The sequence below is a fragment of the Kribbella sp. NPDC050281 genome (assembly GCF_040655855.1).
Taxonomy (GTDB): domain Bacteria; phylum Actinomycetota; class Actinomycetes; order Propionibacteriales; family Kribbellaceae; genus Kribbella.
This window is the reverse complement of record NZ_JBFAKS010000004.1, coordinates 230687-287139: the sequence shown is the minus strand read 5'-3', so window position 1 is coordinate 287139 and position 56453 is coordinate 230687. Positions and strand designations below refer to the sequence as shown.

The 56453-nt window shown below is 68.5% G+C and carries 51 protein-coding genes, 1 pseudogene and 1 riboswitch (1 of these 53 cut by a window edge); of the genes and pseudogenes, 14 read left to right on the top strand and 38 right to left on the bottom strand.

Annotated features, from left to right (window positions below; translation table 11 throughout):
- Positions 1 to 188: 188 nt before the first annotated feature.
- The 4 genes and pseudogenes from ilvN to AB0I34_RS07120 form a co-directional block, all read right to left on the bottom strand.
- A pseudogene (gene ilvN, locus AB0I34_RS07135) lies at positions 189 to 692 on the bottom strand (acetolactate synthase small subunit); the annotation flags it as partial.
- 84 nt (positions 693 to 776) lie between these two features.
- Positions 777 to 2525 (bottom strand): acetolactate synthase large subunit, encoded by a 1749-nt coding sequence (locus AB0I34_RS07130; RefSeq protein WP_360440786.1) that lies wholly within the window; start codon positions 2523 to 2525, stop codon positions 777 to 779.
- A 294-nt stretch (positions 2526 to 2819) separates the two neighbouring features.
- A complete protein-coding gene (gene ilvD, locus AB0I34_RS07125; protein WP_360440783.1) occupies positions 2820 to 4487 on the bottom strand; it encodes a dihydroxy-acid dehydratase in 1668 nt (555 codons plus the stop codon).
- A gap of 59 nt (positions 4488 to 4546) precedes the next feature.
- A complete protein-coding gene (locus AB0I34_RS07120) occupies positions 4547 to 5536 on the bottom strand; it encodes a hypothetical protein (RefSeq protein WP_360440780.1) in 990 nt (329 codons plus the stop codon).
- A 38-nt stretch (positions 5537 to 5574) separates the two neighbouring features.
- A riboswitch (ZMP/ZTP riboswitch) is annotated at positions 5575 to 5659 on the top strand.
- 27 nt (positions 5660 to 5686) lie between these two features.
- Here AB0I34_RS07120 and AB0I34_RS07115 point away from each other — a divergent pair.
- Complete coding sequence (locus AB0I34_RS07115; protein WP_360440777.1) at positions 5687 to 6598, top strand: 5-aminoimidazole-4-carboxamide ribonucleotide transformylase; 912 nt, start codon at positions 5687 to 5689, stop codon at positions 6596 to 6598.
- Positions 6599 to 6603: 5 nt separating this feature from the next.
- Here the strand turns inward: AB0I34_RS07115 and AB0I34_RS07110 are convergent, their stop codons facing one another.
- The 5 genes from AB0I34_RS07110 to AB0I34_RS07090 all read right to left on the bottom strand — a co-directional run bounded on the left by AB0I34_RS07110 (position 6604) and on the right by AB0I34_RS07090 (position 11919).
- Entirely contained in the window at positions 6604 to 8871 is a 2268-nt protein-coding gene (locus AB0I34_RS07110; protein WP_360440774.1) for an MMPL family transporter, read from the bottom strand.
- A 139-nt stretch (positions 8872 to 9010) separates the two neighbouring features.
- Complete coding sequence (locus AB0I34_RS07105; RefSeq protein WP_360440771.1) at positions 9011 to 9553, bottom strand: AAA family ATPase; 543 nt, start codon at positions 9551 to 9553, stop codon at positions 9011 to 9013.
- A gap of 42 nt (positions 9554 to 9595) precedes the next feature.
- Positions 9596 to 9877 carry a ubiquitin-like small modifier protein 1 gene (locus tag AB0I34_RS07100; protein ID WP_360440768.1) on the bottom strand — a complete coding sequence of 94 codons (282 nt, stop codon included), beginning with the start codon at positions 9875 to 9877 and terminating at the stop codon, positions 9596 to 9598.
- 2 nt (positions 9878 to 9879) lie between these two features.
- Positions 9880 to 10974: an exo-alpha-sialidase gene (locus tag AB0I34_RS07095; protein ID WP_360440766.1), complete on the bottom strand. Its 1095-nt coding sequence runs from the start codon at positions 10972 to 10974 to the stop codon at positions 9880 to 9882.
- Positions 10975 to 10986: 12 nt separating this feature from the next.
- On the bottom strand, positions 10987 to 11919 hold the full coding sequence (locus AB0I34_RS07090) for a 2-hydroxyacid dehydrogenase (RefSeq protein ID WP_360440763.1): 933 nt from the start codon (positions 11917 to 11919) through the stop codon (positions 10987 to 10989).
- Between the two features lie 76 nt (positions 11920 to 11995).
- Between AB0I34_RS07090 and AB0I34_RS07085 the strand changes: the two genes are divergently transcribed.
- Entirely contained in the window at positions 11996 to 13375 is a 1380-nt protein-coding gene (locus AB0I34_RS07085) for an FAD-binding oxidoreductase (protein WP_360440760.1), read from the top strand.
- Positions 13372 to 14658: a cyclopropane-fatty-acyl-phospholipid synthase family protein gene (locus tag AB0I34_RS07080; RefSeq protein ID WP_360440757.1), complete on the top strand. Its 1287-nt coding sequence runs from the start codon at positions 13372 to 13374 to the stop codon at positions 14656 to 14658. Before AB0I34_RS07085 ends, AB0I34_RS07080 begins: the two co-directional genes overlap by 4 nt.
- On the opposite strand, the gene AB0I34_RS07075 is transcribed toward AB0I34_RS07080, so the two are convergent.
- The 3 genes from AB0I34_RS07075 to AB0I34_RS07065 are packed head-to-tail and all read right to left on the bottom strand — an operon-like array spanning position 14651 to position 24589.
- Positions 14651 to 15178, bottom strand: coding sequence for a hypothetical protein (locus tag AB0I34_RS07075; RefSeq protein ID WP_360440754.1), 528 nt, complete (start codon positions 15176 to 15178; stop codon positions 14651 to 14653). The genes AB0I34_RS07080 and AB0I34_RS07075 overlap by 8 nt on opposite strands.
- Positions 15179 to 21838: an RHS repeat-associated core domain-containing protein gene (locus tag AB0I34_RS07070; protein ID WP_360440751.1), complete on the bottom strand. Its 6660-nt coding sequence runs from the start codon at positions 21836 to 21838 to the stop codon at positions 15179 to 15181. It abuts the gene before it with no gap.
- A gap of 9 nt (positions 21839 to 21847) precedes the next feature.
- Complete coding sequence (locus AB0I34_RS07065; protein ID WP_360440816.1) at positions 21848 to 24589, bottom strand: LamG-like jellyroll fold domain-containing protein; 2742 nt, start codon at positions 24587 to 24589, stop codon at positions 21848 to 21850.
- 197 nt (positions 24590 to 24786) lie between these two features.
- On the opposite strand from AB0I34_RS07065, the gene AB0I34_RS07060 reads away from it, so the two are divergent.
- From AB0I34_RS07060 to AB0I34_RS07050, 3 genes are all read left to right on the top strand, one after another.
- Entirely contained in the window at positions 24787 to 25704 is a 918-nt protein-coding gene (locus AB0I34_RS07060) for an LLM class flavin-dependent oxidoreductase (protein ID WP_360440748.1), read from the top strand.
- 70 nt (positions 25705 to 25774) lie between these two features.
- A complete protein-coding gene (locus AB0I34_RS07055) occupies positions 25775 to 26896 on the top strand; it encodes a PQQ-dependent sugar dehydrogenase (RefSeq protein ID WP_360440745.1) in 1122 nt (373 codons plus the stop codon).
- An 83-nt stretch (positions 26897 to 26979) separates the two neighbouring features.
- Positions 26980 to 27507, top strand: coding sequence for a hypothetical protein (locus AB0I34_RS07050; RefSeq protein ID WP_360440742.1), 528 nt, complete (start codon positions 26980 to 26982; stop codon positions 27505 to 27507).
- A 51-nt stretch (positions 27508 to 27558) separates the two neighbouring features.
- On the opposite strand, the gene gatB is transcribed toward AB0I34_RS07050, so the two are convergent.
- The 3 genes from gatB to gatC are packed head-to-tail and all read right to left on the bottom strand — an operon-like array spanning position 27559 to position 30855.
- A complete protein-coding gene (gatB, locus tag AB0I34_RS07045) occupies positions 27559 to 29055 on the bottom strand; it encodes an Asp-tRNA(Asn)/Glu-tRNA(Gln) amidotransferase subunit GatB (RefSeq protein ID WP_360440739.1) in 1497 nt (498 codons plus the stop codon).
- Positions 29052 to 30557, bottom strand: a complete 1506-nt coding sequence (gene gatA / locus AB0I34_RS07040) for an Asp-tRNA(Asn)/Glu-tRNA(Gln) amidotransferase subunit GatA (protein ID WP_360440736.1) — start codon at positions 30555 to 30557, stop codon at positions 29052 to 29054. The genes gatB and gatA overlap by 4 nt, the downstream gene beginning before the upstream one ends.
- A 1-nt stretch (position 30558) precedes the next feature.
- On the bottom strand, positions 30559 to 30855 hold the full coding sequence (gatC, locus tag AB0I34_RS07035) for an Asp-tRNA(Asn)/Glu-tRNA(Gln) amidotransferase subunit GatC (protein WP_131355449.1): 297 nt from the start codon (positions 30853 to 30855) through the stop codon (positions 30559 to 30561).
- Between the two features lie 226 nt (positions 30856 to 31081).
- On the opposite strand from gatC, the gene AB0I34_RS07030 reads away from it, so the two are divergent.
- Positions 31082 to 31729 carry an ACT domain-containing protein gene (locus tag AB0I34_RS07030; RefSeq protein WP_360440732.1) on the top strand — a complete coding sequence of 216 codons (648 nt, stop codon included), beginning with the start codon at positions 31082 to 31084 and terminating at the stop codon, positions 31727 to 31729.
- Between the two features lie 19 nt (positions 31730 to 31748).
- Here the strand turns inward: AB0I34_RS07030 and AB0I34_RS07025 are convergent, their stop codons facing one another.
- Positions 31749 to 31973 (bottom strand): hypothetical protein, encoded by a 225-nt coding sequence (locus AB0I34_RS07025; protein WP_360440729.1) that lies wholly within the window; start codon positions 31971 to 31973, stop codon positions 31749 to 31751.
- A gap of 22 nt (positions 31974 to 31995) precedes the next feature.
- The gene (locus AB0I34_RS07020; RefSeq protein WP_360440726.1) at positions 31996 to 32979 is read right to left on the bottom strand and encodes a hypothetical protein; all 984 of its coding nucleotides are present in this window, start codon (positions 32977 to 32979) and stop codon (positions 31996 to 31998) included.
- A gap of 84 nt (positions 32980 to 33063) precedes the next feature.
- Between AB0I34_RS07020 and AB0I34_RS07015 the strand changes: the two genes are divergently transcribed.
- Positions 33064 to 33519, top strand: a complete 456-nt coding sequence (locus tag AB0I34_RS07015; protein ID WP_360440723.1) for a hypothetical protein — start codon at positions 33064 to 33066, stop codon at positions 33517 to 33519.
- A 74-nt stretch (positions 33520 to 33593) separates the two neighbouring features.
- On the opposite strand, the gene ligA is transcribed toward AB0I34_RS07015, so the two are convergent.
- From ligA to AB0I34_RS06990, 5 genes are all read right to left on the bottom strand, one after another.
- Complete coding sequence (gene ligA / locus AB0I34_RS07010; protein WP_360440720.1) at positions 33594 to 35699, bottom strand: NAD-dependent DNA ligase LigA; 2106 nt, start codon at positions 35697 to 35699, stop codon at positions 33594 to 33596.
- A gap of 89 nt (positions 35700 to 35788) precedes the next feature.
- Positions 35789 to 36769: a methionine synthase vitamin-B12 independent gene (locus AB0I34_RS07005; RefSeq protein WP_360440717.1), complete on the bottom strand. Its 981-nt coding sequence runs from the start codon at positions 36767 to 36769 to the stop codon at positions 35789 to 35791.
- A gap of 76 nt (positions 36770 to 36845) precedes the next feature.
- Complete coding sequence (mnmA, locus tag AB0I34_RS07000; RefSeq protein WP_360440714.1) at positions 36846 to 37940, bottom strand: tRNA 2-thiouridine(34) synthase MnmA; 1095 nt, start codon at positions 37938 to 37940, stop codon at positions 36846 to 36848.
- Complete coding sequence (locus AB0I34_RS06995) at positions 37940 to 39142, bottom strand: cysteine desulfurase family protein (RefSeq protein ID WP_360440711.1); 1203 nt, start codon at positions 39140 to 39142, stop codon at positions 37940 to 37942. Before AB0I34_RS06995 ends, mnmA begins: the two co-directional genes overlap by 1 nt.
- A gap of 52 nt (positions 39143 to 39194) precedes the next feature.
- A complete protein-coding gene (locus tag AB0I34_RS06990) occupies positions 39195 to 41810 on the bottom strand; it encodes a LuxR C-terminal-related transcriptional regulator (protein WP_360440708.1) in 2616 nt (871 codons plus the stop codon).
- Positions 41811 to 41902: 92 nt separating this feature from the next.
- Here AB0I34_RS06990 and AB0I34_RS06985 point away from each other — a divergent pair, with 92 nt between their 5' ends.
- Entirely contained in the window at positions 41903 to 42379 is a 477-nt protein-coding gene (locus AB0I34_RS06985; protein WP_360440705.1) for a pyridoxamine 5'-phosphate oxidase family protein, read from the top strand.
- 27 nt (positions 42380 to 42406) lie between these two features.
- Here AB0I34_RS06985 and AB0I34_RS06980 read toward each other — a convergent pair whose 3' ends face one another.
- The 4 genes from AB0I34_RS06980 to AB0I34_RS06965 form a co-directional block, all read right to left on the bottom strand.
- The gene (locus AB0I34_RS06980) at positions 42407 to 43057 is read right to left on the bottom strand and encodes a hypothetical protein (RefSeq protein WP_360440702.1); all 651 of its coding nucleotides are present in this window, start codon (positions 43055 to 43057) and stop codon (positions 42407 to 42409) included.
- 2 nt (positions 43058 to 43059) lie between these two features.
- Positions 43060 to 43872, bottom strand: coding sequence for an NAD(P)-dependent oxidoreductase (locus AB0I34_RS06975; RefSeq protein WP_360440699.1), 813 nt, complete (start codon positions 43870 to 43872; stop codon positions 43060 to 43062).
- A gap of 127 nt (positions 43873 to 43999) precedes the next feature.
- Positions 44000 to 44956, bottom strand: coding sequence for an electron transfer flavoprotein subunit alpha/FixB family protein (locus AB0I34_RS06970; RefSeq protein ID WP_360440696.1), 957 nt, complete (start codon positions 44954 to 44956; stop codon positions 44000 to 44002).
- Positions 44957 to 44970: 14 nt separating this feature from the next.
- Positions 44971 to 45753 (bottom strand): electron transfer flavoprotein subunit beta/FixA family protein, encoded by a 783-nt coding sequence (locus AB0I34_RS06965; RefSeq protein WP_360440693.1) that lies wholly within the window; start codon positions 45751 to 45753, stop codon positions 44971 to 44973.
- Positions 45754 to 46122: 369 nt separating this feature from the next.
- Between AB0I34_RS06965 and AB0I34_RS06960 the strand changes: the two genes are divergently transcribed.
- The 4 genes from AB0I34_RS06960 (at position 46123) to AB0I34_RS06945 (ending at position 47969) form a co-directional block, all read left to right on the top strand.
- A complete protein-coding gene (locus tag AB0I34_RS06960; protein ID WP_360440690.1) occupies positions 46123 to 46353 on the top strand; it encodes a hypothetical protein in 231 nt (76 codons plus the stop codon).
- Positions 46354 to 46358: 5 nt separating this feature from the next.
- Complete coding sequence (locus AB0I34_RS06955) at positions 46359 to 46724, top strand: hypothetical protein (RefSeq protein WP_360440687.1); 366 nt, start codon at positions 46359 to 46361, stop codon at positions 46722 to 46724.
- Complete coding sequence (locus tag AB0I34_RS06950) at positions 46721 to 46855, top strand: hypothetical protein (protein WP_360440684.1); 135 nt, start codon at positions 46721 to 46723, stop codon at positions 46853 to 46855. The genes AB0I34_RS06955 and AB0I34_RS06950 overlap by 4 nt, the downstream gene beginning before the upstream one ends.
- Positions 46856 to 47051: 196 nt before the next feature.
- Positions 47052 to 47969 (top strand): hypothetical protein, encoded by a 918-nt coding sequence (locus AB0I34_RS06945; protein ID WP_360440681.1) that lies wholly within the window; start codon positions 47052 to 47054, stop codon positions 47967 to 47969.
- A gap of 164 nt (positions 47970 to 48133) precedes the next feature.
- Here the strand turns inward: AB0I34_RS06945 and AB0I34_RS06940 are convergent, their stop codons facing one another.
- From AB0I34_RS06940 to AB0I34_RS06885, 12 genes are all read right to left on the bottom strand, one after another.
- On the bottom strand, positions 48134 to 48331 hold the full coding sequence (locus AB0I34_RS06940; protein WP_360440678.1) for a hypothetical protein: 198 nt from the start codon (positions 48329 to 48331) through the stop codon (positions 48134 to 48136).
- A 20-nt stretch (positions 48332 to 48351) separates the two neighbouring features.
- Positions 48352 to 49476 (bottom strand): phage major capsid protein, encoded by a 1125-nt coding sequence (locus tag AB0I34_RS06935; RefSeq protein ID WP_360440675.1) that lies wholly within the window; start codon positions 49474 to 49476, stop codon positions 48352 to 48354.
- A 246-nt stretch (positions 49477 to 49722) separates the two neighbouring features.
- Positions 49723 to 50028: a hypothetical protein gene (locus tag AB0I34_RS06930; protein WP_360440672.1), complete on the bottom strand. Its 306-nt coding sequence runs from the start codon at positions 50026 to 50028 to the stop codon at positions 49723 to 49725.
- Positions 50025 to 50321: a hypothetical protein gene (locus tag AB0I34_RS06925; RefSeq protein WP_360440669.1), complete on the bottom strand. Its 297-nt coding sequence runs from the start codon at positions 50319 to 50321 to the stop codon at positions 50025 to 50027. Before AB0I34_RS06925 ends, AB0I34_RS06930 begins: the two co-directional genes overlap by 4 nt.
- Before the next feature lie 187 nt (positions 50322 to 50508).
- Entirely contained in the window at positions 50509 to 51072 is a 564-nt protein-coding gene (locus AB0I34_RS06920; protein ID WP_360440666.1) for a hypothetical protein, read from the bottom strand.
- Positions 51069 to 51623, bottom strand: coding sequence for a hypothetical protein (locus AB0I34_RS06915; RefSeq protein ID WP_360440663.1), 555 nt, complete (start codon positions 51621 to 51623; stop codon positions 51069 to 51071). The genes AB0I34_RS06920 and AB0I34_RS06915 overlap by 4 nt, the downstream gene beginning before the upstream one ends.
- Positions 51620 to 52033, bottom strand: coding sequence for an NUDIX hydrolase (locus tag AB0I34_RS06910; protein ID WP_360440660.1), 414 nt, complete (start codon positions 52031 to 52033; stop codon positions 51620 to 51622). Before AB0I34_RS06910 ends, AB0I34_RS06915 begins: the two co-directional genes overlap by 4 nt.
- 228 nt (positions 52034 to 52261) lie before the next feature.
- On the bottom strand, positions 52262 to 52480 hold the full coding sequence (locus AB0I34_RS06905) for a hypothetical protein (protein WP_360440657.1): 219 nt from the start codon (positions 52478 to 52480) through the stop codon (positions 52262 to 52264).
- Positions 52481 to 53196: 716 nt separating this feature from the next.
- Positions 53197 to 53460, bottom strand: a complete 264-nt coding sequence (locus tag AB0I34_RS06900; protein WP_360440654.1) for a hypothetical protein — start codon at positions 53458 to 53460, stop codon at positions 53197 to 53199.
- Entirely contained in the window at positions 53460 to 54023 is a 564-nt protein-coding gene (locus AB0I34_RS06895) for a hypothetical protein (protein ID WP_360440651.1), read from the bottom strand. Before AB0I34_RS06895 ends, AB0I34_RS06900 begins: the two co-directional genes overlap by 1 nt.
- A complete protein-coding gene (locus AB0I34_RS06890) occupies positions 54013 to 54300 on the bottom strand; it encodes a hypothetical protein (RefSeq protein WP_360440648.1) in 288 nt (95 codons plus the stop codon). The genes AB0I34_RS06895 and AB0I34_RS06890 overlap by 11 nt, the downstream gene beginning before the upstream one ends.
- Positions 54301 to 54806: 506 nt before the next feature.
- On the bottom strand, positions 54807 to 55709 hold the full coding sequence (locus tag AB0I34_RS06885) for a tyrosine-type recombinase/integrase (protein ID WP_360440645.1): 903 nt from the start codon (positions 55707 to 55709) through the stop codon (positions 54807 to 54809).
- 43 nt (positions 55710 to 55752) lie between these two features.
- On the opposite strand from AB0I34_RS06885, the gene AB0I34_RS06880 reads away from it, so the two are divergent.
- Positions 55753 to 56453 carry the 5' portion of a class I SAM-dependent methyltransferase gene (locus AB0I34_RS06880; protein WP_360440641.1) on the top strand. It continues 49 nt past the right edge of the window, so only the first 701 of its 750 coding nucleotides appear in the window; the start codon lies at positions 55753 to 55755; its stop codon lies off the right edge, out of view.

Here is a 56453-nt window from a genome sequence, read left to right as displayed (position 1 = left end):
AGCCACTTTGGCGCTCTTCTCCTCTGTAGATATTCGGTACGGCGCTTGTTGTCGGCTCAGCCCTGGCGGGCCGGGGCCGCGGGTCGGCCCGGCGGCGGCGCCGGCACCGGGTGATGGGGGCGCTCGGCGGGTTGCGCCTGCAGGTTCGGGGGACCCGACGCGACGTGCGGCGGTGGCACCGGGACCGGCCGGAGCGTGCGGTCGGAGATGGAGCGACTGCCCCGGCCGATCGCCACCATGCCGGACTGCACCAGCTCGCGAACGCCGAACGGTTCCAGCACCCGCAGCATGGCCTCGAGCTTCTCGGGATTGCCGGTCGCCTCGATCGTGATCGCGTCCGGAGCCACGTCCACCACCTTCGCACGGAACAGCTGGACGGTCTCCAGCACCTGTCCCCTGGTCAGGGTGTCCGCCTTGACCTTCACCAGCAGCAGTTCACGCTGCACGGTCTGGCTGGGCTCGAGTTCGACGATCTTGATCACGTTCACCAGCTTGTTCAGCTGCTTGGTGATCTGCTCCAGAGGCTGCTCGTCCACGCTGACCGCGATGGTCATCCGGGACACCTCCGGGTGCTCGGTCGGACCGACCGCGAGGGAATCGATGTTGAACCCGCGGCGCGAGATCAGCGCCGCCACCCGGGCCAGCACACCGTGCTTGTTCTCGACCAGGATGCTCAGAGTGTGCTTGCTCATCGACGTCCTCGCTTCGCTCCGGGCGCCGATGAGCAAGCACCGGCTTCACTGTGCTCTCTGATGCCTTCGCTTCGCTCAGTCATGTCAGAGCTCCTCGGTGTCCCAGGCCGGCGCCATGTCGCGGGCGATCTGGATGTCGTCGTTGCTGGTGCCGGCCGCGACCATCGGCCAGACCATCGCGTCGCGGTGCACGACGAAGTCGACCACCACCGGCGCGTCGGTGACCGCCATCGCCTTCTCGATCGTGGCGTCGACCGAGTCGCGGTCGGAGCAGCGCAGCCCGACGCCACCCATCGCCTCGGACAGCTTGGCGAAGTCCGGGATCCGGGCCGAGTGCAGGTCGGTGTTGGAGTAGCGCTTGTCGTAGAACAGGGTCTGCCACTGCCGGACCATGCCCAGCGACTGGTTGTTGATCACGGCAACCTTGATCGGGATGCCCTCCAGCGCGCAGGTGACCAGCTCCTGGTTGGTCATCTGGAAGCAGCCGTCACCGTCGATCGCCCACACGGTCTTGTCCGGCCGGGCGACCTTTGCTCCCATCGCGGCCGGAACGGCGTACCCCATCGTGCCGAGGCCGCCGGAGTTCAGCCAGTGGCGCGGCTTCTCGAACGGGAGATAGTGCGCGGCCCACATCTGGTGCTGGCCGACGCCCGCGGTGTAGATGGCGTCCGGGCCGGCGATCTGGCCGATCCGCTCGATCACGTACTGCGGGGACAGGCTGCCGTCCTCGGGCTCGTCGTACGCGACCGGGTACTTGGCCCGCACGGCCTCGAGCTGGTGCCGCCAGGTGTCGTACGACGGGGTCCGGCCGGCGTTCGCGATCTCGGTCTGGAGCGCGGCGATGAGGTCGGTGATGACCTCCTTGCAGTCACCCACGATCGGCACGTCGGCGGCCCGGTTCTTGCCGATCTCGGCCGGGTCGATGTCGGCGTGGATGACCTTCGCCTCCGGGGCGAACGAGTCGAGCTTGCCGGTCACCCGGTCGTCGAAGCGGGCCCCCAGGCAGATGAGCAGATCGGAGCGCTGGAGCGCGCCGACCGCGGAGACCGAGCCGTGCATGCCCGGCATGCCGAAGTGCAGGTCGTGGGTGTCCGGCAGCGCGCCGCGGGCCATCAGCGTGGTCACCACCGGGATGCCGAGGAGCTCCGCGAGTTCCTTCAGCTCGGCGTGGGCCTGAGCCCGGATCACACCGCCGCCGACGTACAGGACCGGCTTCTCGGCCGCGGCGATCAGGCGGGCCGCCTCACGGACCTGCTTGGGGTGCGGCCGCGTCACCGGCCGGTAGCCGGGCAGCGACAGTTCGGTCGGCCACTGGAAGTCGACCCGCGCCTGCATCGCGTCCTTGGTCACGTCGACCAGCACCGGACCGGGCCGGCCGGTCGAGGCGATGTGGAACGCCTCGGCCACCGTGGTGGCGATGTCGTTCGGGTCGTTGACCAGGAAGTTGTGCTTGGTGATCGGCATCGTGATGCCGCGGATGTCGGCCTCCTGGAAGGCGTCCGTCCCGATCGCGGCGCTGGCCACCTGGCCGGTGATCGCGACCAGCGGGACCGAGTCCATGTACGCGTCCGCGATCGGCGTCACCAGGTTGGTCGCGCCGGGCCCGGAGGTCGCCATGCACACGCCGGTCTTGCCGGACGCCGAGGCGTACCCCTGGGCGGCGTGGCCGGCGCCCTGCTCGTGACGTACCAGGATGTGGCGGATCTGGGTCGAGTCGAGCATCGGGTCGTACGCCGGGAGGATCGCGCCACCCGGGATGCCGAAGACGGTGTCCACTCCGGCATGTTCCAGTGCGCGGATCAGAGCCTGTGCCCCGGTCAGCTGCTCACTCATGAGTGCCTTCCCTCAGTCCTGTCACGATATGGCCTTGACGATCTGGCTGGTCGCGACCGATCCATCCTCGCTTGTGGCTGTCGCTTGGCGATATCTGGGTCGCAGATAGTCGCATTGGCAACAAAAAACCCCTTCCGCCGGTTGGCTGAAGGGGCGCGCTCGACTCGGTGGTCGCGTCAGTCGGCGCGCCGCACAAGTACGAGGAGAATCGATCGCATGTAGGCAACAGTCGCCGACGGAATGCGATCGGGTCAAGTTCGGCTCGGCGTTCTCTCATATCGTGAGATGGCTGTCTTAGATGCAGACAGCTCCTTCGGAGGCCGAGCGGACCAGGCGGGTGTACTTGCCGAGCACGCCCTTGGTGATCGCCGGGGTCTTCGGGGTCCAGCCGACCTTGCGGCGTTCGAGTTCCTCCGGGCTGATGTGCAGGTCGAGCGTGCGGTTCTTGACGTCGAGCGTGATCCGGTCGCCGTCGCGGACGAACGCTATCGGGCCGCCGTCGACGGCCTCCGGCGCGACATGGCCCACGCAGAGTCCCGTCGTACCGCCGGAGAAACGGCCGTCGGTGAGCAGCAGGACCTCCTTGCCGAGGCCCGCGCCCTTGATCGCGCCGGTGACCGCGAGCATCTCGCGCATCCCGGGGCCGCCCTTCGGGCCTTCGTAGCGGATCACCACGACGTCACCGGGGTTGAGTCCGGCGACCGCGTCCATGGCGGGGCGCTCGCCGTCGAAGACTCGCGCCGTACCTTCGAAGACGTCGGAGTCGAAGCCGGCGCTCTTCACCACCGCGCCCTCCGGAGCGAGCGAGCCGTGCAGGATCGTGATGCCGCCGGTGCCGTGAATCGGCTTGTCCAGCGCGCGGATGATCGTGCCGTCGACATCCGGCGGCGCGATGTCGGCGAGGTTCTCGGCCATCGTCTTGCCGGTGACGGTGAGGCAGTCGCCGTGCAGCAGGCCGGCATCGAGGAGCGAACGCATGACGACCGGGATGCCGCCGACGCGATCCACGTCCGTCATCACATAGCGCCCGAACGGCTTGAGGTCGCCGAGATGCGGGACCCGGTCGCCGATCCGGTTGAAGTCCGCCAGGGTCAGGTCGACGTCGGCCTCGCGCGCGATCGCGAGCAGATGCAGTACGGCGTTCGTCGAGCCACCGAGCGCCATCACGACGGCGATCGCGTTCTCGAACGCTTCCTTGGTGAGGATCTGGCGGGCCGTGATCCCCTTCTGCAGAAGGCCGACCGCGGCCTCGCCGGACTTGCGCGCGTAGCCGTCGCGACGTCGGTCGACCGCGGGCGGTGCGGCCGAGCCGGGGAGCGACATACCGAGCGCTTCGGCGGAGGCGGCCATGGTGTTCGCGGTGTACATGCCGCCACAGGCACCTTCGCCCGGGCAGATAGCGCGCTCGACCGCGTCCACCTCGTCCTGCGTGATCAGGCCACGCAGGCAGGCACCGACCGCCTCGAACGCGTCGATGATCGTGACGTCCTTGTCGCCGAGCTTGCCGGGCATGATCGAACCGGCGTACAGGAAGACCGAGGCCAGGTCGAGCCGGGCCGCGGCCATCAGCATGCCGGGCAGCGACTTGTCGCAGCCGGCCAGCAGCACCGAGCCGTCCAGCCGCTCGGCCTCCATCACGGTCTCGACCGAGTCGGCGATGATCTCGCGGCTGACGAGCGAGTAGTGCATGCCGACGTGGCCCATCGAGATGCCGTCGGACACGCTGATCGTGCCGAACTCCAGCGGATAGCCGCCGGCCGCGTGCACGCCTTCCTTGACCGCCTTCGCGAGCCGGTCCAGGGACAGGTTGCATGGAGTGATCTCGTTCCAGCTCGACGCGACTCCGACCTGTGGCTTGGCCCAGTCGTCGTCACCCATCCCGACCGCGCGAAGCATCCCGCGCGATGCGGTCGCCTCCAGCCCGTCGGTCACCGTCCGGCTCCGTGGCTTCACATCGACCATGCCGGTCACTCTATTCCTCGTAAATCAACAACGCTGCCCTCGTCCGACCGCGCCGGGTCTCAGGACATCTGGTGTGCCACCGCCGTCGCGAAGGCGGTCAGGGGGTCGGGGTCGTTGGTGTAGCCCCAGGGCAGGCTCTCGATCCGGCCTGTGGTCAGGGCGGCGTGCTCCATTGCGGCGGCCTTCGCGCCGACCGCCTTCAACGCGAACGCCATCGCACCGTGGGCGGAGATGTCCTCCGGTTGTTGCTCGCGTCCGGGGGTCCACCACTTGTCCCGGGCGGCCAGCAGTTCCTCCCGCCGGTTCGAGACCTCGCGCGTCAGGCGGGCGCCGCGCTGCAGCCGGGAGAGCTCGCTGTCGCCGAATACGTCGACCCACACCTCGTTGATCACCTGCGCGGTGACGGCACACAAGGCGCTACCCCCCTGTGCGTTCGCCACCACCTGATGCCCGAAGTGCACGAGCTCGGCGAGCTCCAGGCCGGACCACTTCGGGGCCAGCACCTGCACCCGTCCGCTGTGCGCGGCGTAGCTGTCGGGATGCCGCTCCACCGCGGACCGAAAGACCGTGTCCTTCACCTCCATCGACGACTGCAGTCCGACCGTGGCCCACTGCAGCACCTCCCACGGGGCCGCATCGTCGGGCGCCGCATCGATCGCATGATTCAGTACTGCGCCCGCGGTCCCGAGGACGTCGTGGAAGGACGTGAACTGCTGCTCGGAGACGTACTTCGCGAGACTCCCGCTCCGCACTTCCCAGGCCTCGAACACCATCGTCTGCCCGAGCCACAGCAACAGATCCGGATCCCCGGGCAATGCCTCCAGCCGCAACTCCAACTGCTCGCTGTGCCCAACGGCCGCCCGGCCGAGTCCCACCACCCGCACCGACCGCAGTCCGGTGTTCACCGGCGTCGCCTTCAGCAACGCCATCCCCGTCGACAGATCCCCCGCCCGCACAGCGGCGTACGCCCGATCGAGCTCGGGATCGGCCCACGCCTGATCAAGCCGAAGCCTGGAGACATCCACCGCCTTGCGAGAGAAGATCCCCATGCTCGGATCGTACGTGTGCGGGGTGCTCGAATAGACTGCCGAACGACCGCGACTGGCGAGGGTGGAGTACCACCGGGGAGCGGTCGGCCGGCAAGCAAGGCGTCGTCCGCCTGGGCGCCTCCGATGTGTTTCGATCTCGGAGGTCGCTGGATGCGTTATGGAATGAACCCACACCAGTCCGCCACGATGACCCCGGTGTCCGGTCGGGCGCCGTTCACAGTCGTCAGCGGGAGTCCGTCGTACATCAATGTCTTGGATGCGCTCACCGGTTGGCAGCTCGTGCGGGAGGCGGCTGGGGCGTTCGGGCTGGTCACGGCGGCGTCGTACAAGCACGTCTCCCCCGCCGGTGCTGCGCTCGCGGACTCGGTGAGCGCGGCGTATGTGCGTGCCCGTGATGCCGATCCGAAGTCGTCGTACGGCGACTTCGTTGCGGTGTCGCATCCGGTTGATGCCGAGCTTGCGGGCGTGCTCAAGCGGGTCGTGAGCGACGGGATCATTGCGCCCGGGTACGCCGAAGGCGTCGTCGGAGTGTTGGCCGGGAAGAAACGCGGGACCTTTCTCGTCCTCGAAGCCGATGCGTCCTTCGAGCCTCCGGAGCACGAGGTGCGCGAGGTGTACGGGCTACGGCTGACGCAGCAGCGGGACGACCGGCCGTTGACTCGTGAGCTGCTGGATCCGGGCGTGCCGGATGCAGCAGCCCGCGACCTGTTGCTCGGGATGATCGTGGCGCGGTACACGCAGTCGAACACGGTCGCGATGGTGAAGGACGGTACGACGATCGGCATCGGCGCCGGCCAGCAGTCACGAGTCGACTGCGTCCGCCTGGCCGGCGAGAAAGCAGACGAATGGTGGTCCCGCCGCTCGGCCGAGCCGCTGACCGGCGTCGCGATGGTCTCCGACGGCGCCATCCCCTTCGTCGACAACATCGACGAAGCCCACCGCCACGGCGTAGCCCACATCGCCGAACCCGGCGGCTCGATCCGCTCCGACGAGGTCGCCGAGGCGTGCGCTGCCCGCGGAATCACGCTGTCACGAACCGGCGTACGCCTCTTCCGCCATTGAGCAGGTCAGGAGACGGGTTCGACCTTGGGGGTTTCTTGGGGAGTTGGTGGGGGTGGGGCTGGCGGGCCGCCTTCCAGTTGGATGTCGGGCACGATGCGGTCGAGCCAGCGGGGCAGCCACCAGGCGCGGTCGCCGAGGAGCGTCATGACGGACGGGACCAGGACCATCCGGACGATGCTGGCGTCGATGAGTACGGCGACCGCCATGCCCACCGCGAGCATCTTGACCGTCGGGTCGTCGTCGAGGACGAAGCTGAGGAAGACCACGATCATGATCGCGGCCGCGGTGGTGATCACCCGGGCCGTCGCGCCGATCCCGATCGCCACGGCGCGGTGACTGTCCTTGGTCGCGATCCACGCCTCGTGCACCCGGGACAGCAGGAACACTTCGTAGTCCATCGACAACCCGAACACGATCGCGAACATCAGCATCGGCACGAACGACGGGATCGGCACCTTCTCGTCGATCCCGACCAACGAGGATCCCCAGCCCCACTGGAACACCGCGACGATCACGCCATACGCCGCTCCGACCGACAGCAGGTTGAGGATCGCGGCCTTGATCCCGATCAGGAGCGATCGGAACGCGACCGTGAGCAGCAGGAACGCCAGCAGCACGACAGCCCCGATCAGCCACAGCATCCGCCCGGCGACCTTCTCGGTGAAGTCGACGTACCCGGCGGTCGTGCCCACGACGTACGTCGGCTCCTGCTGCCCGGACAGGACGTCGTCCCGGATCCGGTTGACCAGGTCCTCCGTCTCTGCCGCGGACGGCGACGTGGTGGGGATGACGTTGATGATCGCCGTCGTACCGGAGCTGTTCAGGCTCGGCGGCTGTACGGCGGCCACGCCGGACGTCTTCTGCAGCGTCGACGCGAGACCGTTCAGCAAGGTCTGCTTGTCGGTGGAGCTCTCGGACGGGAGCTGTACGACGACCGTCAGCGGACCGTTGGCGCCCGGGCCGAAGCCTTGGGCCACCAGGTCGTACGCCTTCCGGCTCGAGTCCTGCTCCGGGTCCGTGCCGGCGTCGAGCTGGCCGAGGTTCATCGACAGCAGCGGGATCGCCAGGACGAGCAGCACCAGCGTGGCGACAATGCCGTACGGCCACGGCCGGTCGCTGACCTTGCGCCCCCAGCGGGCGAACGCGCTCTGCTCGTGTTTGATGTCGCGCCGCTCGCGCTCCTCGGCCCGGTGTTCGGCCACGGCCACCTCGTCCTCGAGGCCGGCCTCGAGCTCCTGTTCCTCCACCAGGTGCTGCCGGTCCTTGCGGTTCAGTACCAGGAACTTCGCCAGACCGAGCATCGCCGGGATGAGTGTCAGGGCAGCCAGCACAGTGACCGCGACCACGATGGCCGACGACAGACCGAGCGCACCGACGAACGGTACGCCGGACACGTACAGGCCGAGAATCGCGATGACGACCGTCCCACCGGCGACCAGGATGGCCGCACCAGAGGTCGACTCGGTCCGGCCGACGGACTCCTCGACGCCTTGGCCGTCGTCGAGTTGTTCGCGATGGCGGGACACCATGAAGAGCCCGTAGTCGATCGCGACACCGAGTCCGAGCAGGGTCGCGACCGTCGGTGCCGAGACGGGGAAGTCCTTCACGGCCGCGAGCAGACCGAGTATGGCCAGACCGCCGCCGACGCTGAAGATCGCGGCCACCAACGGCAGCGCGGACGCGACGATGGACCGGAACATCAGGAACAGCAACAGCAGCGCCAGCGCGAGACCGATCGCCTCCGAGAGCGCATCGTCGGCCTGCTTGCCGATCTGCCCGGCGCCTCCGCCGTACTCGACCTCGAGTCCGGCGGCGCGGGCCGGCTGGACGGCCGCGTCCAGCTTGTCGAGGTAGCTGCTGTCGAGCGAGGCCGGCACCACCGAGAACGACACCGGAGCGTTGACGACGGTCCCGTCCTTCGAGATGTACGTCGTCGATGACGTCGCCAGCGGATCGACGGCCGAGACGACGTCAGGCAGTTTGCCGACCGCCGCCATCGACGTCTTGACCGCGTCGGACTGCTCGGAGACCGTGCCGGACTTGGCGTGGAAGACGATCGATCCGGAGTACCCGCCGGCCGTGGAGAAGTCCTTGTTCAGGATCGTCAATCCAGCCGACGATTCACTGCCGGGGACCGTGTAGTTGTTGACGTACGTACCGCCGAACGCGGCCCGCAGGACGAACAACCCGACCACGGCAACCAGCCAGCCGGCGATCACGAACCAGTGAAATCGTGCGGCCCCTCGACCGAGCCGATCCAGAAACACATGCACAGGGCGCCCCCTCCCCCAGGCGCCCCCAGGCCCGGCCACGCCGCGCGCCCCTTCGCCGACAGTAGGCCGGGCGCGACCCCGCGACAACCCCTCGGTCACTGTCCGTATCTCTACGCCACTGCGAGATCGCTCTTCGTCGTCACCCGACCAAGCGGAAGCGCTGGGAGGAGACCGCACGCCGTACTTCGTCCGCCGTGCCGGGCGCATCCAGTCCGCTGGTGTCGATCGCATGCGACTCGAGCTCACCCAATTCGGCGAAGAATCGGTGCAGCCCGGTGATCGCCTCGGCATCCTGCAGCGAGTCGCCGCCCCGGTCCCGGGCCCGGGCCAGCGTGGTCTCGAGATCCGGCCGGAGTACGACGTACGACAGCACCAGGCCGGCCCGCTCCGCGGCGGCGCGGAACGGTGGCACATAGTGGAGGCCGACGACCCCGTCCACCACGACGTCGTACCCGCCTCGTGCGTACGTCGTCGCCGCCGCGACGATGACGTCGACGACCACGTCGTTCTGGTCCGCCGACCCAGGCAGGTACGGCGGCACGAAGCCGGTGCGGATTGCCGTGTAGAACTGATCGGTCAGGAGGTGCACGGTCAGACGTTCCGCATCCGTGGCAACCAACTCGGCCACTGTCGACTTGCCTGCACCAGGCGGTCCGGTCAGCACGATGAGCTCGCCGTTCATGCTGCGAGACGCTAGCCAACCCGCGCCGGAAACTGCACTCATTTAGCCGCCGGCGACGCTGGGCAGGATGAGGAGCTCGGCTTCGGCGGGCAGCTTGGTGTCCAGACCGTCCAGGTCGCGGATGTTGTCGTTGCCCAGATACACGTTCACGTGCCGACGGATCGCACCCTGCTCGTCGGTCAGGCGCCGGCGCAGCGCCGGGTGCTGAGCCTCGAGGGCGGCGAAGACCGAGGCAACGGTCGGCTGGCCGCCGGCCTCGATCTCGACCCGCTCGGCTCCGTCCGCGAATGGTCTGAGCACCGTCGGCAGCCTGACCGCGACCATCGTCAGCCCAGCACCGCGGCGCGCACGGTGAGCACGTCCGGCAGGTGACTCGCCACCTCGACCCACGTGTCACCGGCATCCGCGCTCGCGTACACGCACCCGTCGCGCGTGCCGACGTACACCCCGGCCGGGTCGGCCGTGTCGGTCGTCATCGCGTCGCGCAGGACGGGCACGAACGAAACGTCGGGCAGTCCGCTGGACAACGGCTCCCAGGTCGCCCCGGCGTCGCGAGACCGGTAGACGCGGCAACTGGCCTCGGTGGGGATCCGGTTCGCGTCCGCGACCAGCGGGAAGACGTAGACGGTGTCGGGGTCGTGCGGATGCACCACGATCGGGAACCCGAAGTCCGAGGGCAGTCCGTCAGCGATCGACTTCCAGATCGCGCCACCGTCGTCGGACCGGTAGACGCCGTGGTGGTTCTGCGCGAACATCCGCTCCGGTACGTCGGGATGCCCGGCCAGCTTGTGCACGCACTGACCGAACTCCGGATCCGGGTCGGGCATGAACTTCGCCTTGATCCCGTGGTTCGCCGGCGACCACGACGCACCGCCGTCGGTGGTCTGGTACACGCCACCGGTCGACATCGCGACACTCACCTGCCCGGGGTCACTAGGGTGCGGGAGCACGGTGTGCACCGCCTGCCCGCCGAAGCCGGCGCCCCACTCCTTGCGGTGCGGATGGTCCCACAGGCCGCGGACCAGCTCGAACGTCACTCCTCCGTCGGTCGACTTCCACAGCGCCGACGGCTGCGTCCCGGCGTACACGACTCCGGGCTGCGATTCGGGCGCCGGCTGGATCTGCCAGACCCGCTCGAGCGATGCGTCGGAGCCTTCAGGGAAGCCGATCGAGCCCTGGGGCGGTTCGGCCCACGTCTTGCCGAGGTCGTCGGAGTGGAACACCGCCGGGCCCCAGTGCTCGCTCGTCCCACCGACGAACAGCCGGGGCTGGTCGCCGCGCGGGTCGATACCGACCGCGTACACACCCTGCATCTCGAACTCCGGCACCGGGCCGTCCAGGCTCCACGTCCGGCGCGCGGCGTCACTCCGCCCGATCCAGAGCCCCTTCTTGGTCCCGATCAGCAGTACGGCCTCGGACATCGTTGTCCTCCTTTAGCGTGGTGGCCCCGCCACCACATTGACGAGTGCTTCCCCTTGCGCATACCGCTCCAGCTGCGCACGCACCAGCCGGGCGACTCGCGGCTCGAACGCCGTCGACGCACCGCCACGGTGCGGGTTGATCAGAACGTTCGGAGCCGACCACAGCGGATGTCCGGCGGGCAACGGCTCGGGATGGGTCACGTCGAGCGCGGCGCTGATCCGCTCCGAGCTGAGCTCCGCCAGCAACGCGTCCGTGTCCACGACGACACCGCGTGCGACGTTCACCAGCAGCGCGCCGTCCTTCAGCTGGGCCAGGAACTTCGCGTCCACCATCCCCCGCGTCTCGGCCGTCGCCGGCGTCAGTACGACGACGACATCCGCGCGCGGGAGCAGCTCAGGCAGGTCGGTGATCGGGTGCACACCCTCCCGGGGCCGCCGGGCGACCCGGATGATCTCGCACTCGAACCCGGTCAGCCGCCGCTCCAGCGCCTCGCCGATCGACCCGTATCCGAGGATCATCACCGTCCGGTCCGCGAGCGAGTCGTCCAGCTCGGTGTACGACGACGGCCAGACCTCCTGCTCCTGGTTGCGGACGGCTCGCGGCAGGCGCCGGTACGACGCCAGGATCAGGCCGACCGCCAGCTCCGCGGTGGACGCGTCATGGACGCCGCGGGCGTTGCACAAGGTGACTCCGTCGGCCAGGTGCGGCACAACATGCTCGAACCCGGCCGTCTGGGTCTGCACGACCTTGAGATTCGGCATCTCCCGGACGACCTGGATCACCCGGTCACCGCCCATGTACCCCGGAACGTAGAACTCGACCTCCGCGAGCGACGCCGGCCGCTCGTCACCATCGAAGAAGTCCACGTCGAAACCCGCGGGCAGCCCGCCGAGGAAGGTGTCGGGGTCCTCCCAGGGCAGCCATGCCTTCACCACATCAGCCATGCCCACGAACCTACTCGGCCACTCCGACAGTGTGAACTCCCGTGCCAGGCGCGAAGCTCCGTCGTACTCTGGATCGGTGCCTTCGACATCGGATCCGGTTCGGACTCTCGATCACGATCAGGCGGTAGGGCAGCTGCGGGCGTCGTACGAACGGATCCCCGCAGGCAGGCCCGTCCGGCTGGCGAAGCGCAGTTCCAACTTGTTCCGGCCGAGAACCGAGATCGACCAGGCCGGTCTCGATGTGTCCGGACTGACCGGCGTGATCGATGTCGATCCGGTGGCGCGGACGGCCGACGTCCAGGGCATGTGTACGTACGAGGACCTGGTCGCGGCGACGCTGCCGCACGGCCTCACCCCGATGGTCGTCCCGCAGTTGAAGACCATCACCCTCGGCGGCGCGGTCACCGGACTCGGCATCGAGTCGTCGTCGTTCCGCGCCGGGCTGCCGCACGAGTCGGTGCTCGAACTCGACATCCTCACCGGGGCCGGCCAGCTCGTCACGGCCCGGCCCGACGGTGAGCACGCGGAGCTGTTCCGCACCTTCCCGAACTCCTACGGCACGCTCGGCTACGCGACCCGGCTGCGGATCGAGCTCGACCGGATCTCGCCGTACGTCGCGCTGCGGCATGTGCGGGTCGACCTGGACCGGCTCGGCCCGGTGATCGAGGAGATCGTTGCCTCCGGCACGTACGAGGGCGAGCCGGTGCACTTCGTCGACGGGGTGGCGTTCACGCCGTCGGAGGCGTACCTGACGCTCGGTCGCAACAGCGACGCGGCGGTGCGGACCAGCGACTACACCGGACAGCAGATCTACTACCGCTCGATCCAGCAGCGACCGACCGACTTCCTCACCGCACACGACTATCTGTGGCGCTGGGACACCGACTGGTTCTGGTGCTCGGCCGCGTTCGGCGCGCAGAATCCCTGGGTACGGCGGGTGTGGCCGCGGCGCTGGCGGCGCAGCGACGTGTTCCACAAGATCGTCGGCTTCGAGAACCGGCATCACGTCGCCGCGCGGCTCAATCGCCGGCGCGGCCACGCCGACCGCGAACGCGTGGTCCAGGACGTCGAGATTCCGGCGTCGCAGCTGGCCGGGTTCCTGCGCTGGTTCGACGCCGAGGTGGGGATGCGGCCGGTGTGGCTGTGCCCGCTGCGGCTGCGCGGGTCCATCGACTGGCCGCTGTATCCGCTGAAGCCCGGCGAGACGTACGTGAACGTCGGCTTCTGGGGCACCGTGGCCATGGCCGACGGTGCCGCCGACGGTGACGTGAACCGGGCGATCGAGGACGCCGTCGCGCGGTTCGACGGCCACAAGTCGCTGTACTCCGATGCCTACTACGACCGCGACACGTTCGACCGCCTCTACAACGTTCCGGCCTTGAACGCGGTGAAGAAACGGTACGACCCCGACGCCCGGCTCACCGGGCTCTACGAGAAGGCGGTGACGCGCCGATGACGACGCTTGCGACCCAGGTTTCGATTGCCGATGCACTCACGACAGTGACCCCGGACGGTCTCCCGTTCCGGTTCACGGCGTACGACGGCAGCGCGACCGGCCCGGAGGATTCGCCGATCCACATGCACCTCGCGTCCGAGCGTGGCCTGTCCTACGTACTCACGGCGCCCGGCGACCTCGGCCTGGTCCGCGCCTACGTGATGGGCGATCTGGAGATCACCGGCGTGCACCCGGCCAATCCGTACGAGCTGATGCGGATGATGCTCAACCAGCTCCACTTCGAGCGGCCGACGACGGCGGAGGCGCTGCGCATCGTCCGCGGGCTCGGCTGGAGCCACCTGAAACCACCGCCGCCCCCGCCGCAGGAGCACCTGCCGAAGTGGCGCCGTACGTTCGAGGGACTGCGCCACTCGCGGACCCGGGACAAGGCCGCGATCCACCACCACTACGACGTGTCGAACACGTTCTACGAGTGGATCCTCGGGCCGTCGATGACGTACACCTGCGCGGTGTACCCGTCCGCGGACGCGACCTTGGAGCAGGCGCAGTACGAGAAGTACGACCTGGTTGCGCGCAAGCTCGATCTGAAGGCGGGTCAGCGGCTGCTCGACGTCGGGTGCGGGTGGGGCGGCATGGTCCGGCACGCGGCCCGCGAGTACGGCGTTCGCGCGCTGGGCGTCACGTTGTCGTCGGCGCAGGCCGAGTGGGCGTCGGAGGCGATCAAGGCCGAAGGGCTGGAGGATCTGGCCGAGGTACGGTTCCTCGACTACCGCGATGTGCCGGAGCGCGACTTCGACGCGATCAGCTCGATCGGCCTGACGGAGCACATCGGCGTACGCAACTATCCGTCGTACTTCGGTTTCCTGCTGGACCGGCTCAAGCCCGGCGGCCGGCTGCTGAACCACTGCATCACCCGGCCGGACAACCGCTTCCGCTCCACCGGCGCCTTCATCGACCGCTACATCTTCCCCGACGGCGAACTGATCGGCTCCGGCCGCATCATCGCCGAAGCCCAGGACGCCGGCTTCGAGGTCCGCCACTCGGAGAACCTCCGCGAGCACTACGCCCTCACCCTCGCCGCCTGGTCCGACAACCTCCAGACCCACTGGGACGAGGCGGTCGCCGAAGTAGGCCACCCCATCGCCAAGATCTGGGGCCTCTACCTAGCCGCCTGCCGAGTCGGCTTCGAACGCAACAACACCCAACTCCACCAGTTCCTGGCCGTAAAACTGGACAACCAATCCAACGCCCACTTCCCCCTCCGCCCCACCTGGCTCAGCTGACCGAGAGGCTCCAGCCCGCGGGCGGTTGCAGCGGTGGAGTCGTCTGCGTCACCTGCACCCGGGTGGCCAGCATCAGCGACTCGTCCGCGAGCTGGAGCGTCACGGAGAATCGGCGGTCGGGATAGGCCGACGCGAGCCGCGCCGACCAGGTCTCGACCAGCAGACTGCCGAGCTGCCGCACTACGTCCTCCTGCAAGTCCCCCGACGCCGGCCGGACACCGAACAGATACTCCAACTCGAAGAAGTTGAAGCTGTCGACCGCCTCTGCCCACGACCCACGCGGCTCGTCCCGGCTCGCAGCAATCGCTGCTGCGAGCCGCTCGGCGATGTACGCCTCGTCATCTCCGTTGAGGGCCAGGAATACCGCCCCGTGCAGCTCCACCAGCTTGGGCCAGTACAGCCATCCGTAAACCAGTGCGTCGACCGCCGAACCGATCTCCCCGAAATACTCGACCGGGTCCTCGGACTCCACGTCGGGGAACGAAGCCTGGAAGAGCCTGCGCACGGCAGCGGAGTCCATCTAATCTCCATCTAGATAACCTGGCGGAATGCGATCCGGGACGTCCGCCCCCGGGATGGCCTGACCTCTGCCCTTAGGGTAGTAGAGCGGCGGACTTATCCCGGAGTGTTTACCACCCGTACCACGGAAGCGCGGGCCTGGCTGCCAACCCGCCGGATGACGATCGTTCTTGATGAAGGTCTGGTACCTGGTCACCACGCCGTTCGCGTCCCGCTCGAACACAGTGTGATCGCCGGTTGCGTTCTCATCCGGAGACAGTCCCTGCGCGCGACTGCGTTTGGCGGCTTCGGCTACCTCGTCCTCGCCACCACAGTTGTGGACGAGCACCGGCGTCGCGCCAGCCATCACATAGTAGGTATGTGGGCCTGCCACCGTCAGGTTGTGGACCCGGGCGACGGCTTCGTACCGGGTCCGCGCAACAACCCGCACCGGCTCCGACGATCCAAAGCTCGACAGTTCGTCGCCTACGGCGAGGTCGGCCGCTGTGACCCACTGGTGAGGGCCAGGCAGGTAGAACGGATGCCCGTCGGTCGACACGAGGTGCTGGACTCCCCGCGAATCCGCATCCTTCGCCGCGACTGCGATATCGACAAGCTTCTTGGTGCCTTCGCCGATGATGGTAGCCACGACCGGATGCGACGCGACTTCCCCGCTGCTCGGCTCCGAGGCCAGAACCCCGTCACCGACTTCGATCTTGTCGATCGGTTTGGTCTTTCCGTTCGCCAGGAGTACCAGTGTCCCGGGTTCGAACGAGTTACATCGTGCGGCGGCCTTGAGGTCGTCTTCGGCTTTGCGGAGGCCCTTGATGCCGTCGATCGCTTCGCCGACGAGGTCTTTGATGCGGCCTATGAGTTTCCAGGCCTTCTTCATCTTGAAGAGGTATTTGCTGATGAGTTTGCCGGCTATGCCGCCGACGAAGGAGGCCAGGACGGTGACGCCGGTGGCGACGCAGGCACCCAGGTCGCCGTTGGTGAAGCAGTTGAGGGCGTCGGTGATGCCCAGTTCGTCGGCGACGATCTTGACCAGGTCCTTGATGACCTTCTTGATGCGTTTCTTGGTCTCCTTGACCTTCTGGGTGTGCTGGGAGATCTCGGACTCTTCCCAGGTGTTGATCTGCTTGCCGTCGTCGTCCTTGTAGGAGATGAGGCCGCCGCGGCCCTCCTTCTTGGACTTCTGGTACTCCTCGACGTTGTTCGAGCCGCCGTTGCGGTACTCGGGCCCGTCCTCGCCCCGGCCGCCCAGGAACATCAGCCCGTCGGGGTCGCTGAACGTCGCCGGGCTGTTGTTGGAGTAGGCGTAGGCGTTGAGGGTCTGCGGATCGGCGATGTCGACCAGCGGGTCGACACTGATGAAGCGGCCGAGCTTCGGGTCGTACTCGCGGGCGCCGAGATGTGTCAATCCGGTCGACGGATCGTCGACGCCGTTGACGAAGCCGCGGGAGTTCGGTTCCCAGGTCGGTGATGTCGTACCCCGGGTGTTCCCGAACGGGTCCATCAGGCGACGGGACACGGTCGTCGTCAGTCCGTCGACGGACACCGACGCGGTGCCGTGCGGGTCCGCCATCAGGTACTCGACCGACGAACTGTTGTTGCGCATGGCAATCGTCGCGCCGTTGAAGTCGTAGTACCGGGTCGAGCTGGCAGTGTCCGTGGTCTTGTCCCAGCGGACCTCGGCCGACGCGAGGTAGAGCGTGGCTCCCTTCGGATCGTGACGGATCAGGCGACTGCCGTCCGCGTCGTAGACGAAGCTGGTGTCGCCGTCCGGGCCGCTGACGGACGCCAGGTGACCTTCCGCATCCCAGGTGAACGCGTCCGTGTCACCGCCGACCGTCCGCGTCGCCAAGTTGCCGGCGGCGTCGTACCCGTAGGTGTCGGCCGACGTTCCACCCGGGCCTGCGGCGGACACACCAGTGACCGCGTGCGGCCGAGCGGCCGTCGGCGCCGGGTACGCGTAGGTCGATGTGGTGTCCCCAGCCACCTTGTGGTCGACCAGACCGGTCCGGTTGCCCGACGCGTCGTACGAATACGACTGCCAGTACGGCGCTGGGCCGCCCAACGTGGACGCGGACCGCGCATCCGTGCACTTGCTCGCCGGAGTCCACGCCTCGGTGGTCCGCTGCAGGTAATCGGTCGCGAAGCACTGGAGATCGAGCGACGTGCCGTACTGGTGCGAGATCGACGTGACGTTCGACGCGTCGTCGTACCCGTAGACGAAGGTGTCGTCGGTCTGCAGCACCGCTTCGCGGTCGACCTTCATCTTGGCCAGCCGCCGCGTGCCCTGCTCGTACTCGAAGGACTGGTAGACGCCCTTCCCGGTCTGCTGACCGGCGTGGTACTGCAGCGGGTCGCCGTACTCTCCGTAGACAGTTCCACTGACGTAGGCCTGCCAGCCGCCCATCTTCGACAGGTTCCCGGATGCGTCGTACGAGAGATCGATCGTTTCGTCCGGCAGGCCCGGCGTGGTCGGCAGCTTGGCCTTCTTGACGGTGCCGTCCGGGTTGTACTGCGTGGTGCTCGCATAGGTGCCGGCCAGCTTGCCTTCGGACGCCGGGATGACGACCTGAGTGCCGACCGGGCGATCCATCGAGTCGTATCCGGTGATGGCGGACACATAGTTGTTGCCATTGATCGTCCGGGTGGACGACGTCAGCAGTCCCTTCCCGAGCGTGTCGTACACCCAGCTCGCCAGCACCGAGCCGGTCGCCGATCCGTTGCGTACGGCGGTCTTGCGGTCCAACTCGTCGTAGGAGAAGTAGAGCTCCTGCCCACGCGCGTCCTTGGTGGACACGACCCGGTCCGCCGCGTCGTACACCGAGGTCGTGGTGCCCTTGTCGGGGTCGTCGGCGCGGATCTGCCGACCGCGCAGGTCGTAGCCGTAGCTCCAGACACTGCCGGCCGCGTTGGTGACGGTCTCCAGCTGATCGTCCGGTGTGTAGGTGTACTTGGTCGAGTCGTAGTCACCACCGGCCGCGCGGCCGTGGAACTGCCGGAGCTCCGTGACCTTGCCCCGGGCATCGAGCATCTTGATCGTGGTGGTCGCGCCCTCCGGCGGGATCACCGCGACCGCGTTGCCGCCGTAGATCGTCTGGGTGCGCCACTTCTCCGCGTTCTGGACGACGAACTGCGACAGGATGGCGCGGTTCGCGCCGTCGTAGGTATTGAGCGTCCGGGCCGGCAGATTCGGCTCGTCGGCGTCGAAGAGCGTGTTGGACGGTGCGGACGTGTTGTCGTAGTACGGCCCGTCCTGACTCGCCACGTTGCCGCGGGCGTCGTACCTGGTGTCGATCAGTACCCGGCCGAGACCGGTTGCCGCGGGCGTCTGCACCTGGCGCTGTCTCAGCAAACCGTCGAACAGCGTCCGGCTCGTCTTGTAGGTGCCGTCCGGCTTGAGCTCCTGGGTCGCGACGACGTTGGGCGCGGTCTTCGACACCAGGTAGCTGAAGATCATCGACGCGGTCGCACCGCCGGCCTTGGAGCGGTTCGGCAGCCAGACCCCGGTCAGCCGCCCGAACGCGTCGTACGTGAGATCGGTACGGCGTCCGTTCGGGTCGACCTCGGCCAGAGTGGCTCCCCAGGCCGGGGAAACTGTGGTCGTGTTGACGAATCCCTTGGCGTCCGTGGTGGTCATCGCGGTCACCGGGCCGCCGGTGGCCGGAATGAAGGCGACCGTACTGGTCTGCCGGTTCAGGCCGTCCCAGGTCCCGACGATCCGGCCGAGCGAGTCGTACGACGTCCGCGAGCGCTGCTCGTAGATCGGGCCGGAGGTCCAGCCGCTCATAGTCTCGACCTTGGTGACGAGGCCCCGGACCGGCGCGTCGGCCAGACCGGTCTTCCCGTCGTAGTAGCTGCGCTCGTCGGAGATCACCTGAGTGGGACGGTTCGGCGTCGCACCACAGGCAACGGAAACCGTCTCCTCGCGGCTCACCGGGCTCAGCAGCCACAGGTCGTTGCTGCGGTTGTAGGTGTAGCGGGTGCACCGGTCGTCCGCAGTCGTTGCCAGGTCACCCAGGTCGTCGACCGAGGTGGGCAGACCGACCGAGTCGAAGGTCGTCACCGAGCCCGCCGTACGGTAACTGCCGCTGCTCAACCGCGTCCGGGTCACCGACGACTTCGTCCGCAGGATCATCGCGGTGTCGACACCCGCCGTACCCGTCGCGGTCACCCACGGCGTGGAGATCGTCCCCTCGACCTCGGCGCCACCGGCGCCGTCGTACGTGATCTCCTCGCGGACGAACCCGTTGTACCGGTTCGCGTCCTCGATCGTGCCGCCCTGGCTGTCGGTCACGATCGCCGTCTTCTTCGTCGTCCCCGCAGGGTCGAGGTAGTCGTCGTGCATCCCGCGGAAGAAGGTGTACTGCGTCTGGGTCTGGTTGCCGAGCGGTCCGGCCTTCACGTTGACCTTGGAATACCCGCGCCAGTCACCCCAACTGCGGTACTTCAGCAGCGTCAGTTCGTTGTCGTCGAAGTGCCAGGCCGGTGTTCCCAGATACTCGTACGTCGTCTGCTGGTCGGGGGCATCGGTGGTCTGGTCGTCGACCGCGACAGACGTGACGACGTACTTGTTGAACCACTGCAGGGTCGGCGCGGCGCCGCCGTCGATGGTCCAGTAGACCGGGAAGCACAACCGGGTGTTGGTCGCCACGTTGGCCGGTTTCGAGGTCGGCGTGCAGTCCGCGGCGCTGTAGTTGACGTTGGTCGTCTGACCCGATTCCGACGTGACCGACGAGACGCGGTACTTCACCATCGCCGGGGCGCCGTCGCCGATGGCGTCGACCCGGTTCGGCTTGTCGATACCGGTGAACGTGACGCTGGGGTTCGTCAACGCTGTGCCGACCCGGCCCTGGTGGGTGATCGAGCGCAGGAACAACGACGGCGCGACGTCCGTGGCCGGATAGTCCTGGGTCAGGGTCCAGGTGTCGACCGGGTTGTAGGTGTTGTTGCTGCCGAGGACCTCGGTGTTGATCGTGGTCAGCCGCTTGCGGGTGAAGAACGACGGCGAGGTCCGGTTCGGGCAGGTGGTCGACGACGTACAGAGCTGGTCGAACGGCGTGTCCGGCCAGCGCGAGGCGTTCGCCGCGGTCAGCTGGGCCGGGTCACAGGTCACCGTTCCACCGGGGAGGCACCGCTCGGAGACGCCGAACCAGACCCGGGTCGGCGCGGCCGTGGTCGTCTCGGTGCTGCCGGCAACCTTTCCGTAGTCGATGATCCACGGGTAGCTGGCGCGCTGGTAGATCGAGACGCCGGTGTTGTTGTTGCGGCCGTAGTAGTTGCTCTCCTGGATGTACCGGTAGCTCATCAGGTTGTTGCTGAGGTCAACCACCCGGTCGACGTTCCAGCGCCAGGCCTGGGTGCAGTACGACGCGGCGAACGTCGCCTGGTAGCACGGCTCACCGACCTGGTTGCCGAAGACCGGGACCGTGCTGACCGAGTCGGAACGGGCGTTGCCGGGCACGCTCGGGTTGAGACCGAAGGAGTACTTCGTTCCGTCCGTGGTCGTGACCTGCCAGTACTCGCCGTCCTTGGCGCCGTTCGTCGCGCCGTAGCGGCGCTGGATCAGCGAACCGTCGTCGTTCTTCAACCGGAACGTGTCGATCTTCGCGACCGGGTCGCTGCTGATCTTCAGGAGTTCACCGGAGTGGCTGCCCAGCGAGAGGACCGCGTTGTCGGACTTCCAGCACAGGTCGCCGGTCTTCACGGTCGTGTTGCTGTTGGTCATGTCATCGGCGCAGGACACGTACTTGCGCTCGATGAAGCCAGGCTCTAGAGAATGCCCCTGGCCAATCCACGAGGTCTGGTTGTTCGTCGACGCCACCTGCCCGTCGACCGACCCGGAGCTGTAGCTGATCGAGAGCTCGGGCTTGGGACCAGCCGTACCCGGTGGGACGCGGAGCGGATAGCTCCAGGTGAAGTCGCCGGTCTGAGCCCCGACGTTCCAGGTCGCCGAGGCCGAGAGCGTCGTCGCCGCGTAGGAGCCGGCCGGGCCGGACGCCCCAGCCGTCAGGGCCAGCGTGGTGAACTGACTCGTCGCCTGCTTGGCAGCGAGCTGGACCTCACCGGACACGACCTTGGTGTCGACGTTGTTCCGTGTCGCCGCCACCGGCCGTTCCTGCGTACAAGTGGTGGCGGCGGTGCAGGTCAGTTCGACCAGCCGAAGCCGCGACGACCAGTCGCCGCCGTAGGCGCTCGCGAACTTCGAATAGTCGAACTGGACCTTCACCTTCGCGGGCGCTGCCTGCGCGTCCGTCCGGCTGAGACGCATCGCGACACCGGTGACGCCGAGCCGGTTGCTGTCGGCCTGACCGAGCACCTCGAGCTTCGCAGACGGGGACGCCGTACTCCGGGCCGTCGCACTGACGGAGGCGGACACGGATGATGCGACCTTGCTCTGCACCGAGGCGCCGACCGTCGAGACCGACGCCTCCGGCCATACCGGAGCCGCGGGCACCTTCGAGGCCGCCGCGGCCTGCTTCGACTGGGCCGCCGGCGCCGGGACGAAGTTCTTGCCCGGCGTCGGCTTCTCCTGCTGCACCGCCGGCGCGGGCCGGCTGGGCGTCTTGGCCTCGGCCTCGGGGACGTACGCCGCCACACCTGCCACCAGGCTGACGCCGAGCAAGGTAACCAGCGCGGCCATCCGGCGCCGCTTGGTGTGAAGTGATCGCATGAGAGGTCCTCAGTTGGTCGGGGCGGAGTCGTACAGGTCCGTGTAGACCGCGGCGTTGTCGATCGGACCGGGGTAGATGCGAACGTCGTCGACCTGACCGTCGATCGGACGGGCCACACTCGCGACCGTGCCGGTACCGACTCGCAGCAGCCCGGGTGCGTCCGTCGTCGGAGGGATGTTCGCGGTCGTCGCCACCGCGTCCTCGCCGACGAACAGGGTCAGCGTGTGTTCCCCGGAGTCGTAAATGCCGGTGAGATAGACCCAGTCACCGGCCAGGTACGGCGTGGGTTGCGACAGGACCGACAACTCGCCGGATCCATTCGGGTTCGGGATCGAGAAGGACCACACGGCCTTGGGATCGCCAGGATCGGACAAGTCCTGGCTCTGGACTCCCAGCATGAATCCACTGGTGCCGGCGCGGTCCTCGCTCAACGCGATCTGACGCCCGGGTGTGTTTCCCAGCTTCACTCTCACGCTGGCGCTGAAGCTCCGGCTGGTGTCGACGATGTCGCTCGCCGGCGAACCCAGCGTGGCACCGCCGGTCAGCGCGACCGACCAGTCCTGTTTCGTCGCCGACGGATCCCACCGGTCCCCGGGCGCCCAGGTCGCCGTCGTGGCCAGGTTGAGTCGACGCCCGAACGTACTTGAGTCCGCTGTCGTGACTCCCGAGCCCTCATCCATCCTCCAGATACCGGCTGCGGCGCCCGTCTGGACCTTTGCGACCGCCTCGCCGTACAAGGCACTGCGGTTGTTCGAGCGGTCGTAGGCCCAGGCCCTGATCACCGTCGGGCCGGTCTTCGTGGCGGTGAAGGTGAAGGTGCCGGGACTGACCGGGATGTTCGCGCTCGTCGGCTCCTCGCTGTCGATGGTGTAGCGGAAGTAGTTCTGGTCGACGGCGGTCGCGACGATCTTGACGCTGACCGTCTCACCGAGGGAGTAGATCTTGTCCTCCCCCGATGTGATCGTGACGTCCGGAGCCACCGGTTTGGAGGTGTCGATGATGAACCAGCAGAACGGCGACCAGGCCGAGTAGTCGACACCGTCCCAGGCACGGACCCGCCAGCCGATCAACCGGTTCGTCTCCAGCGGTGCGACATCGGCTTGTGGCGTGAAGTCAATCGTGCTGCCACTGACCTTGGTGACGCTGGGCAGCCGCTGGGCCGCCGCCCCGCCGCCGTTGTACCAGAACTCGAAGCCTGCCGACGACGGCTGCAGGTCGCTGTCGAGGATCTTGACGTGCGGGACCGGGCTGGTCTGGTTGAGCCGGGCCGGGTTCTGGTAGTCGGTCGCGCAACCCGACGTGGGATCCGTCGTCCGCATGCCGGAGACCTGCGGGATCCAGTTGTAGGTGATCGTCAACTTGACCGCCTTGTGGAATCTCTTCCAGGCCAGCGAGTCGGCTTCGTTGGTCGCGCGCACACCCAGATGGACCCAGCCGCTCCGCGCGGCGGCCTGCTCGGCGACCGCGGTCAGCACGTTGAACTCGAGCCACTTGCCGTTCGGCAGGCACTCGTCCCGGCCGGCCGCGTCGGTCGCGGAAGCGAGCTTCTTCAGCCAGACGTTCGAGCCCGACCCGTTGCTCCAGTTCACCTCGGTGTTGATCGCGGCGACCTTCCAGACCTCCACCGCTTTCGGCGTACAACTGGCGGCCCACGTCTCGTAGGCACTGAAGATGGCCGAGGTGATGTGGGCGCCGGCGAGACCGGAGATCCCCATCTTGTAGATCAGGCGCTTGCGGCTCCACGGCTCGAACGACTGGTATCCGACGCCTTCCGGGCCTTCCCAGTTCCACGACGGGGTGGTCGGGTAGTGCTCGTTCATCATCGCGCGACCGGACTGCGCCGAGTTGAACGTCGGGCCGATGTACAGCGGGTACCGCGTCGCGGCGTCGTTCAGCAGCGCGAGCGCCGGGCTGATCGTCAGCGCCTTCTTCGAGACCGCGGCCGGAAGCTGGACGACCTTGTCGCCTTCGAGCGGAGCCTCGGTCCGGTCGTCGTCCGTCGGTGCGGTCGCCGTACCGCGGGAGTCCCACATGATCGGCTGCGATCCGCTGAAGACCAGCTTGCCGAGGTGGTCCTTCGCCTCGATCACGCCACCCCTGGACTTCGCCACGGTCAGGCCGGGCGCCTTCATCCCGAGGTCGAGGTTCTGCAGCTGCGGCAGCCGGGCCGCGGCCGGGGTCTTGACGATCAGGACCTCGCTGTAGGAGTCGGCGAAGGCGGTGATCTTGAGGTCGACGTCGGGGAACACGTTCGGGTAGGTGACGTTGTCGGCGTCGACGGCCGGCTGGGGCAGCGTCCCGGGCCAGCTGAGCGCGAGCTCGTGGCCGTCGGACGTCATCACGATGAGCGGACCGGTGCCGCCGCCGGAGAACGTCATGTCGAGCGCGGTCGCCTTCGGCCGCACCCGGCCGTCGGCGCTCTTCTCGAGTGTCGTGTCGATGTCGGCCCACTGGTCGCCGCGCTTCACGCGGACCGGGATGTTGGTCTGCTCGAGCGTGAAGGTGCCGTCCGGGTTGGCGAACGTCTGCGTGGTCTCGGTGCGCTTCTCCGGCACCTCGACCCGTTTCCCGGTCGCCTTCGCCCGCTTGGCCGGAGAGTCGTCGGCGGCCGTGCTGCTCACCGCCGCCGGTTGAGCCTCGGCCGGCGCCACGACCACCGATCCGAACAGTCCCACTGCCAGCGCGCAGAAACCCGCCATCGCACGCCGCGCCAAAGTCTTCCGCCCCTGGGGCAGACCCCACCCGTACATCGCGCCCACCGCTCTCGACTCCCCCGAGCCATAGATGCGGTACGGATCCTAAGGAGCGCGCACGGTGACCAACAGGTACAACCCATACAGTTCACCCATACAAACCGGAACGCCCCAGTACCCCATGTGTGGGGTGCATGGACTACGGGCGTGGTTGGCATTGGACGGGGGCCGGCGGGGCGGGAGACGGTGGTTGGGTGGCTGTCGAGTTCGGGGTTCTGGTGGACGTTCGGGAGGCGGGGGCGGCGTACTCGGGGGAACGGGTGGAGGAGGTGGTGGTTGCCGACCAGCTCGGGTTCGCGGGGGCCTGGTTGTCGGAGCATCACCTGACCGCGGACGGCATGTTGCCTTCGCCGTTGGTGATGGCCGGGGTGCTTGCGGGGCGAACCGCGCGGATCCGGGTCGGGACCAACGTGCTGGTGTTGCCGCTGCATCATCCTTTGCGGGTGGCGGAGGACGCGGCGGTGCTGGACCTGGTGTCGGGCGGGCGGTTCGTGCTGGGGGTCGGTCAGGGGTACGCCGAGCGTGAGTTCGCCGCGTTCGGAGCCGATCGACGACGGCGCGGGGCTCTGCTCGAAGAAGGCGTGGAGGCAATCCGGCGGGCCTGGACGGGCGACCTGTCGGTGACACCGCGGCCCGGCCATCGGATCCCGATCTACGCCGCAGGAGTGACGGCGGCGGGGTTGCGGCGGGCTGCGCGGGTGGGCGACGGGGTGATCATCTACTGCGCGACCCCGGCGGATCTGATCGCCCGGCGGAAGCTGCTGGACGAGGTCGTCGACGAGCCGCCGCCGCTGATCTGCACCGGGATCATGCATGTGGATGAGGACGCGGATCGAGCCTGGTCCGACGCGGCGCCCGGGATCGCTTATCTGGAAGGGGAAATCGCGTCGTACGGCGGGACCGAGCCACCGGCGTTGCGGCGGGAGGACTACCTGATCGGTACGCCGGAGGACGTCGCCAACCGGCTGATCGAGTTGCACGCGGCGACCCGGTTCGTGCAGTTCGCCCACTGGTTGCGGCTTCCAACCGTGTCGCACGAGGCGGCGCTGCGGTCTCTCGAATTGGTTTCAGCTCGGGTGATTCCCGCCGTACGGGCTGGTGTTGGACGCTAGCTTGGGAGGCAGGACGACCTGAGGAGACGGCGTGGGCGGGACCAGGGTCAGGCAGCGGGGACGGACTGCGGTGGTTTTGACCGCGCTGGCATTGGCGGCGGGGTGCTCCGATGACGGTGGCGCGGCGACAGCGAATCCCGGCACGACCGCACCCAGTACGACGCCAGCACCGAGCAGCACCGGTACGACATCCAGCGCCGCGCCGAGCACGAGTCAGCAAGGGCCGGTCAAGCTGACTGTCGCGTCGACGGTGGCGACGGGGATCGACATACCGTGGGGGCTCGCATTCCTGCCGGACAAGAGTGCGCTCGTCGCGGAGCGGGATTCGGCCAAGATCAAGCGGGTCGCCGGCGGACAGGTGAGCGAGGTCGGCGAGGTGGACGACGTCGACCCGTCGTCCGAGGGCGGACTGCTCGGGCTGGCGGTGGATCCTGGGTACCCGGGCAAGCCGTACATCTACGCCTACTACTCCACCGGCGACGACAACCGCATCGCCCGGATCACGTACCAGAACAACAAACTGTCCGACCAGCAGGTGATCCTCGACGGGATCCCGCAGTCGGCGGTCCACAACGGCGGGCGACTGCGGTTCGGCCCCGACGGGTACCTGTACGCCGGAACAGGTGATGGGTCCGAGCGGCCGAACTCCCAGGACGACGGGTCGCTGGGCGGGAAGATCCTGCGCATCACCACCGACGGCAAGGCAGCGCCCGGCAACCCGGACGGCCGGCTCTGGTTCAGCAAGGGCCACCGGAACGTGCAGGGCCTCGCCTTCGACGGCAAGCAGTTGTACGCCGCCGAGTTCGGCCAGAACACCTGGGACGAGCTCAACGCGATCACCGCCGGCACGAACTACGGATGGCCGGCCGCTGAGGGCGTGAGCGGACTCGACGGCATGGCGGATCCGATCGCGCAGTGGCAGACCGACGACGCGTCGCCGAGCGGGATCGCGTTCGCGCAGGGGCACATCTTCATGGCATCGCTCCGGGGCGAGCGGTTGTGGGCCATACCAGTTGCCAACGGCAAGCGAACCGGCGAGCCACAGGCGTTCTTCACCAACCAGTTCGGCCGGCTGCGCACGGTCGAGGCCGCACCGGACGGCTCGCTCTGGCTGACCACTTCCAACACCGATGGCCGCGGCGACACGCGCGACGGCGACGACAGAATTCTCCGCATCACCATCAGCCGTTGACCGCCAACCGTTTCAAGGCTTTGCGCGTCTGGTACTAGTGGGGGGAAGCCTTACAGAACAACCGGTTGAGGGAGGAGTTGGTGATGCGGCCCGATCAGGTGTCCGTTGTCCCCAGCAGTGTGGTCGCTTCGGTGGGCACCTTCGAGGATGCTCAGCAGACGGTCAGCTATCTGCGCAGTTACGGGATGGAAGCGGGCAGCCTGGAGGTGGTCGGATCCGGCCTGAGACAGGCCCGCAGGAAACGGGTCGTCCCGGTCGCCAAGCTGACCTGCATCGGCGCCTTGCAGGGCGCGCTGCTCGGCATCCTCGCCGCCGTGTTCGTCACCCTCGTCGCCGAGACGACCTTGACCGGCCTTGCCGTCGTCGTCTGGGGCTTCGTGTACGGCGTACTGATCGGTGCGCTGTGGGGATTGTTCCGGGGACTGGTGCGGAACCGGCCCGACGCGGTGACGACCGAGGTCGTGCCGACGCGCTTCGAGGTGCGCTGCCCATCCGAAGAACTGTCCGTCGCGCGAACGCTGCTCGCCGACGCCACCGACGTCGACGACGACGGCCGCGTCGAACGCGAGGTCATCGCGAACGCACCCCACAAGGACAAGAAAGCAGCGTGAAACCGCGTCGGACCCCCGCAGGCGATACCTGCGGGGGTCCGGCGACCAGGCTCAGATGCCCAGCTTGGCGTTCAGCAGCTCGCGGACCTTGGCAGCATCCGCTTGACCGCGCATGTCCTTCATAACCGCGCCGATCAGCGCACCGGCCGCGGCCGGCTTGCCGGAGTTGACCTTCTCGACCACGTCCGGGTTGGCCGCGATCGCGCGGTCGATCGCCTCGATCAGAGCCGAGTCGTCAGACACCAGGGCAAGGCCCCGCGCGGCAATGATCTCGTCGATGGTGCCTTCACCCTTGAGCAGACCATCGAAGACCTGCCGAGCCAGCTTGTCGTTCAGCTCGCCCTTGTCGACCCGGACCTGCACGTTGGAGACATCAGTCGGACTGATACCCAGCTCGGCCAGGTCCTTGCCGCTCTCGTTCGCGGCCCGGGCGAGCTCACCCAGCCACCACTTCTTGGCGGCCGCGGGGCTCACCCCGAGGTCGACCGTCGTGACGATCAGCTCGAGCGCGTTGCCGTTGACGACGTCGCGCATCTCGAGGTCGGTGAAGCCCCACTCCTCCTGCAGCCGGACCCGGCGCAGTGAAGGTGCCTCCGGCAACGAAGCGCGGATCTCCTCGACCCATTCGCGCGACGGAGCCACCGGGACCAGGTCCGGCTCCGGGAAGTACCGGTAGTCCTCGGCGTCGGACTTCTCCCGGCCGGAGGTGGTGATGCCGGTGTCCTCGTGCCAGTGCCGGGTCTCCTGGACGACCTTGCCGCCGCTCGACAGCACCGCCGCCTGACGGGTGATCTCGTACGTCACCGCACGCTCGACCGAACGGAACGAGTTCACGTTCTTGGTCTCGGTGCGCGTGCCCAGCGTCGACGAGCCGCGCGGCTTGAGCGACACGTTGGCGTCGCAGCGCAGCGAACCCTGGTCCATCCGGACGTCGGAGACACCGAGCGCGAACAGCAGGTCGCGCAGCATGCTCACGTACGCCCGCGCCACCGCCGCCGCCTTCGCCGGCGGCACCTCGATCGTCTTGGTCACGATCTCGATCAGCGGGATGCCGGCCCGGTTGTAGTCGACCAGCGAGTGCGAGGCGCCGTGGATCCGGCCGGTCGCGCCGCCCACGTGGGTGGACTTGCCGGTGTCCTCCTCCATGTGGGCGCGCTCGATCTCGATCCGGTAGGTCTCCCCGTCGACGACCACTTCGGTCCACCCGTTGTACGCGATCGGCTCGTCGTACTGGGAGGTCTGGAAGTTCTTCGGCATGTCCGGGTAGAAGTAGTTCTTCCGGGCGAACCGGCACCACTCGGCGATCTCGCAGTTCAGCGCCAGGCCGATCTTGATCGCGGACTCGACGCCGCGGCGGTTCACCACCGGCAGCGCGCCCGGCAGGCCGAGGCAGACCGGACAGGTCTGCGTGTTCGGCGGCGCGCCGAACACGGTCGGGCAGCCGCAGAACATCTTCGACTTCGTGTTCAGCTCGACGTGGACCTCGAGGCCCATCACCGGGTCGTACTGCGCCAGCGCGTCGTCGATCTCGAGGACGTCTGCGGTCATCGGGTCACCTCCAGCTCCGGAGCCTTGGTCATCAGTACGCCGCCCCACTGCTCGGCCAGCGCGGACTCCAGCGCGGCGCCGACGGTGTAGCACAGGTCGTCGCGCAGCACCGGCGCCATCACGTGGAAGCCGACCGGCATGTTGTCCTCGTCGGCCAGACCACACGGGAACGACGCGGCCGCGTTGCCGGCCAGGTTGGACGGGATCGTGCAGAGGTCGTTCTTGTACATCGCGATCGGGTCGTCGATCCGGTCACCGATCGCGAACGCCGTCGTCGGCGTCGCCGGCGAGACGAGCACGTCGACCTGCTCGTAGGCGTTGACGAAGTCGCGGGCGATCAGCGTCCGCACCTTCTGCGCCTGGCCGTAGTACGCGTCGTAGTACCCACTCGACAGCGCGTGCGTGCCGAGCATGATCCGGCGCTTCACCTCGGCGCCGAAGCCCGCCTCACGGGTCAGGTTCATCACCTTCTCCGCGCTGTTCGTGCCGTCGTCGCCGACCCGCAGCCCGTACCGCATCGCGTCGAACTTGGCCAGGTTGGACGAGGCCTCGCTCGGCAGGATCAGGTAATAGGCCGGCAGCGCGTACTGGAAGTGCGGACAGGACACCTCGACCACCTCGGCGCCGAGCTTGGTGAGCAGCTCGACCGCCTCGTGGAAGCGCGCCTCGACACCAGGCTGGTACCCCTCGCCGCCGAGCTCCTTGACCACGCCGACGCGCAGGCCGGTCACGTCACCGTTGCGGGCCGCCGCGACGACGGCCGGGACCGGCTGATTGATCGAGGTCGAGTCCATCGGGTCGTAGCCGGCGATCGCCTCGTGCAGCAGCGCCGCGTCCAGCGTCGTCCGCGCACACGGACCAGGCGTGTCGAGCGAAGACGCCAGCGCGATCAGTCCGTACCGCGAGGTCCCGCCGTACGTCGGCTTGACCCCGACGGTGCCGGTGAACGCGCCGGGCTGCCGGATCGAGCCACCGGTGTCGGTGCCGATCGCGAGCGGTGCCTCGTACGCCGCCAGCGCGGCCGAGGACCCACCGCCGGAGCCACCCGGGATCCGGCCGAGGTCCCACGGGTTGTGGGTCGTGCCGTACGCCGAGTTCTCCGTCGAGGAGCCCATCGCGAACTCGTCCATGTTGGTCTTGCCGAGGATGACGATGCCGGCCGCCTTCAGCCGCTTCACCATGGTCGAGTCGTACGGCGGCTTCCAGCCCTCGAGAATCTTCGAGCCGGCCGTGGTCGGAACACCCTCTTGGGTGAGCACGTCCTTCAGCGCCAGCGGGACACCGGCCAGCGGAGCGAGCTCCTCGCCCGCCGCGCGGCGGGCGTCCACTGCGGCGGCCTGCGCCAGCGCGCCCTCCGTGTCGACGTGCAGGAACGCATGCACGTCGCCGTCGACGGCAGCGATCCGATCCAGGTGCGCCTGGGTGATCTCCACCGAGCTGGCCTGGCCGGACGTCATCAGCTCCGCGAGCTCAGCCGCGGTCTTGCGGATCAGGTCACTCATGTCAGTCCTCCTCCAGGATCCGCGGCACCCGGAATCGCTGCTCCTCGGCGGCCGGCGCACCGGACAGCGCCTGCTCGGGTGTGAGGCACGGCACGTTCTCGTCCGCGCGCATCACGTTGGTGAGCGGGAGGGCATGCGAGGTCGGCGGGATGTCGTCCGCGGCCACCTGGCTGACCTGCCCGACCAAGGTGATGATCTGGTCGAGCTGCGGGGCGAGATGGTCGAGCTCGTCGTCGGTGAGCTCGATCCGCGCCAGTCGCGCCAGGTGCGCGACCTCTTCGCGGGTAATCGATGGCATGAACTGATCCAATGGTTTCTTGAGGATTGACCGGGGTGAAATCGGCCCGGACCCGGCCATCCTAGTGGGCTCGTGTATCGGTCGCGTTTCCTTGTCCCCCGGGCTGTGGACAACGCCGCGGGGTGCGATGGCCGAGAGGGCCGGGCGTGTCTTCGGGTTCCGCTCTGTAACATGGGCCGCGACAGGGCGTTACGCGCAAGGTGATCGGCTGGGAGATGATCGTTCGGTGTTCCTGCTGCGCTTGATCATCCCGGACCGGCCCGGTTCGCTCGGCACCGTGGCCACCGCCCTCGGCGAGGTGAACGCCGACATCCACGCGATCGAGATCGTCGAGCACCGCCGTGAGAACGGCACCGCCGTCGACGACATCGTCGTCGACGTGCCGACCGGCGTACTGCCGGACCGACTGGTCTCCGCATGCAACAGCGTCGCGGACGTCGAGGTCATCTGGTTCTCCCGTTACGGCGCCGGCGGCGGACTGCACATGGACCTCGAGGCCGTGGAGCAGATGACGTCTGCCCCCGCGGACGCGATCGACATCCTCGTCGAGCAGTCCCCGGCCGTGCTGCACGCCGACTGGGCCGCGTTGCTCGACGGCACGGGCGGTGAGGTGAAGGTCGCCCTGGAGACCAGCGCCACTCCGGAGTTCGGTGACGTGGCAGCGACCTGGCTGCCGCTGCAGAAGGCCACCACGATGGCGTCCCCGCTGGAGCACAAGGGTTTGGCAGAGTCGGTCCTGGTGGCCGCGCCGCTGGAGTCCGACCGCCGGATGCTGGTCATCGGGCGTCGTGGCGGGCCGGAGTTCCTGGCCTCCGAGGTGGCCCGGCTCAGCTACCTGGCGTCGCTGGCAGTCACCATCCGCGCGACTGCCTGAGCAGTCCCGACCCGCTCGCCTACGTGAACTTGAAGTAGGCGAGCGTCCACAGCCCTGCGATCACCAGCAGGACGACGACCCCGACCAGGGCCACGATCAGGATCGCCTGGCTGTTGCTGCCGGAGCGCTCCGGGAGGTCGAACTGGGTGGGCCCCCAGGGCCCACCACCGTCGACCCGCGGGGATGCCTCCGGCGGCGGTTTGACCACCGTCCGGGGATCCCGCTTCTCGCGGGGGAACTTCATCCGGCCTCCGTTGTGCGCTTGCTCAGACGTAGAAGGTCTCGTAGCTGACCGAGATCCGCTGCGAGGCGTAGTCGTCCTCGCTGTTGCCGGTGATCTCGACCCGCCATCCGGCCACATAAGCAGCGTACGACTTGCCGTCACTGTGCTTGTCGACGTACTCCTTCACCGCGGCCACGTCCTCGCCCTTCAGCGCGCCGAACGCGTCGTTCACCGCGGCCGGGAACGCCGTCTTCACGTCCGCCGGGTCACCGGACGCGCTCACCTCGAGCGACCGGATGCCCTCGCCCTTGCCGGCGTAGGAGTAGACCCGCTGCGAACCGTACTTCCCGACCTGCTTGCTGCAGGAGCTCGTGCAGACGTACTTCTTCGTCTTCAGCGCGGCGACCAGCTGCGGCTCGGTCGTGTCGAACGCCTTCCGCGGCAGGTCGAGCGAGTCGGCGCCGGACTTGCCGCCGGACAGCTGCACGTCGTCGCCGTCGTTGCGCAGCTCGAACTCGCCCCAGCTGCTGCCGACCTTCTGCGACTTCTGGCCGGTCTTGACCGCGTCCTGGATCTTCTTGACCTCGCTGCCGCCGAACGTGTCGTTGCCGATCGCCTGCAGCTCGGCGTCGAAGGTGACGCCGGCGTTGTTGACGTTGTCCTCGTTCTGCGACCGCAGCAGGACGCCGAGGATGGTGCCGTCCTTCTGGAACTGGAAGACCGCCTCGGCCTCGGTCGCGCCGTCGTACTTGAAGCAGCCGCGGTGCGCACCCTGCTCGGTGTTGAACAGGTCGCTGCAGCGGAACCCGATGCCCTGGAGCTTCTCGGTCGCGGTCTTCGCCTGACCGGTCGACTCGCCGAGAGAACCGTCGTCCTCGCCGTTCCTCTGGTTGCCGGTCGGCTGCGACTGCCCGTTGCTCGGACCGGCCTCGGGCTTGTCGTCACCGCCGAGGGCGCGGACACCGAGGAAGATGAGCAGACCGATCAGCACGATGCCGACGACACCGCCACCGATCACCAGCGGCATCTTCTCCTTGCTGATGCCACCGGGACCTTTGCCGGAACCGCCCTGCTGCCACTGCTGCTGGCCGGACTGACCACCTTGCTGCTGGTGCCAACCGCCCTGCTGCTGGCCCTGCTGACTCCACGGCTGCTGCTGGTAGGAGCCGCCGCCTTGCTGCTGCTGCGGGGAACGCTGGCCCCAACCGCCCTGGCCCTGGCCAGGTTGCCCCTGGCCGGGCTGGCCTGGCTGGCCGTGCTGAGGCGGCTGCTGGCCCCAACCGCCACCACCCTGCTGCGGGGGCCTGCCTTGCTGCGGAGGCTGCCCTTGCGGGGGCTGGCCCTGCTGCGGCGGCTGGCCTTGCTGCGGGGGCCCCTGGCGTGGGGGCTGACCCTGTTGCGGCGGCTGCTGCGGGCGCTGGCCCCAACCGCCACCACCCTGGCCCGGCGGCTGCTGTCCCCAGCCGCCCTGACCTCCCTGTCCCCCTTGCTGCCCGCCTGGCTGGCCCCCCGGCTGCCCAGGACCCCACGGTCCCTGCGGCGGCGTCGTCATATTCGCTCCTTCTGAACCCACGTGTAGACGTGCAAAGTTAACAGTCCGACGGCTCAATCCGGCCGCCGAATCCGTGGAAATCCGGTGCGCTACGCGTCTCCCGGTTCGGGGGTGGTCGCAACCTCGGCGGCAGCGTCCGCGCCGTCGTCCAGCAGGACGCGGAAACCGGGGGCATCGAGGATCGGTACGCCGAGTTGGACGGCCTTGTCGTACTTCGACCCCGGCGAGTCACCGACCACCACGAACGAGGTCTTCTTCGAGACCGAACTGGCCACCTTGCCACCCCGGGACACGATCGCCTCGGTCGCCTCGTCACGGCTGAACCCCTCGACCGTCCCGGTGACCACGATCGACAGACCGGTCAGCGTCTGCTCGACGGTCGGACCCGTCCGCTCCTGCCGCAGCTCGACGCCGGCTGCCTTCCACTTGTCCACGATCGCCTGGTGCCAGTCCACCGCGAACCACTCGATCACCGCGTGCGCGATGGTCGGTCCGACGCCCTCGATCTCGGACAGTTCTTCCTCGCTCGCCGCCCGCACCGCGTCGATGTCGTCGTACACGGCGGCCAGGGCCTGCGCCGCGGTCGGGCCGACGTGGCGGATCGACAGCGCGACCAGGCCGCGGGACAGCGGCTGGGTTTTGGCCTGCTCCAGATTCGCGATCAGGCGCTGGGCATTCGCCGACAGCGCCCCGGCCTTGGTGGTGAAGAACGAGCTCCGGGCCAGGTCCTCCTCGGTCAGCGCGAACAGGTCCCCCTCGTCCGTGATCAGGCCGCCACTGATCAGCGCGTCCGCGCCCTTGAAGCCGAGCACCTCGATGTCGAAGGCGGATCGGCCGGCCAGGTGGAACAGCCGCTCCCGCAGCTGCGCCGGGCAGGACTTGTTGTTCGGGCAGCGAATGTCGACGTCGCCTTCCTTCATCGGGCGCAGCGTCGTACCGCAGGAGGGGCACTCGGTCGGCATGACGAACTCGTGGGCGTCGTCGGGCCGCAGGTCGATCACCGGGCCGAGGATCTCCGGGATCACGTCGCCGGCCTTGCGCAGTACGACGGTGTCACCGATCCACACGCCCTTGCGCTTGACCTCCTGCGCGTTGTGCAGGGTCGCGAACTCGACCGTCGAGCCGGCCACCCGGACCGGCTCCATCTTCCCGTACGGCGTGACGCGGCCGGTCCGGCCGACGTTCACCTCGATGTCGAGGAGCTTGGTGGTGACCTCCTCGGGCGGGTACTTGTACGCGATGGCCCAGCGCGGCGCGCTCGAGGTGGAGCCGAGCGCGCGCTGCAGGTCGACCTCGTCCACCTTCACCACGACGCCGTCGATCTCGTGGTCGACCGAGTGCCGGTTCTCGCCGTAGTACGCGATGAACTCGTTCACCTGGTCGAGCGTCTCGACCTTGCGGGCCCGGTCGCTGACCGGCAGGCCCCAGGCCTTCAGCTGGTCGTACGCCGACGACAGCCGCGCGACGTGGTACCCGTCGACGCGGCCGAGGCCGTGGACGACGAAGCGCAGCGGCCGGCTCGCGGACACCCGGGGGTCCTTCTGCCGCAGCGAACCGGCGGCGCTGTTGCGCGGGTTCGAGAACGGGTCCTTGCCGGCCTCGACGAGCTGCGCGTTCAGCTCCTCGAAGTCCTCGACCCGGAAGTAGACCTCGCCGCGGACCTCCAGGAAGGCCGGGTGGTCCTTGCCCTCCAACTCGTTCGGGATGCTCTTGATCGTGTGGACGTTCGGCGTCACGTCCTCACCGGTGCGGCCGTCGCCGCGAGTGGCGCCGGTGACCAGGCGGCCGTTCTCGTAGACCAGGTCGAGGGCGAGGCCGTCCACCTTCAGCTCACATATGAAGCCGCTGTCGTGGATCTGCTGGACGGTCACCTCCCGCTCCAGCCGCTTCGCCCAGGCCTCCATCTGCTCGGCGGAGAACGCGTTGCCCAGGCTCTCCATCCGGGTCGGGTGCTGCACCGGGGTGAACAGGGTGGAGATCGGTACGCCGACCTTCTGCGTCGGCGAGTCCGGCGTGCGGAGCTCGGGGTACTGCTCCTCGATCGCCTGCAACTCGTGCATCAGCGCGTCGAAGTCCGCGTCCGAGATCGTCGAGGTGGCCAGGTAGTACCGCACCCGGTGGTCCTCGATCTCCTTGCTCAAATCGGCATGCCGCTCCCGCACCTCAGCCGGCGCAGCAGGAATCTCCGTGCTCATGTGCAAAACCTACAGCCCGCCACCGACGTTCCCGGGCAAGAAGAACGGCCGCCTTCGGCGGCGGGGTGTGGGGCGGGACCGCCGACGTTTCAGCTGTGCTCCGCGGCTTCGGCGACGGCATCCGCGGTACGCCGGAGGAGTTCGAGGCGGGACCGCGCATCGGCCGGAGACGGGGAGGCAGCCAGTCCACACGCGGGTGTGATCACGGCCTGCTTGAGGATCTCGGGGTCGAGGCCCAGTTCACGCCAGCGCCGGACCAGTGGGTCCGCGGCCTGCTCCTCGTTCGGCAGAGCGCCGGTCGTCGGGATCAAGCCTGCGTAGAGAGTGCTGCCGGCCTCGGCCGCGACGGCGATCTGATCCCAGGCAGCGTTGTTGAGCAGCGAGATGTCCACGGCGACCCCGGCGGCGCCGGCCTTCGTGAAGACCTCGATCGGCGGTCGTGCGGCGCAGCAGTGGATCACTGTCGGTGCCTGCGTGGTCACGAGACTGAGCAACTCGACCGCACCCGGACCGTCCACAGACCGGTGCTTGCTCCAGCCACTGGCGGTCGGGACGGCTCCAGCCAGCACAGCAGGCAGCCCCGGCTCGTCGATCTGTACGACGACCTCGGCACCAGGCACGCGTCGTCGTACCTCGGCCACGTGGTCGCTCAGGCCCGACGCCAGCGTCTGAGCAAGGTCCCGCCGGGCACCGTGGTCCGCCAGCACCTTGTCACCGCGCGGCAACTCCACAGTGGACGCCAGGGTCCACGGTCCAGTCAGCTGCAGCTTCAGTGGCCCGGTGTAACCGTCCGCCAACTCTTCGAGCACATCCAGGTCCTCAGCCAGCAGCGACCGTGCCCGCCGCTGGTCCAGGCTCGCCCGCGGATCACCACCCCCGGTGAGCCGCCAGCCGGCCGGCTGCAGGTCCGCGGCAAGCTCGTTCAGTACGGCGACCGCCCGGCTGAGCATGTCGCCGTACGGACGGGCCGGCAGTTCGGCGAGGAACGGGATGTCGACAGCCTCGAGCAGCACCTTCGTCCACTCACGGATGTCGTCACCTGGGAGCGAACCCAGGCCGGTTGTGCTCATCCACGTCCTCGCTTCGCTCCGGGCGCGGATGAGACACGAGATCGGCTGTGCTTGATGATGAACTCACTGCGTTCGTTCATGCGTGCTGCGCCGCCACCCGCGAGACCGTGTCGATCGTGGCCGAGCCGATCACTCGCGTCCCGTCGTACAGCACGACTGCCTGACCGGGCGCCACGGCTGACGTCGGCTCGTCGAAGGAGACCTGCACCTGGTCACCCTCGAGGCGGGCGGTGACGGCCACCTCCTCGCCGTGCGCGCGCAGCTGGGCCTTGACGTGCAACTCCGAGGCCGGCGCGGGTCCGCACCACCGCGGCTTCGAGGCGGTCAGGTGCGAGACCGCCAGCTCCTCGCGCGAGCCGACGGTGACCGTGCGGTCCACGGGGCTGATGTCCAGCACGAACCGCGGCTTGCCGTCGGCGGCCGGCGTACCGATCCGCAGGCCCTTGCGCTGGCCGACGGTGAAGCCGTGCGTGCCCTTGTGCTCGCCGAGCTTGTTGCCCTGCGCATCGACGATGTCTCCGGGCGCCTGGCCCAGGTGCTGATCGAGGAAGCCGGGAGTGTTGCCGTCGGCAATGAAGCAGATGTCGTGGCTGTCCGGCTTGGCCGCCACCGACAGCCCGAGACGCTCGGCCTCGGCCCGCACCTCGGTCTTGACCGTGTCACCGAGCGGGAAGAACGCGTGCGCGAGCTGCTGCTGGGTGAGCACGCCGAGCACGTAGGACTGGTCCTTCGCCGGATCAACCGCCCGATGCAGCTCGCGAGCGCCGTCCGCGGTGTCCACGACCCGCGCGTAGTGCCCGGTCGCGACCGCGTCGAAGTCGAGCGCCAGCGCCCGCTCGAGTACGGCGCTGAACTTCACCTTCTCGTTGCAGCGCAGGCACGGGTTCGGCGTCCGGCCGGCGGCGTACTCGCTGACGAAGTCCTCGACCACGTCGGCGTGGAACCGCTCGGCCAGGTCCCAGATGTAGAACGGGATGCCGATCACGTCCGCGGCCCGGCGGGCGTCGCGGGAGTCCTCGATGGTGCAGCAGCCGCGCGCGCCACTGCGGTACGACTGCGGGTTGCGGCTCAGCGCCAGGTGCACTCCGACCACGTCGTGCCCGGCCTCGGCCATCCGCGCCGCCGCGACGGCGGAGTCGACCCCGCCGCTCATGGCTGCGAGTACCCGCATCAGGTGTTCCTTCCCACGTTCTGCAGTCCGGCGGACTTCGCCCGCTCCACCACCGGTCCGATGTTGTCCAGTACGGCGTCGATGTCGGCGCGGGTGCTGGTGTGGCCGAGGGTGAACCGCAGCGATCCGCGCGCCCGCTGGTCGTCGTACCCCATGGCCAGCAGGACATGGCTCGGCTCGGCGACCCCGGCGTTGCACGCGGATCCGGTGGAGACCTCGATCCCGCGTGCGTCGAGCAGCAGCAGGAGCGAGTCGCCCTCGCAGCCGCTGAAGGACAAGTGTGCGTTACCGGGCAAACGGTTCGCCGGGTCCCCCGACAACTTGGCGCCCTCGACCGTGGTCAGCACGCCGCTGATCAGCGCGTCCCGCAGCTCGGTCAGCCGCCGCGCCTCGTCCGCCTGGTGCTTGACCGAATGCTCGACCGCGACCGCGAAACCGGCCGTCGCGGGAGCGTCCAGGGTGCCGGAGCGTACGTCACGCTCCTGGCCGCCGCCGTGCAGGACAGGCGTCAGCTTCGTCTCCTTGTGGACGACCAGCGCACCGATCCCGTACGGACCACCGAGCTTGTGAGCCGACACGGTCATCGCGTCGACGCCCAGCTCGGCGAAGTCGACCGGCACCTGCCCGACCGCCTGGACCGCGTCGGTGTGCACGGGGACGCCGTACTCCTTCGCGAGCTCCGCGATCTCACGCACCGGCTGCAGCGTGCCGACCTCGTTGTTCGCCATCATCAACGTGACGAACGACACGGACTCCGGGTCCTGCTCGATCGCCCGCCGTACGTCGTCCGGCCGCACCCGGCCGAGCTCGTCGACCGGCAGCCACTCGATCTCGGCCTGCTCGTGCTCGGCCAGCCAGACGGCCGGATCGAGTACGGCGTGGTGCTCGATCCCGCTCAGCAGGATCCGGCGCCGGCGCGGATCCTCGGCCAGCCGCGCCCACCACAGCCCCTTCAGGGCCAGGTTGTCCGACTCGGTCCCGCCGGAGGTGAACACGACCTCGCTCGGCTGGGCCCCGAGCGCCGCGGCGATCGTCTCGCGCGACTCCTCGACGGTCCGCCGGGCGCAGCGGCCGGAGCCGTGCAGGGACGACGCGTTGCCGGTGCGCGCGAGGTGGAAGGTCATCGCCTCGATCGCTGCCGGCAACATCGGGGTCGTCGCCGCGTGGTCCAGGTACACCGGGCGGCGGTCGGAAGCAGTCATATCGGTTTCAAGGGTATGTCCGCCACCGTTGTTCCCGCTCATCCGGGCCGATTCACAGCTCCAGCGTGACCTTCTGCTCGAACCGGGCCCCGATCCGCTCGAACGCGGCCGCCGCCTCGGCGATGGCCGCCGGATCGCCGGTCCGGCGGGCCCCGATCCGGAGTACGACGGCGTCCGACCACAGGTTCTCGGCAGCCGAGGCCCGCTCGACATAGCGCTCGGCGTCGGCCAGTCCCGCGACCACAGCCAGCTCGGCGCCGGCTGCGTGGGCGTACGGAACCCACCAGGGCTCGGGGAAGTCCGCGAAGGCTCCCCGGACCACCGCCCCGGCGGCGCGGATGTCGTTGTGGTGGAGAGCCAGACGCGCGGCGACGAACGCGGACGCGGCCTGCAGATTGGGGCCTGCGGCCGGGGTGCGGACACGGGCCATCTCCAGTGCACGGGCGTGCCAGACCGGTTCGCGTCCCGTGCCGAGCAGACCGTGCGCGAGCGCAGCGAGGGCCGCGGCCGACGACATCCAGGCGTGCGGCGGGCGGCCTGCGGCCAGCCAACTGCCGTACATCTCGTCCGCGGCCCGAACCGCTTCGTCGAGCAGACCGCCCAGGGCGAACGCACGAACCTGGCGCGGGCCGGTGATGAACGGATGCCCGTGCATCGGGTCGTCGGTGAGCCGCGCCAGCCGGACCGCCTCGACCAGATCGCCGACCGCGACCGCGGTCGTGGAGGCGACGTGGTACGCGTCCACGATCTCGGCGACCGCTCGCGGATCATGCTCCGGAAGGGTCGCGGCCAGCTCCAGCCTCTCCTCAGCCAGCCGGCGGGCGTCACGGAGGCAGCCGGCGCCGCCTAGCGCTGTGCCACACACGTCGAGCGCATTCATCATTGCCAGCGGATCCCTCGACTGCCGAGCCGCGGCGACGGCGGCCTCGGCGGGCTCGAGCTCGAAGCGCGCCACCCAGGCCCGCGCGATGCGGACCTGAACTGTGTCCGCATCGGCCGCGAGCTGTCCGGCGCCGCGGTCGGCCGGGAGCGGAGGCTGGACCTCGTAGCGGTTCATCATCATGACGACGTACGCGAGCGCTTCCTGCTGAAGCTCATGGTTGCCTTCGGCGGCTGCGCGGTCCGCCGCGCGGAGCATCAGGTGGTAGGCCTCCGTCCCATCGGCGACGGTCAGCGTCGCATCGGCCGCGTCCCGAAGGTCGTCGTACAGCTCGGCGGCATCGGTGGCGTGGGCGGCGGCAGTGAGGTAGTGGTCGTGCGCTTCGACGAACCGCTTGCGGGCGAAGGTCAGGTGAGCCAGTCGCCGAGCCAACCGCCGTACGTCGGCCTCGGGGTGGCTGACCGCCGCCCGGAGATCAGCGGTGACCTGATCGAACTCGGCCTGCCACTCCTCCCCCGCTTCGAGGCGCGCCTCCAGGTCCGCCGCAACGGCACCGGCCCAAGCCAGGTGCAGTACGGCGACCTCGTCGTACTCACCGGATCGGCCGAGCTCCTCCAGCGCGTAGACGCGGACCGTCTCCAGCATGCGCCACCTGCTCGTGCCGGCGCGCTGGCTGCGATGCAGGAGGCTCTTGTCGGTCAGACGACCCAGCAGGTCGCTCAGCTCGCCGCGAGAGCTTCCGGGCGCCACACCGCTCAGGGCGGCGAGGTCGAACCCGCCGACGAACACTCCGAGCCGCCGGAACAGTGCACGCTCGTCGTCGTCGAGCAGGTCGTAGCTCCAGCCAATGACCTGAGCCAGCGAGTGGTGCCGCTCGTTCGGCCCGCGTCCGCCGGCCAGAAGCCGCAGACGGTCGTCCAGCGCGGCCAGCAGCCCGTCCGGACCCAGCGAACCCGCACGGGCTGCGGCCAACTCGATCGCCAGCGGTACGCCGTCGACTCCTGCACACACTTGTGCCGCGATGTCGGCCTGCTCAGTTCCCGAGAACTCCGGTGCGACCAGGGCGGCCCGGTCCCGGAACAGCTGCTCGGCCTCGGACCCCTCCAGCGGTCCCAGCCGCAGCGGTCGCTCGCCCGCCACCCCGATCCGCTCCCGACTGGTCGCCAGTACGGCGGTCTCCGGTGCCTCGGTGAGGATGCGGGCTACCAGGTCGCCCACGTCCGCCACCACGTGTTCGCAGTTGTCGAGCACGAGCAGGGTTCGCCCCTGAGTGAGGCGCCCCACCACCGCGTCGGTGAGCGTCTGCGGTGGTTGTTCTCGCACCTGGAGCGCCTCCGCTACAGCTGCGACGACGAACCCGGGTCGCACCGGGACCAGGTCGACGACCGCTCCGCCGTACGGGTAGTTCTCGCCGACCTCGGCGGCGACGCGCAGCGCCAACCGGGTCTTGCCGACGCCGCCGGGACCCAGGAGGCTCACCAGTCGGTTGCTGTCGAGGGCAGCCACGAGCTCGGCGCGGTCCTGCTCGCGGCCGACGAAGCTGGTGCCCGGACCGGTCGGTGCGGTGAATCCGTGGGCCCGTGCCGGGTCCACGCCTTCCAGTTCGGCGAGTGTGGCCAGCTCACGGCGATCCGAGACGCCGTACTTGCGCAGCAGTGACGAGACGTGGCTCTCGACCGTGCGGACGCTGATGTGCAGATGCCGCGCGATCTGGGCGTTCGAGCGGTCACCGGCCAGCGCGGACAGGACCTCGGCCTCCCGCGCGGACACGTCTCTCGGACCAGCCACCGCCCCATCATGCCCTGGCTATGGTGCGTTCGGTGGCGGTTCCGTGGCCGCTACTGAGGACAGTGCGTGGTGTCCGATGCGACGGTGAACCCATGACTCAGGACACCCTCGACCGGCGCGCGGCGGCGGTCATCGAAGCGAACAAGTACATGACGCTGGGGACGGTCGACCCCGACGGCCGGCCGTGGGTGACCCCGGTCTACTTCACCCCGGACGGTCACGCCACGTTCTACTGGGCCTCGTCGACCGCGGCCGCGCACTCGGTGAACATCGCGGCCAACCCGGACGTGAGCATCGCGATCTTCGACTCCAGCGTCCCGATCGGCGGCGCCTCGGCCGTCTACTTCCGCGCCCGGGCCGAACGCGTTCCCGACGACGAACTCGAACGCAGCGCGGCCTTCTACGCATCCCGCTACCCGGAGCTGCGCGCGTTCTCCGTCGACGAGCTGCGCGAGCCCGAGGAACTCCGCCTCTACCGGGCTCACGCCACCGACCACTGGATCCTGGTCCGCGGCGGCGACCCGGACTATGGCACCGGCATCGACTCCCGCCGCCCGGTCTGGTCGTGAGCCGAGATCCCCAGCGACCTGATCGCGTCAGCCTCTGACGGTCTCGATCCAGGCGTGCCCGGGATGCAGATGCTCGATCATGTCGGCCAGCCAGGTACGACGCTCGTCGGTCAGCAACGGGAGCGTCGCGGCCAGATCCTGCTCGTCCTTCGGACGTGCCTGCTTCGCCTTGTAGGCGAGCGCGATCTCGGGGTTCAGGTAGCGGATGCCGTCGGGCGCGACCCAGCTGATGTCGTGGAGGACGTAGTCGAGCTTCGGGTCGCGGCGGAACACCCATCGGCCGTCGCGGTCCGGGTTCACCACCAGGTCGAACTCCCACGGCGCCAAGGCGTGCTTCCGTAGCCAGATCTGGTCGGCGTCGGCCGGTTGCTCCGGTCGATCGTCGGTGAGCGGCTTGAGCCGTCCACCCGCGTTCGCCCAGAGGTCGTAGGTGCCCTTCAGGTGCAGCCGCAGCTTCTCGATGTCCCGCCGCCACAGCGACACGTCGACGTCTTCGTGATCCCGCCGTACGCCGGTGAAGCCCTCGATCGCCCATCCGCCGGCGATCCACCACTCCCCGTCGTACCCGTCGAGCATCTCTCGCGCCTCCGCGGGAGTCGACGGCTTCCACGGCCCGTAGAGCCGCTGGAACGCGAGTTCCTCCGCGTCCAGTCCGTCCGGATACCACGCGCGCTCCATGGTCAACGGTCCCTCCAACGGCTCTGATGGGTCCAGCCGATGATTTCGGCGGCACGGCGGCAGTCGTACGGCGATGTGGTGCCGGGGAGGTCTCCGCGGATCGCGGTGTCCGGTGAGTAGCGGGCGAGCAGTTCGGCGGTCGGCTGCTCCATGCCGGTGTCCTCTGCGGCGATCAGCAGAGTCTCGAACCGTTGAGCGGTTGGCCGGGGCCGCAGGGAGAGTACGCACGCCCGGGCTGCCTCGACGAGGTCGACGTACCCCCAGAGGTTGCGCCGGTTCTCCTCGGGCGGTACTTCGGCGATGTGGCGGCGTACTTCGGTGGGCGTGAGGATCCAGTGGAAGCGCAGAGCGGTGACCTGCATGCCGCGGCGCGCGTACATCTGACCGGTGCGTTCCAGCAGGTCTTTCGTCAACGCGTACGGGTCGACGTACCGCAGCTCGGTCTCCTCGTCGATCGGGACCTCAGCGACGGTGAGCTCCTCCGGAGACCAGGCCGTGCCGTAGATCGATCCGCTCGAGGCGAGGACCGCGGTGCGGACGCCCTGAGTCCAGGCCTCCTCGAGGGCGTTGAACGTGGTGAGGGCGTTGATCTCCACCAAACGCACCGGCGTGATGTTCTCCGGGCTGGGGATCGCCGCGCAGTGCACGATCGCGTCCACCCCGCGCAGCGACCGGGCGACCGCTTCACGATCGCTCAGGTCGACAGGCGCCGGCCCGGTCAGATCGGCCTCGACCACCTCGTGCCCGTCGGCCACCAGCTGCCGGCAGACCTCACTCCCCAACTTCCCCCTCGCCCCACTCACCCAGATCCGCACCCGGCGCATCGTAGCCAGCACACCGGTCAGCGTCACCGGGCGGACGTGGTGCGGCCCGGCTCGGGAGGGGAACCGAGCCGGACCGCGGGTGGCTGGGGGCAGAGGGGTCGACCCCCAGCCAGGTGTGTCACGCCTTGCGCTTGGTGACCTCTTCGGTCGCGGCGGGCAGGACCTTGTGCAGGTCGCCCACGACGCCGAAGTCGACCAGCTCGAAGATCGGCGCCTCCTCGTCCTTGTTGACCGCGACGATCGTCTTCGAGGTCTGCATCCCGGCCCGGTGCTGGATCGCGCCCGAGATCCCGGCCGCGACGTACAGCTGCGGCGACACGGTCTTGCCGGTCTGGCCGACCTGGTAGGCGTGCGGGTACCACCCCGAGTCGACGGCCGCACGGGACGCACCGACGGCCGCACCCAGGGAGTCGGCGAACGCCTCGATCGGACCGAAGTCACCGCCGGTGCCACGACCGCCGGACACGATGATCGCCGCCTCGGTCAGCTCCGGACGACCGGTCGCCTCCCGCGGCTTGGAGTCGGTGATCCGCGCGGTCTTCGCGGCGTCGGAGATCGTCACGTCGAACTCCTCCACCTCCGGCGAGGTCTCCGCGGCTTCCGGGGTCGCCGCGTTCGGCTTGACCGTGATGATCGGCGTGCCGTGGGTGACCTTGGCCTGCACCGTGTAGTTGCCGGCGAACACCGACTGCGTGGTGACCGGGCCACCATCACCGGCGGTCACGTCGACCGCGTCGGTGATCAGGCCCGAGTCCAGCTTGACCGCCAGCCGGGCCGCGACCTCCTTGCCCTCCGTGCTCGACGAGATCAGGATCGCGGCCGGCTCGACCTTCGCCGCGACCTGCTGCAACGCCTCGGCCTTCGGCGCCACCAGGTACTGCGTGAGGTCGGCATTCGTCAGCGCGATCACCTTCGTCGCGCCGTACTGACCCAGCGCGGGCAGGGCGTCCTGTACGCCATCGCCGATGAAGACCGCGACCGGCTCGCCCAGGCGCCGCGCGATGGTGAGGAGCTCCGCGGTGGTCTTGCGGACCTTGCCCGCGGTGTGGTCAACGAGAACCAGAACGTTCGACATGAACTGATCGCCCCTCAGAGGAACTTGTTGGTGGACAGGAACTCGACGAGCTCGGCAGCACCACTGCCGTTGTCGTCGGTGACGATCGTGCCGGCGCTGCGCGGCGGACGGGCGGTCACCTCGACCACCTCGGTCCACGCGCTCGCGCCACCCACCTGGTCCGGCGCGATCTCCAGGTCGGCCAGCGACCAGGTCTCCACCGGCTTCTTCTTCGCCGCCATGATGCCCTTGAACGACGGGTACCGCGGCTCGTTCGCCTGGTCCGACACCGACAGCACCAGCGGCAGCGTGCCCTCGATCGTGTCGCTGGCGGTGTCGCCGTCGCGGCGGATCCGCACGGTCTGCCCGTCGACGGTGACCTCGGAGCCCAGCGTCACGGCCGGCAGGCCGAGCCGCTCCGACACCATCGCCGGGACGACACCCATGCCACCGTCGGTCGAACCCATCCCGAACACGACCAGGTCGGCCTCGAGCTTGGCCAGCGCCTTCGACAGGATCAGCGACGTCGCGACCGCGTCCGAGCCGTGGATCGCGTCGTCGAGCACGTGGACACCCGCGTCGGCGCCCATCTGCAGACCCTTCTTCACCGCGTCGGCCGCCTGCTCGGGGCCGACCGTGAGGATGGTCACCTCGGCGTCGCCGGCCTCTTTCACGGTGAGCGCGGTCTCGACGGCGTACTCGTCCAGCTCGGACAACAGCCCGTCGACACCGGCCCGGTCCACCGTGCTGTCCTCCGGGCGGAACCGGCGGTCCGCCGTGGCATCCGGCACGAACTTCGCGCAGACGACGATCTTCATAGCGTGTGGGACCCCTTCTGGTTAACGGTCTCTCCCAAGCCTGCCACGGATGTTACTCGCGAGAAACATGAGTCCCGTGCGAGTCCCATCACAGTCCGGCGCACCCGTAGTGTGAACGGGTGACCGAGACGTTACCGCTGACCGGCGAGAGAACTGCGCCCGGGATCTGGCACGAGAACTACTGGGTCTCGACCGCCACACCGTTGTGCTACCTCGCTCGTCACGCTTAAGCCACGGTACCGATCCGCCTCAGGTTATCCGACCAAATGAGGCGGACCCGCCAGGAGCCGGTAACTCCGGACGGGTCCTCGATCCAGCCCTATCTAGGAGGGCCGAACCGTGAACGAAGTATCTCCTACCCCTGACCCGATGACTTTCATCCGCGAGGGAGTCGACGACATCGGCGTGTACGTCGGCATGTGGAATGCCCGCAAGCCGTTGCCGGCGCCGGACGCTGCCGCCCGGCTGGCGGGCGAGCAGGCGATCGAGCGCGTCGACATGACCATCCGGCGTCTGTGGCGGCTGCGGCTGCGGCTCGAGCGTGAGATCGCGGCCGAGGACTCCGCCTGGCTCGCACTCGACGACGAGCCGGAGGCCTGATCGCGATGAACGATCGAGTGGAAGGCGACAGGCCCAACGTGCCGAGGGTCGACGCGGTAGCGCCCAACCCTGAGGAAGTCCTCGCCGTGCCCGCAGACGGTGACCTGGCGCGTCTCCTGGCGACTGTGACGGCGGAGCCTCACCGGCTGTCGCTCGAGGCGCTGGAGGAGCGCCTGGCGCCGCTCCAGGGCCGGCCGATGGACGAGGTCCGCGCCGAACTGCAGTTGATCGCCAACGAGCTCGAGCTCTACCGCTTGGGTTACGACCTGGGATTCGAGGATGGTGACGCGGCCGGGTATGACCGAGCGATCACGGATGCGATCGAGCACCCGGAGGCGTTCACGGCGCGGCTGACGGAGATCCGGCGATGATCAGCGAGGAGACGCTCGACGCGATCGAGGCCGGCCTCGTCGAGCTGATCGCCGAGCTTCGGCAGCTGGCCGACTCTGGGCGCGGCTCTGATGGGCCTGCAGGCGACGAGGAGCCGCCGCAGGGCACCTGACCCGCCGTACGACGCGAACGCGGCCCCTACCGGGCGGAGGATCCCGGTGGGGCCGCTGCTTGTTCACGGCCGTGAGGCAGGCAGGTGTGTCGGATTTGCGAAACTGTCGGTCCGATCAGCCACACTGTCGGTGTTCGTGTCAGAGTGCCCGGCGCCGCCAACGGGGACAGCAACATTCGGAGGGACAGGTGCAGTGGTGACACCCGATGACTCAACCGTTCCGGTCAAGACGTTCACGATGACGTCCAAGGCGAGCCTCGACCGCGACAATCTCCCCGCAGAGTTCACGGTCGACTTCCTGCGACACCTGCGGCCGGCCGACCTGGTGTACCTCGAGCGCGCCGAGCTCAGCGACCGCCAGCGCGAGTCGTTCCAGGCCGGCATGAAGGACGTGATGGCCCCGATCCGGGCTGCCATGGCGGGGGCCGTGTCGCCGATGGTGACGCAGCAGTTTGCAGGCATCGCGGAGGCGATGAAGCCGCTGATGTCCAAGCAATTTGCAGTCTTCGGGGAGACGGCACGCAAGTCGTGGACGACGTCCGGCTGGCGTTTCAAGTTCGCAGACACTCTGTTCCCCCAGCTGCCCAAGGTTCAGTTCAAGTCGCCGGCCCTCGACATGTTCACGACCCGGATGGACGAGATGCCCGGTGCGCGGCTTGCCGACAAGACCAACGAGGTGCTCGACGCCAAGCGCGAACGCGACCGTATGCGGGACCAGCGCCTCGCCGACCTCGCGGATGATGCTGCCCAGATGCGTCAGTCGATGACGCTTCTCGCCGAAGCGATGGTCGACCAGCAGCAGTATGCGCGGCGGCGCGAGGCGCAGTTGCAGGCCGCGGCGGCGCGGCAGAACATGGTGAACCTGTGGCTCGGCTCGATCGCAGTGACAGCTATGGTCAGCGCCCTACTGGTCGTCCCGTTCGGCATGCGGTGGTGGCTGGTAGCGATCGCCGGCTGCATGAACGTCCTGATCCAGTACGTACTGCTGCACGGGCTCGGCGGTACGCCGCGCGATGTGGCGCGGCGACCAGGGCAGGACGATGAGTCGGACGCTGCAAGCCGATCTGAGGCGTCGGACCCGCCTGTACGACGAGACACCCGCGACGACAGCTGATCGTCAGCCACGAAACAGCAGCACCCCCGGCGAGCATGTAGCCGGGGGTGCTGCCGTGGGAGGCAGACCGGGATCGCTGCGGGCCTCGAGTACCGCTACCCGGCCTTCACCACCGGCATATACCCCGGGGGAGTGAGTACCCCGGGCGGTGGTGTTGACCTCCCCTACTCGAAGCCCCGAAGGTCGGCCTCGAGCTGGTCCATCTCGCGGAGCGCTTCGGTCATGTCGACCGTGATCTCGAGCGCAGCCTCGTTGATCACCTCGGCCGCGTCCATGATCACCTCAGCCTCGTTTTGGCCGATCAGCCGGCGCCGGCCCGCGATTGCCCGGTGGACGACCGCGGTCGCCTGATTCGTCCGCACCGTGGTCCCTGCCCGGTTCTTCACAGCAGGTAGACGCTGGCCGCGTCGGGCCTCAGAAGGTCTCCGCCGACCCGCTCCCGTGCCAGGAACCCCACCTGGCCCTGCTCGGCGTACCGCTCGGAGAGGAGCTGGATCGTGATCCGCTGCCTGTCGGACACCCGGTACGCCCGCTTCATGTTGACGAACCAGATCGACGGGTTGGTCGATCCCGCGGTCGCCATCGACGGCAGCCCCGGCACAACTGCCAACGGCCAGCCACCCGGCCCGATCCCCTTACCCGGCTCCGGCATCAGCAGATCCCCGCCCGCGGTCGTCAACCCAGCCACCGCCTTCGCCGCGTCCTCCGACATCAACCAGGTCGCACCCGGACGCCACCGGGTCGGCAGCGTCCACGGCATCGCCAAGATCTGCGCAACGGTCGGCGTCGCCGACGCGGCCGCGGTCGTCGTATTCGCCACCGGCACCCGAGCCACGTTCGCGGCCAGCGCCAGCCCCTTCGGTTGGCCGCTGCCGCTGCCGGCGGCAAATGCCGTGTCCTCCAGGTCGACGAACACCGACGACACTGCGTCGACCAGCGCGGCCCGGACATTGGCCGGCGAATCGTCCAACTCGTCGAGACCGATCTTCACCAGCGCCACCAGGTCGTGAACGTCGATCTCCTGGCCGGGCGACTCCGGCGCCGGCGTCCCATCGGCCGCGGAGCCGGACACCTCCAGCTTGGTCCAGCCGGCCGCGCTCGCACCCAGCAACCGCGCCTGGTGCTTGTTACGGATCGTCGGACGCACATCCGCCAGATCCCGGAGCAATCCTTGTTCCCGGACGACGTTCAAGATGTCCACGGACAGGTCCTGCGGGATCAACACCTGGCCGGTGGCGTCCTCGACCAGCGCAGCCTTGCTGACCCGAGTCGCCGGGTCGTACTGCGACTCGTACAGCGCACCAGTCCGCAGGAACTGCACCAGCGCGGCCGTCGTATCCACCGGCCCACCCGAGGCCTTCGCGACCGCCTGCGCCGACATGTCGATCGGCGACAGGTGATCCTTCGCGACCTCGAGCACCTTGCCGATCTCACCGGCATCGGCCATCGCCTTCTGGTACCGCTCGTCGAACGTCAGGGTCTTCCGGACCCGCTCGGCCTCACGCATGCACTCGATCGAGCAATACTCCGCCGGCCGGCCGGGCCCCGACGACGGCGGCAGCGTGTTCGTGCAGCTCGGCCCTTTGCACATTGACACCGAAGGTCTCCGTTCATCACCTGATGAATTCCTGGAAACCATACCCCGAAATCGACCGATCCCGAAGCATCCGCTTCACGATTCCACAGCACAGGCCTTCCGTCATGCGACCGGATCTGACGACAGATCGTGGACCCCGGCCCGCCCGCGTCGTCGCTACGGCTTCCGCTCGACATGACCATTCCCGGACTGCCTGTCGAACACCGGCGCCTGATCCCGGACCGCGTCCAGCCACTTCTGCGCAACCCGCGCCCGGACCGCGTCCACCTCATCCTCAACCGGGCCACAGTCCCGAAGATGCGCGACCGTCATCGTGAGCCAGCGGCCGGCGTCGCCATGCCCGGCGTCGACCAGCCGCGCCAACTCCACCGCGATCCCCGCCAACTGCATCGCCGCCTGGTTCGACCGGTGCGTCTCCCGCTTCACCACCGCCACGGTCCGCGCCTCCACCCGGCCCGTCACTGGAGCTCCCCGAGCAGCGCCGCGAAGTCCTGCTCGCTCAGCCCCGGCCGCGCCTCCGGCAGACCCTGCAGCTGCGCCATGCACGCCCGGAGCTCCCGCGACAGCGCACCGACGACGTACGGCGGCAGGTCGTCGGAGTCCAGGCGCACCGCCAGCCGCCGAGCCGTCGCCGCCACCACCAGCGCCTCCTCGCCGAGCCGGCCATCCGCCTCGGCCTCCCGCAGGTACACCTCGAGCGCCGCGCCGACGGTGTCCTTCCGACGCCAGCGGCCATCCGGTCCGCGGTTACCCATGGTTACGCTCCTTGCGGTTGCTACTCGGTGTGACTTTTTTCCGTGGCTCGGGGGGAGGCGCGCTTGGCAGGAGCTCCTTCCGGACTTTTCGCCGCGAGATCGTCGACCCTCCCCCCGGGGGTGGGCAACTGATCTCAGTCCGGAACAGCCGGCATGACTGCAGTCAGGTGCCGCACACACACGGAGGTCATGGTGGTGACCAGACGAGATCGACAGGGCCGAGCGCAGTGCTGGACGTACTGATCTCGATGTCCGTTGCGTATTCGTCGCAGAGTTGCTGGGCGACGGGTGCGAGCCATGCCGCGATGAGTAGGCGGGTGACTCGGGCGGTGGTGATGAGCACTGATCCGAGGCAGCCGAGGTCGGTGGTGTCTTCCTTCCAGTCGTCGGGCTCGAGCCAGGCGGCGACTGGGTAGGTGCGGAGCGCGTGGTCGGCGATGGTCTTGTCTTTGCTGCGGAGGAGGTGTGGGTTGCGCCAGGCGTAGACCTGTTCGCACCAGCCTTGATGGAGGTGTTGGTGGGTGGCGATCTGGCCTGTCAGTGGCGAGATGAGGAAGGTGCGTGGGGGTGTTGCGGGGTTGGCGGTGAGTGTGTCTTGGAGTTGTTGTGTGGCTGTGTCGGCGGGACGGTTTCGGAGGACGCTGCCGGCTTTGCCGTAGAGGGCGGCGGCGGGGGATGTGGGTTCGTTGTATGGCTGGGTGCCGATGGACCAGGTGCGGATGAAGATGTCGGCATCGCTGGGTGTGGTCATGGCTTGCTCCCGCCGGCCAGGGCCAGGGCTAGTGCGAGTGGTGCGACGGACGACGGCGCGATCTCGAACTCGGTGGCGTACCGGGCGGACAGTTGTTGTCTGACGGGGGCGAGCCAGTTGGCGACGACGATGCGGACCACGCGCGACGAGGTGACGAAGGCTGAGCCTTGTTCGGTGGTAGCGAATGGATCGGCTTCCACGTGGTCCGGTGCGAGTTGGGCGATGACGGGGGTTTTCGCCAGCAGGCGCCCGATGTCGACCCGGCCCTGTCCGCGGAGGAGGTGGGGGTTGCGCACTGCGCACATGCTGCTGGTGTGTCCGTCGTGCAGGTGCTCGGTGGTGATTTGGGTTCCGATCACTGGGGCGATCAAGAAGCACTCCGGGGGGCCGGCGGGGTTGTCGGCGAGTGTGTGTCGTAGGCGTTGCATCGCGGTGGTTGCTGCGTTGTAGATCGCGGTGGCGGTTTGGTAGGTGTGGGGGTTCCACTGTGGTGGGTGGTACGGCGGGCAGCCGGCGAACCAGCCGCGGATGAAGACGTCGGTTGGCGTCATGCCAGCGTCTCCCACGTTTTGGCCAGACCGGGATGCAGGGGCAGTGACCGCGCCTCGTCGAGCGGGACCCAGCGCACGTCTCCTTCGGGTCCGCCGCGCACCGGTAGCGGCGTGGGGCATGAGGCGACAACGGTCACGTAGGACCAGCCTCCGTGGTCGTCGAGATGCTCACGTTCGATCTCGATGTGTTGGCGTGGAAGGTGTGTCTCTTCGGAGGTTTCGCGTAGCGCGGCGTCGACCGCTGTCTCGGTGTGTCCTCGTGCGCCACCGGGGATTCCCCAGGTGTCGCCGTGGTGGGTCCAGTTCGCGCGGTGTTGCAGCAGGATGAGGTCGCCGCAGCGCAGCCAGAGTCCGGCGGCGCCCCAGGGGCCCCAGTGCGTTTCGCCGCGCTCGCAGCGTACGTACCTCATCGCAGCCTCCGTCCTGTGTCGTCGGGTTTCATCGGTCGGGGGTGTGTTTGGGTTAGCCAGGTGTCGATGGGCTGCCAGACCTTGGCTGCCTGCTCGGTCGGCGCGTGGTTGCAGTGGTCGCAGCATGGCCGGCCGACCAGGTCGCGCCGCGCCGTGCAGACGTAGCGGGCGGCGTTGCAGCTGGTGCACGGCTCGGTCATCGGGTCTCCGTTCGAGTCAGGGTCATGGTCACGATGCCGCCGCGTGGTCGTCGTCGACTTCGTCCCACTCGGGTGGTGGCTCGGTGCTGGCGAGGAGGTCGAGGCGCTGGGCCTGGTCGAGGTCGTCGTACTCGGCGATGTCTGGCTCGGCGTCGGCCTGGTCGTCCGGCTCGGTGGGGGGCTTCGTGACTGGTTCGGCGGCGCCGTTCGGTTGGGGCCAGAACGGTGAGGCCTCGAGCTCAGCCAACTGTCGCTGTCGTTCGGCTTCTGGATCCGCCTCGCGCGCGTCCTGTGGTTTGGGCAGTTGATCAACCACAGGAGTTGTCGGATCGTCAGCTGGAAGACCGTCAGATGGAAGACTGTCGCATCGCTGAGCGTGCGGAGTGCGAGACGTTTCCTCCGAAACTGCGACACGATCGGCATCAGAACTGCGACACGATCCGCTGCTTGATGGGAGATCGTCTCGCACCTCTTCGACTGGATCCTGCGACACGTTCGGCGCGGGATCGTGTCGCGCCTCTGAGCGTGAATCTGCGACACGTTCGGCCGGATCGTGTCGCAGATCCCCGCCTGACTCTGCGACACGATTGCTGCTGGCATCTTCCTTGATCGGCAGGGCCGCCAAGCCGAGATCGAGCGGTGGACACGTCGTCCGATACCGCGCGCGGCGCCCTTCGCCAGGCTTGGAGCCGCGGGCTGGCCGGCTGGTCTGTCGGAACCATCCGGTGTCGCGCAGCTGCCCGAACTGCCTCCAGACCTGGCTAACCGAGATGCCGAGCTCGAGCGCGACGTGATCCGCTCGGACGACAACGCCGGATCCCGATGTGCCGTCGGAGTCGAGCGCGACCATCTGCGCCAGGGCGGCCTGCTTCCTGGTGAGTAGGCCGCGATAGCTGGCGACAGCCACGACCCGCAGGAACTCGAACAGGTCGACCTGCTCGGGGTCGGACTGCTCGGCGCCCATCACTCGCCGGCCTTCCGCTGGCGGTACGCCTTCTGCCGGCACGCTGGCGAGCAGTACTGGGCGCCCTTGCGGTAGTTGATCTGGCCCCGGATCCCGATCGACTTCAGGTGGTACTTGCGGGCCAGGCGCTTGCCGCACGTCTGACAGCGGGCCGGAGGCAACGTCTTGTTGAGCGCGCCGGGCGAGCCGGGCGTTACGGAAACTCGGTCGCGTGCTGATGAATCTTCCGTAACGCCAGCAGGGCGATCGTCGGTCGCGGTCATCATCCGCCGCCGTTCCGGGTGCCGTTCCGGGTGGCGTTGCGGCGGCGGATGGCGCGGATCCATGCTGTGAGCTGTTGTGGATCGTGGTCCTCGGCGGTCCGCAGCTCGACGGTCAGCCTGTCGGTGGATTCAGTGTCGCCGGCTGCGACTGCGCCGGCGAGCTCGAGGGCGATGACGTCGGCTGGCCGGCTGCTGGTGCCGCGCCGTTCGTCGTGGTCAGCGAGGTGGCGGAGTGCGGCCGGGTCGAGCACTGTGACCGTGTCGTCGGTGTTCCGCCGAATCCAGCCGAACCCTTCCCAGGCGTTCAGCATGTCGGCCAGCCAGGACGCGGATCGTTTGCCGCCGCCACCCCCACTGGTCCGGATCGAGCCGGCCTCAGGCATGGCGTCGCGCAGCTCGCTGCGTGGCACGGTTGGGTCTGGTGCGTCGGCGAGGGTCCGGGCGATCTCCGCCCGCCAGCCGGGCGTGTCTGGAGTTACAGTGTCGTTGAGCTTCTCGTCGTCGCTCCGTGAGGTCGTCCGGTCCGCCTGTGCCGGGCGGCCTTCGTCGTTGTCAGGCGGCATCCGAACCACCACCGGCCGCAGCCCGCCGGCGGGCTTGCTTGGCGAGGAGCGACAACCGCTGCATGTGGGCGCGGTGCAGCTGGTCGACGCGGCGCTCGAGCTCGGCCGGCGCGGTGGTGGCAAGGGTGCCGTCCGGGTCGATCTCGCGGGCGAACTTGGCGCGCAGTCCCTTGCGGCCTGGTGCTGTCGCGGCGGTCCGGTCAGCAGTCCGGCCCCAGCGTTCATTTGCGGCGAGGCGCGCAATGAGCGCGCGTTCTTGTGGATCCTTGGCGGGCAACGTCGACTCCGTGGGAGGTCGTGCGACGGCATGCGTCGCTCAGACTCTCCACGGGGATCAGGCGTGGGTCGGTGGCCAATTCCACCCTACGGAGCGCCCGGATCTCTCCACTCTTGCCGGGTTTCCGAGGGGAGCCGAGTCTTCGTCTCCTGGCTCCCTGGGTCCTTCTGTTTGGCCGCTTGTGGCCGCTCGAGGTCTTGAGCCTCGCGGGTGCCTGGAGCACCGTGCGACCAACCGACACGACTTCCGTGGAACAGCCCGAGCGGCATAGCGTCGCTCAGCTTCCACGGAGCCGGGCCGTCCCTGGGTCGCGTCGCGGTGTGGACATCTGGCTTGTTCACCGCGGTCTCTCACCCGCGGTTGCCACACTCGCCCCCCGGTCTCCCGAGGGAGCTACCGGTGCAGTGCATCGATAGCCGCTGCGACCCTTTCGGGTCTGGCACCGTGACTACCCGGGTTTACGACCCCCGGAAGGTCATCAGTTTGCCGTGGACAGCATAGCGGTCCTACAGCCGATCTCCGAGCCGCATCCGCTTGAAGGCCTCCCGGGCGCGTTCGTCGGCGGCCGAGTTGCCGTACCGCTCGAGCATCGCGTCGGACCGCCAGCCGGCGAGCCGCTTCAGGTCGCGTTCCTGTCCGCCCTCGAGCAGCCACCGGTGAGCGAAGCCGTGCCGGAACTGGTGCGCGTGGATGTGGTCGAGCCCTGCCTCCCGGGCCCGCTTCTTCAGCGCGTACTCGACGCCGTCGGCACTGAGCCCGCCGCGGATCCCGAGCCAGAGCGCGTCGGAGGTGTCGGCCAGGCGGTGATCACGCCGGGCCCGCAGGTAGCGGTCGAGCGCGCGGCCGGTCTTGGCGCCGAACGGGACCGCCCGGTCGACGTCGCCCTTCCCGTGCACGTGGACGACGTCGTGGTGTTTCAGGTCGACGTCGCCCACCTCGAGGCCGGCGCACTCGGAGATCCTCACCCCGCAGTCGAACAGCACCCGCAGGATCGCCTGATCCCGGCGATCGGCGTACGACTTGCCCTCGCAGGTGCGCAGCAGCTTCGCGACGTCGGTGTCGGACAGCATCGGCACCGGCTTGGGCTTGACCGTGGCGGGCTGCAGGCCGGCCATTGGGTCGCGGTCGAGCTCCTCCTCGGCGACCAGCCAGCGGACGAACCGGTGCAGCCCTTTGAACCGGATCTGCAGGGTGGCGGGCTCGCGGCCGAGGTCGGCCAGGTCGCCGAGCCAGCTGGCGATGGCGTGCTTGGTCATCGACCCGGCGGTTGGTTCCCGGTCGTGCGCGATGAGCCAGTCGCGGAACTGATCCACGGCGAGCATGTACTGCTTGATGGTCTTCGGCGACCGGTCCGCGGCGCGCAGGTCACGGACCCAGGAGGCGGCGAGGTCGTCCAGGAGTTCTGCCACGAGCCCTAGGTTATCCGGTGAGGGACCGTTATGCTATCCCTCGATGGACAGCCCAGAGGCGACGTTTCCGCAGGTCATAGAGCTAACGGGCGAGAGAACCGCTCCGGGTATCTGGCACGAGAACTACTGGTTCGCGCGCCACGACGCCGCCTATCGCTGGATCACGGCCAATCTGGACCTCGGAACCGGCCGGGTCCTCGACGCCGGCTGCGGCGAGGGCTACGGCGCGGAGTTGCTCCGCCTGGCCGGCGCGGCCTCCGTGACCGGTCTCGACTATGAACATACGACGTTGCGCCACGTCCGCCGGGCTTATCCACAGGTCAATGTGGTGCGCGGCAATCTCGTCGAGACCGGGTTCGCCGAGGGCAGCTTCGATCTCGTCACGTCACTGCAGACGATCGAGCACCTGTGGGAGCAGCCGCGGTTCGTCACCGAGTGCGCGCGCATCCTCGCCCCGGCAGGCACCCTCGTGCTGAGCACGCCGAACCGCCTGACCTTCCCGAGCGGCAACTGGTACCACACCCGGGAGCTGACCCCCACCGAGTTCACCGAGCTCGTCGAGAGCGACTTCGAGATCACGCACGCACTGGGACTCCACCACGGCGAACACCTCCGCGCCTGGGAGACGCAGTGCGGCTCCTGCGTGGACGCCCAGCTAGCCACGGCGTACGACGACTGGGACGCCGAGCTCACCGCACTCGTGAAGAGCACGCGCCACGAGGACTTCGAGATTCGCCCAGGAGA

Bases quoted from the DNA above. Each gene is read 5' to 3' on its own strand.
- AB0I34_RS06985 (WP_360440705.1), top strand. From the start codon at position 41,903: ATGACTCAGGACACCCTCGACCGGCGCGCGGCGGCGGTCATCGAAGCG.
- ilvD (WP_360440783.1), bottom strand. From the start codon at position 4,487: ATGGTCGATGTGAAGCCACGGAGCCGGACGGTGACCGACGGGCTGGAG.
- AB0I34_RS07105 (WP_360440771.1), bottom strand. From the start codon at position 9,553: ATGAACGGCGAGCTCATCGTGCTGACCGGACCGCCTGGTGCAGGCAAG.
- gatA (WP_360440736.1), bottom strand. From the start codon at position 30,557: ATGAGTGACCTGATCCGCAAGACCGCGGCTGAGCTCGCGGAGCTGATG.
- AB0I34_RS06995 (WP_360440711.1), bottom strand. From the start codon at position 39,142: ATGACTGCTTCCGACCGCCGCCCGGTGTACCTGGACCACGCGGCGACG.
- AB0I34_RS07050 (WP_360440742.1), top strand. From the start codon at position 26,980: ATGCGGCCCGATCAGGTGTCCGTTGTCCCCAGCAGTGTGGTCGCTTCG.
- AB0I34_RS06970 (WP_360440696.1), bottom strand. From the start codon at position 44,956: ATGTCGAACGTTCTGGTTCTCGTTGACCACACCGCGGGCAAGGTCCGC.
- AB0I34_RS06935 (WP_360440675.1), bottom strand. From the start codon at position 49,476: ATGCGTGAGGCCGAGCGGGTCCGGAAGACCCTGACGTTCGACGAGCGG.
- AB0I34_RS06910 (WP_360440660.1), bottom strand. From the start codon at position 52,033: ATGAGGTACGTACGCTGCGAGCGCGGCGAAACGCACTGGGGCCCCTGG.
- gatB (WP_360440739.1), bottom strand. From the start codon at position 29,055: ATGACCGCAGACGTCCTCGAGATCGACGACGCGCTGGCGCAGTACGAC.
- mnmA (WP_360440714.1), bottom strand. From the start codon at position 37,940: ATGCGGGTACTCGCAGCCATGAGCGGCGGGGTCGACTCCGCCGTCGCG.
- AB0I34_RS07095 (WP_360440766.1), bottom strand. From the start codon at position 10,974: ATGTCCGAGGCCGTACTGCTGATCGGGACCAAGAAGGGGCTCTGGATC.
- gatC (WP_131355449.1), bottom strand. From the start codon at position 30,855: ATGCCATCGATTACCCGCGAAGAGGTCGCGCACCTGGCGCGACTGGCG.
- AB0I34_RS06895 (WP_360440651.1), bottom strand. From the start codon at position 54,023: ATGCCGCCTGACAACGACGAAGGCCGCCCGGCACAGGCGGACCGGACG.
- AB0I34_RS06950 (WP_360440684.1), top strand. From the start codon at position 46,721: ATGATCAGCGAGGAGACGCTCGACGCGATCGAGGCCGGCCTCGTCGAG.
- AB0I34_RS06965 (WP_360440693.1), bottom strand. From the start codon at position 45,753: ATGAAGATCGTCGTCTGCGCGAAGTTCGTGCCGGATGCCACGGCGGAC.
- AB0I34_RS06920 (WP_360440666.1), bottom strand. From the start codon at position 51,072: ATGACCACACCCAGCGATGCCGACATCTTCATCCGCACCTGGTCCATC.
- AB0I34_RS07025 (WP_360440729.1), bottom strand. From the start codon at position 31,973: ATGAAGTTCCCCCGCGAGAAGCGGGATCCCCGGACGGTGGTCAAACCG.
- AB0I34_RS07065 (WP_360440816.1), bottom strand. From the start codon at position 24,589: ATGTACGGGTGGGGTCTGCCCCAGGGGCGGAAGACTTTGGCGCGGCGT.
- AB0I34_RS06915 (WP_360440663.1), bottom strand. From the start codon at position 51,623: ATGACGCCAACCGACGTCTTCATCCGCGGCTGGTTCGCCGGCTGCCCG.
- AB0I34_RS07130 (WP_360440786.1), bottom strand. From the start codon at position 2,525: ATGAGTGAGCAGCTGACCGGGGCACAGGCTCTGATCCGCGCACTGGAA.
- ligA (WP_360440720.1), bottom strand. From the start codon at position 35,699: ATGAGCACGGAGATTCCTGCTGCGCCGGCTGAGGTGCGGGAGCGGCAT.
- AB0I34_RS06980 (WP_360440702.1), bottom strand. From the start codon at position 43,057: ATGGAGCGCGCGTGGTATCCGGACGGACTGGACGCGGAGGAACTCGCG.
- AB0I34_RS07100 (WP_360440768.1), bottom strand. From the start codon at position 9,877: ATGGTCGCGGTCAGGCTGCCGACGGTGCTCAGACCATTCGCGGACGGA.
- AB0I34_RS07090 (WP_360440763.1), bottom strand. From the start codon at position 11,919: ATGGCTGATGTGGTGAAGGCATGGCTGCCCTGGGAGGACCCCGACACC.
- AB0I34_RS06960 (WP_360440690.1), top strand. From the start codon at position 46,123: ATGACTTTCATCCGCGAGGGAGTCGACGACATCGGCGTGTACGTCGGC.
- AB0I34_RS06925 (WP_360440669.1), bottom strand. From the start codon at position 50,321: ATGGGTAACCGCGGACCGGATGGCCGCTGGCGTCGGAAGGACACCGTC.
- AB0I34_RS07005 (WP_360440717.1), bottom strand. From the start codon at position 36,769: ATGAGCACAACCGGCCTGGGTTCGCTCCCAGGTGACGACATCCGTGAG.
- AB0I34_RS07020 (WP_360440726.1), bottom strand. From the start codon at position 32,979: ATGCCGCTGGTGATCGGTGGCGGTGTCGTCGGCATCGTGCTGATCGGT.
- AB0I34_RS06900 (WP_360440654.1), bottom strand. From the start codon at position 53,460: ATGACCGCGACCGACGATCGCCCTGCTGGCGTTACGGAAGATTCATCA.
- AB0I34_RS07115 (WP_360440777.1), top strand. From the start codon at position 5,687: ATGCGTTATGGAATGAACCCACACCAGTCCGCCACGATGACCCCGGTG.
- AB0I34_RS07075 (WP_360440754.1), bottom strand. From the start codon at position 15,178: ATGGACTCCGCTGCCGTGCGCAGGCTCTTCCAGGCTTCGTTCCCCGAC.
- AB0I34_RS07070 (WP_360440751.1), bottom strand. From the start codon at position 21,838: ATGCGATCACTTCACACCAAGCGGCGCCGGATGGCCGCGCTGGTTACC.
- AB0I34_RS07080 (WP_360440757.1), top strand. From the start codon at position 13,372: ATGACGACGCTTGCGACCCAGGTTTCGATTGCCGATGCACTCACGACA.
- AB0I34_RS07120 (WP_360440780.1), bottom strand. From the start codon at position 5,536: ATGGGGATCTTCTCTCGCAAGGCGGTGGATGTCTCCAGGCTTCGGCTT.
- AB0I34_RS06955 (WP_360440687.1), top strand. From the start codon at position 46,359: ATGAACGATCGAGTGGAAGGCGACAGGCCCAACGTGCCGAGGGTCGAC.